The 48423-nt window shown below is 57.7% G+C and carries 43 protein-coding genes and 1 pseudogene; 13 read left to right on the top strand and 31 right to left on the bottom strand.

Annotated features, from left to right (window positions below; genetic code table 11):
• Window positions 1-499: 499 nt before the first annotated feature.
• Window positions 500-1777, bottom strand: a complete 1278-nt coding sequence (locus GWQ22_RS11585; RefSeq protein WP_275930396.1) for a site-specific integrase — start codon at window positions 1775-1777, stop codon at window positions 500-502.
• 292 nt (window positions 1778-2069) lie between these two features.
• Window positions 2070-2390: a YebG family protein gene (locus GWQ22_RS11580; protein ID WP_275930395.1), complete on the bottom strand. Its 321-nt coding sequence runs from the start codon at window positions 2388-2390 to the stop codon at window positions 2070-2072.
• Between the two features lie 172 nt (window positions 2391-2562).
• Here GWQ22_RS11580 and GWQ22_RS11575 point away from each other — a divergent pair, with 172 nt between their 5' ends.
• Window positions 2563-3459: an alpha/beta fold hydrolase gene (locus GWQ22_RS11575; RefSeq protein WP_275930394.1), complete on the top strand. Its 897-nt coding sequence runs from the start codon at window positions 2563-2565 to the stop codon at window positions 3457-3459.
• 36 nt (window positions 3460-3495) lie between these two features.
• Here the strand turns inward: GWQ22_RS11575 and GWQ22_RS11570 are convergent, their stop codons facing one another.
• Complete coding sequence (locus GWQ22_RS11570) at window positions 3496-5466, bottom strand: SDR family oxidoreductase (RefSeq protein WP_042037779.1); 1971 nt, start codon at window positions 5464-5466, stop codon at window positions 3496-3498.
• 247 nt (window positions 5467-5713) lie between these two features.
• On the opposite strand from GWQ22_RS11570, the gene GWQ22_RS11565 reads away from it, so the two are divergent.
• The 4 genes from GWQ22_RS11565 (at window position 5714) to GWQ22_RS11550 (ending at window position 9054) form a co-directional block, all read left to right on the top strand.
• Complete coding sequence (locus tag GWQ22_RS11565) at window positions 5714-6292, top strand: phasin family protein (protein WP_275930393.1); 579 nt, start codon at window positions 5714-5716, stop codon at window positions 6290-6292.
• 93 nt (window positions 6293-6385) lie between these two features.
• A complete protein-coding gene (locus tag GWQ22_RS11560; RefSeq protein WP_275930392.1) occupies window positions 6386-7570 on the top strand; it encodes a patatin-like phospholipase family protein in 1185 nt (394 codons plus the stop codon).
• Window position 7571: 1 nt separating this feature from the next.
• Window positions 7572-8240: a TetR/AcrR family transcriptional regulator gene (locus GWQ22_RS11555; RefSeq protein ID WP_212513178.1), complete on the top strand. Its 669-nt coding sequence runs from the start codon at window positions 7572-7574 to the stop codon at window positions 8238-8240.
• Window positions 8241-8253: 13 nt separating this feature from the next.
• Entirely contained in the window at window positions 8254-9054 is an 801-nt protein-coding gene (locus GWQ22_RS11550; RefSeq protein WP_275930391.1) for a hypothetical protein, read from the top strand.
• A gap of 79 nt (window positions 9055-9133) precedes the next feature.
• Here GWQ22_RS11550 and GWQ22_RS11545 read toward each other — a convergent pair whose 3' ends face one another.
• Window positions 9134-10564: a wax ester/triacylglycerol synthase family O-acyltransferase gene (locus GWQ22_RS11545; protein WP_275930390.1), complete on the bottom strand. Its 1431-nt coding sequence runs from the start codon at window positions 10562-10564 to the stop codon at window positions 9134-9136.
• 304 nt (window positions 10565-10868) lie between these two features.
• Entirely contained in the window at window positions 10869-11246 is a 378-nt protein-coding gene (locus GWQ22_RS11540; protein ID WP_108535639.1) for a polyhydroxyalkanoic acid system family protein, read from the bottom strand.
• Window positions 11247-11460: 214 nt separating this feature from the next.
• Here GWQ22_RS11540 and GWQ22_RS11535 point away from each other — a divergent pair, with 214 nt between their 5' ends.
• The gene (locus GWQ22_RS11535; RefSeq protein ID WP_275930389.1) at window positions 11461-12201 is read left to right on the top strand and encodes a hypothetical protein; all 741 of its coding nucleotides are present in this window, start codon (window positions 11461-11463) and stop codon (window positions 12199-12201) included.
• 74 nt (window positions 12202-12275) lie between these two features.
• Here GWQ22_RS11535 and GWQ22_RS11530 read toward each other — a convergent pair whose 3' ends face one another.
• From GWQ22_RS11530 to prpB, 3 genes are read right to left on the bottom strand one after another with little or no spacing between them, the layout of a single operon-like run.
• On the bottom strand, window positions 12276-13721 hold the full coding sequence (locus GWQ22_RS11530) for a bifunctional 2-methylcitrate dehydratase/aconitate hydratase (RefSeq protein WP_275930388.1): 1446 nt from the start codon (window positions 13719-13721) through the stop codon (window positions 12276-12278).
• Between the two features lie 10 nt (window positions 13722-13731).
• Window positions 13732-14859, bottom strand: coding sequence for a 2-methylcitrate synthase (gene prpC / locus GWQ22_RS11525; protein WP_042037766.1), 1128 nt, complete (start codon window positions 14857-14859; stop codon window positions 13732-13734).
• Window positions 14860-14870: 11 nt separating this feature from the next.
• Entirely contained in the window at window positions 14871-15758 is an 888-nt protein-coding gene (prpB, locus tag GWQ22_RS11520) for a methylisocitrate lyase (RefSeq protein ID WP_042037765.1), read from the bottom strand.
• Between the two features lie 148 nt (window positions 15759-15906).
• On the opposite strand from prpB, the gene GWQ22_RS11515 reads away from it, so the two are divergent.
• The 4 genes from GWQ22_RS11515 (at window position 15907) to rsmF (ending at window position 21385) form a co-directional block, all read left to right on the top strand.
• Window positions 15907-16539 (top strand): paraquat-inducible protein A, encoded by a 633-nt coding sequence (locus GWQ22_RS11515; RefSeq protein WP_275930387.1) that lies wholly within the window; start codon window positions 15907-15909, stop codon window positions 16537-16539.
• The gene (locus tag GWQ22_RS11510) at window positions 16517-17125 is read left to right on the top strand and encodes a paraquat-inducible protein A (RefSeq protein WP_042037763.1); all 609 of its coding nucleotides are present in this window, start codon (window positions 16517-16519) and stop codon (window positions 17123-17125) included. The genes GWQ22_RS11515 and GWQ22_RS11510 overlap by 23 nt, the downstream gene beginning before the upstream one ends.
• 146 nt (window positions 17126-17271) lie before the next feature.
• Window positions 17272-19824, top strand: a complete 2553-nt coding sequence (locus GWQ22_RS11505; protein ID WP_275930386.1) for an MlaD family protein — start codon at window positions 17272-17274, stop codon at window positions 19822-19824.
• Window positions 19825-19954: 130 nt separating this feature from the next.
• Window positions 19955-21385: a 16S rRNA (cytosine(1407)-C(5))-methyltransferase RsmF gene (gene rsmF / locus GWQ22_RS11500; RefSeq protein WP_275930397.1), complete on the top strand. Its 1431-nt coding sequence runs from the start codon at window positions 19955-19957 to the stop codon at window positions 21383-21385.
• Window positions 21386-21596: 211 nt separating this feature from the next.
• Here the strand turns inward: rsmF and GWQ22_RS11495 are convergent, their stop codons facing one another.
• Entirely contained in the window at window positions 21597-21866 is a 270-nt protein-coding gene (locus tag GWQ22_RS11495; protein ID WP_275930385.1) for a RepB family protein, read from the bottom strand.
• A gap of 272 nt (window positions 21867-22138) precedes the next feature.
• Here GWQ22_RS11495 and GWQ22_RS11490 point away from each other — a divergent pair, with 272 nt between their 5' ends.
• The gene (locus GWQ22_RS11490) at window positions 22139-23698 is read left to right on the top strand and encodes an ISNCY family transposase (protein ID WP_275930384.1); all 1560 of its coding nucleotides are present in this window, start codon (window positions 22139-22141) and stop codon (window positions 23696-23698) included.
• Window positions 23699-23739: 41 nt separating this feature from the next.
• On the opposite strand, the gene GWQ22_RS11485 is transcribed toward GWQ22_RS11490, so the two are convergent.
• The 20 genes and pseudogenes from GWQ22_RS11485 to GWQ22_RS11390 form a co-directional block, all read right to left on the bottom strand.
• Window positions 23740-24993, bottom strand: coding sequence for a DUF4209 domain-containing protein (locus GWQ22_RS11485; protein ID WP_275930383.1), 1254 nt, complete (start codon window positions 24991-24993; stop codon window positions 23740-23742).
• A gap of 59 nt (window positions 24994-25052) precedes the next feature.
• Complete coding sequence (locus tag GWQ22_RS11480; protein WP_275930382.1) at window positions 25053-25559, bottom strand: hypothetical protein; 507 nt, start codon at window positions 25557-25559, stop codon at window positions 25053-25055.
• A gap of 87 nt (window positions 25560-25646) precedes the next feature.
• Window positions 25647-25823 (bottom strand): hypothetical protein, encoded by a 177-nt coding sequence (locus GWQ22_RS11475; protein ID WP_275930381.1) that lies wholly within the window; start codon window positions 25821-25823, stop codon window positions 25647-25649.
• A gap of 81 nt (window positions 25824-25904) precedes the next feature.
• Entirely contained in the window at window positions 25905-26846 is a 942-nt protein-coding gene (locus GWQ22_RS11470; protein ID WP_258224641.1) for a tyrosine-type recombinase/integrase, read from the bottom strand.
• 363 nt (window positions 26847-27209) lie between these two features.
• Window positions 27210-27989 carry a YchF/TatD family DNA exonuclease gene (locus GWQ22_RS11465; protein ID WP_275930380.1) on the bottom strand — a complete coding sequence of 260 codons (780 nt, stop codon included), beginning with the start codon at window positions 27987-27989 and terminating at the stop codon, window positions 27210-27212.
• Window positions 27990-28014: 25 nt separating this feature from the next.
• Window positions 28015-28962 carry a DNA polymerase III subunit delta' gene (gene holB / locus GWQ22_RS11460; RefSeq protein WP_275930379.1) on the bottom strand — a complete coding sequence of 316 codons (948 nt, stop codon included), beginning with the start codon at window positions 28960-28962 and terminating at the stop codon, window positions 28015-28017.
• Complete coding sequence (gene tmk / locus GWQ22_RS11455; RefSeq protein WP_275930378.1) at window positions 28947-29588, bottom strand: dTMP kinase; 642 nt, start codon at window positions 29586-29588, stop codon at window positions 28947-28949. Before tmk ends, holB begins: the two co-directional genes overlap by 16 nt.
• Window positions 29588-30589, bottom strand: a complete 1002-nt coding sequence (mltG, locus tag GWQ22_RS11450; RefSeq protein WP_042037748.1) for an endolytic transglycosylase MltG — start codon at window positions 30587-30589, stop codon at window positions 29588-29590. Before mltG ends, tmk begins: the two co-directional genes overlap by 1 nt.
• On the bottom strand, window positions 30579-31433 hold the full coding sequence (gene pabC / locus GWQ22_RS11445) for an aminodeoxychorismate lyase (protein WP_042037745.1): 855 nt from the start codon (window positions 31431-31433) through the stop codon (window positions 30579-30581). Before pabC ends, mltG begins: the two co-directional genes overlap by 11 nt.
• A gap of 20 nt (window positions 31434-31453) precedes the next feature.
• Window positions 31454-32695 carry a beta-ketoacyl-ACP synthase II gene (fabF, locus tag GWQ22_RS11440; RefSeq protein ID WP_042037744.1) on the bottom strand — a complete coding sequence of 414 codons (1242 nt, stop codon included), beginning with the start codon at window positions 32693-32695 and terminating at the stop codon, window positions 31454-31456.
• Window positions 32696-32776: 81 nt separating this feature from the next.
• Complete coding sequence (gene acpP / locus GWQ22_RS11435) at window positions 32777-33013, bottom strand: acyl carrier protein (protein WP_005300909.1); 237 nt, start codon at window positions 33011-33013, stop codon at window positions 32777-32779.
• A 157-nt stretch (window positions 33014-33170) separates the two neighbouring features.
• On the bottom strand, window positions 33171-33905 hold the full coding sequence (fabG, locus tag GWQ22_RS11430) for a 3-oxoacyl-ACP reductase FabG (RefSeq protein ID WP_275930377.1): 735 nt from the start codon (window positions 33903-33905) through the stop codon (window positions 33171-33173).
• A 13-nt stretch (window positions 33906-33918) separates the two neighbouring features.
• On the bottom strand, window positions 33919-34854 hold the full coding sequence (fabD, locus tag GWQ22_RS11425; protein WP_042037742.1) for an ACP S-malonyltransferase: 936 nt from the start codon (window positions 34852-34854) through the stop codon (window positions 33919-33921).
• A 72-nt stretch (window positions 34855-34926) separates the two neighbouring features.
• The gene (locus GWQ22_RS11420; protein ID WP_042037741.1) at window positions 34927-35886 is read right to left on the bottom strand and encodes a beta-ketoacyl-ACP synthase III; all 960 of its coding nucleotides are present in this window, start codon (window positions 35884-35886) and stop codon (window positions 34927-34929) included.
• 7 nt (window positions 35887-35893) lie between these two features.
• Window positions 35894-36913, bottom strand: a complete 1020-nt coding sequence (gene plsX, locus GWQ22_RS11415; protein WP_042037740.1) for a phosphate acyltransferase PlsX — start codon at window positions 36911-36913, stop codon at window positions 35894-35896.
• 9 nt (window positions 36914-36922) lie between these two features.
• Window positions 36923-37090 carry a 50S ribosomal protein L32 gene (rpmF, locus tag GWQ22_RS11410; RefSeq protein ID WP_005311492.1) on the bottom strand — a complete coding sequence of 56 codons (168 nt, stop codon included), beginning with the start codon at window positions 37088-37090 and terminating at the stop codon, window positions 36923-36925.
• Window positions 37091-37109: 19 nt separating this feature from the next.
• Window positions 37110-37631, bottom strand: coding sequence for a 23S rRNA accumulation protein YceD (gene yceD, locus GWQ22_RS11405; RefSeq protein ID WP_108536411.1), 522 nt, complete (start codon window positions 37629-37631; stop codon window positions 37110-37112).
• 1295 nt (window positions 37632-38926) lie between these two features.
• Complete coding sequence (locus GWQ22_RS11400; protein WP_275930376.1) at window positions 38927-39592, bottom strand: START domain-containing protein; 666 nt, start codon at window positions 39590-39592, stop codon at window positions 38927-38929.
• 99 nt (window positions 39593-39691) lie between these two features.
• Window positions 39692-40665: pseudogene (gene yidZ, locus GWQ22_RS11395) on the bottom strand (HTH-type transcriptional regulator YidZ).
• 2 nt (window positions 40666-40667) lie between these two features.
• Window positions 40668-41897, bottom strand: a complete 1230-nt coding sequence (locus GWQ22_RS11390) for an MdtL family multidrug efflux MFS transporter (protein ID WP_275930375.1) — start codon at window positions 41895-41897, stop codon at window positions 40668-40670.
• 269 nt (window positions 41898-42166) lie between these two features.
• Between GWQ22_RS11390 and GWQ22_RS11385 the strand changes: the two genes are divergently transcribed.
• Entirely contained in the window at window positions 42167-42748 is a 582-nt protein-coding gene (locus GWQ22_RS11385; RefSeq protein WP_212513158.1) for a nucleoside triphosphate pyrophosphatase, read from the top strand.
• 71 nt (window positions 42749-42819) lie between these two features.
• On the opposite strand, the gene GWQ22_RS11380 is transcribed toward GWQ22_RS11385, so the two are convergent.
• Together GWQ22_RS11380 and rluC are read right to left on the bottom strand one after the other, a co-directional pair.
• Entirely contained in the window at window positions 42820-43467 is a 648-nt protein-coding gene (locus GWQ22_RS11380; protein ID WP_275930374.1) for an HAD-IA family hydrolase, read from the bottom strand.
• Window positions 43467-44411, bottom strand: coding sequence for a 23S rRNA pseudouridine(955/2504/2580) synthase RluC (rluC, locus tag GWQ22_RS11375; RefSeq protein WP_275930373.1), 945 nt, complete (start codon window positions 44409-44411; stop codon window positions 43467-43469). Before rluC ends, GWQ22_RS11380 begins: the two co-directional genes overlap by 1 nt.
• A 413-nt stretch (window positions 44412-44824) precedes the next feature.
• On the opposite strand from rluC, the gene rne reads away from it, so the two are divergent.
• Entirely contained in the window at window positions 44825-47983 is a 3159-nt protein-coding gene (gene rne, locus GWQ22_RS11370) for a ribonuclease E (protein WP_275930372.1), read from the top strand.
• The last annotated feature ends 440 nt before the right edge of the window (window positions 47984-48423 follow it).

The raw sequence follows: 48423 nt of genomic DNA, 5'->3' as shown, positions 1-48423 counted from the left end.
CAGGACTCTGAGGGTAGAATTGGTCATGGCGTATCACCTCTGTTAATTGAGATTCTTCGCGGGAATCAATCAGCAGGATACGCCACCTTCTCTATCTCCCCCATACACCAGAAATCACCATAACTCTTTGAATTCGATTGGGATTCTACTGGCAATATTTTCGCGCGATCTAGCCCTGTCTCTATTTTTTCTTACAGAACGTGATGGAGATAGACAATTACGCCTAGTGGGGGGGGGTGAGAGCACACAGACCACCGCGCATAATGCGATTTATATGAAAAATCCCCCGCCAGGCAAACAGACACCTGGCGGAGGACCCCCTGCCCCTGCGGGATTATCGCGGGGGCCAGTTTTCAACATAAATACTGAACATTATGCGCAGTTGTAGTTTGTTGGACAGAACGAGGTGTCAGATCTTGGTTTATCAGGCTGCAGATTCTGGCTATTGGGTTGGCCACTTGGCATGCCATTTAACTTGTTATCTCTCACTTTTTCCTGTTCATTCGTGCAGTCGGTCTAGCGGCTTGTGGTTGGCGCTTTCGTGGCGTTCGCTGTTGCCGGTGTGCAGGTACTTGGAGGTGGTGTCTATGCTGTCATGGCCCGCATCGGCCTGCACATGGGATAGCGGCCGCCCGTTGAGATTGATGTCGTGGGTAATGCCGGTGTGGCGAATGGAATGCGGGGTCAGGTTGCGCATTTCGGCTGAGTCTTGGGCAAAACCGTCTTGCTCAGCCAGGTTCGCGGCAGTCTGGATGACCGTCATGACCAGTTCACGCAGTTGGCGGATCCCGAGATTGGCATTGAGTTCGCCTTGTTCCCGGCCATGTGCGGCGGCCTTGTGGCGCACAAAGAGTGGCGTCTGTTCATTGGGTGCCGGCAATGGCGACAACCCCAGGAAGATCCGATAGCGCTCGAGGGCCTCCAGTAAGGCATGGGATACCGCCACTGTGCGCCGCTTGCCGCCCTTGCTGCGTGGAATGTAATACCCCCAGACGCCGGTTTTGCCATCGCGGCGAAACTGGCCCATGACGGGTGTGAAGCCTGGTCTGGCGGCCACTTCCGAAATGCGCAGATAACAGGCGTACATCAGGCTTATCAGGAAGCGGCTGCGCTCGTGCTGATCCGGTGATCCGGTTGCCAGTCGGTCGGCCGCCTGCATGACGTAAGACCATTGCAGCTCGCTGAAGGCCTGGCTCTGATCATCGGGCTCCTGCTGGACCGGTCGCTTGACTCGCTGCAGCAGCAGTGCCGGATTTCTGTCCATGTACTCTTCCTGGATCAGAAACTGGAAGAAGGCTGACAGGATGGCGAGCTTGGTTTTCATTGCTTGCTCGCTGAGGCGGTATGGCAGTTCGCGGCCCAGCTCCCGTTTGCCAAGAAACGGTCGCCACAAGGGGTTGGGCAGCCGTTCTCCCCACTCCTTGTCGAGAATGAACTGCGCCACGTTGCGGTAGGCAATCAGCTGCTCTGGCGGTGCCTGGCAGTAGTCGAGGTAGCGCATCATGATGCGCCGGGTCAGATCTTTCGGGCTGATAGCCAGCGCGCTGAAACACCAGTGCAGAAATGTCGTCAACTCGCTGCGGTAGGTTTTGTAGTTGTTCTCGTTGTGGCGCTGTTCCAGCAGCCAGTCGACCGCCAGTTCGTAGATGAGCCCCGCATCGGGTACGTTGTTCAGGCTGAGGTTGGCCAGATACTGATTGACTTGGGGATTGCCCGCCTCCAGGTGAGCCAGGCCATCAAACAGCGGCATGGCGGGCGGAAGTAATATAGAGGTCATGGTGGTGCTTGCTTGGTTCATGGGATGGAGGCCGGTAGCCTCGCTCAAAAGTTGATGCCGATAAATGGGGTTATCGGCATCACTGTGTGACGAATGATCAGGGCTTGTATGAGGCCGAATCGTCCGTTGCAACCGGTTTGCACCCCACTCTGACGCTATTCAATGGATATGCACCTCTGTTGGAAAATTCTCGGGGTAAATAGCCGTAAAAATGATTTTTAATGCTACATATGTGAATGGTTTTCAAGGGCTCCCTTGGGATAAGGTTAACCCAGCATCCCTCCTGCGCCCCTCAGGCCACGCTTTTAAGCGATTTTCCCTTGGGCTTGTCGGCATCGGTCTTCTCTGCAGCCTGTTGTGGCTCCTCTTTGGGGCTCCCCTGCCCCTTGCCACCGCGCAGCACGTTTTGCAGTACATCACGCTGTTCGGCCAGGTAGAAGGCCAGGCTCTCCTGCTGTTCCGGTTCGAGAGTGACAGGAGCCCCCGCCAGCAGGGTCATTAACTCATCGGCGGTATCCAGCAGTTTGTCATAGGCATCTGCCTCTTTCTTGCTGGCAAAGGTCATCTTCTCCACTCCCCCACGCACGACAACATATTTGATCTCAACGGCCATAGTGGCGTCCTCCTCATGATAGTGAACACAAGTATATGTATGGATATACAGTATTGCAAATAACCCTGCCCAAGGGGCTTTTATCATGGTGGTCTGACCCATTACGCGGCCGTTATCACATTGATGAAAGGGTCATTTGACATCCACTTGACGCAAGTCGGATGATGGGCTCATGACGATAACAAGACAACTGCTCATACTGCTGCTGGTCGAAGTGACGCTCCTCGGGGGCATCGCTCATCTGGCCATTGGTCTCTCTCCCCTGCTCTCCTTGCTGTTTGTGGTGCTGGCGCTATTAGGGCTGCGCTGCCTGGTGGTATTGCTGACCTGGGGTTTCTCCCGTTTCTACCCTGTTCCCGCCATCGGTCTGCGTGCCTGGCTGCACATGGTGATCAGGGAGATGTTCGCCTATCTGCTCACCTTCACTGGGTTGCTGCCGTTTGAGCGGCTGCTGATGGCGCCTGACAGGCTCCGTCCTTCTCCCCTGCCCCTGTTGCTGGTACATGGTTACGGCTGCAGTCGCGGGATCTGGCGGCTGCAGCGTGCCCGCCTGGAAGCTGCTGGCCACGTGGTCGCTACCGTGACCCTGACCCCTCCCTTCGGTCATCTCGATGACATGGTCCCCCTGCTGGCCAAGCGGATCGATGAGGTGCTGGCCGCCACCGGCGCCGCTCAGCTGGTGCTGATTGGCCACAGCATGGGCGGGCTGGTGTGCCGTGACTACCTGGCCCTGGCCGGTGGGGCCAAGGTGGCGCAACTCATCACCTTGGCGACCCCGCATCAGGGCAGCCAGCTGGCTGCCATGGGTCTTGGAGACAACGCACGGGAGATGGAACCCGGCTCCGGATGGCTGCAGCGTTTCGCCGCAGTGCCGCTATGTGTGCCCGGGATTTCGGTGCGCACCAGTCATGACAACTTTGTGCTGCCCCAGTCCCGTCAGCGCATGGAAGGCATGGAGGACATCGAGATCTCGGCCCTTGGCCATCTCTCCCTCATCTACTCGCGCCGCACCACGGCCCTGCTGCTGACCCTGCTCGCTCGCCCCCGGCTACAAACAAAAAGGGCCTGATTGCTCAGGCCCCGGTTTATTTCACGCTTTCTGATATCAGAAGTGAATGCCCTTGATCAGGGTCGATACTGCCATCTGATCTGCTGAGGCCTTGGACTCGCCGCCCGCTTTCGGATCCGAGAAGGTGCGGAAGCTGGTGTTCATGATCACCTGAGCCACCCGTGGTGCCAGCGCATGGATCACCTGACCAAATACCCCGAGACGGGTGGCCAGCCGCACATGCTTGTTGATGATAGTGTCGCACACCAGATCGGCGGCCTCTTCCGGCGTCATCATGGGCACCTGCTCATACACCTTGGTCGGCGCCACCATGGGGGTTTTCACCAGCGGCATGTTGATGATGGAGAAGTTGACTCCCTTGTCGGCAAACTCGGACGCCGCGGTACGCACCCAGGCATCGAGCGCCGACTTGGACGCCACGTAGGCGGAGAAGCGTGGCGCATTGGTCAGCACCCCGATGGAGGAGATGTTGATGATGTGGCCCTTTTTCTTCTCGATCATGGTGGGCAGCACCCCCATGATCACCTTGAGGGTGCCGAAGTAGTTGAGCTGCATGGTGCGCTCCAGATCGTGGAAGCGCTCGAAAGAGTCCTCGATGGCGCGGCGGATGGAGCGGCCAGCATTGTTGATGAGGATGTCGACCCCGCCATGCTCGGCCACTATCTGCCGGGTGATCGCCTCCCCCTGCGCGAGATCAGCCAGATCCCCCTGATAGACCTGCAGGGTCAAGCCCAGCTCGGCAAACTCGGCCTGGGTCTGCGCAATCTTGTGCTCGTCCCGGGCAATGGTCAGCACGGTTGCTCCCGCCTCGGCCAGCTTTCTTGCAGTGGCCTTGCCGATGCCGGAGGTGGCGCCGGTGATGAGCACTACCTTGCCCTCGACCCGGCCACGCAGGGTACGATCGATGAACAGCTCGGGGTCGAGGTGACGTTCCCAGTAATCCCACAGCCGCCAGGCATAGCTGTGCAGTGGCGGCACTTCGATGCCGGTCCCTTTCAACACCCGCTGGGCTTCGCGGTTGTCAAAGCGGGTGGGATAGTTGATGAGCCGGAAGATATCCTTGGGCAGACCGAGATCGGCGATCGCCGCATCGCGAATGCGCCGCACCGGCGTCAGCGCCATCAGCATGGTCATCAGATGGCGGGGAATGAAGCTGAACAGGGCCGCATTGATGCGAATGGCGGGCTCGGGTGCATGGGCTGCGCGGGCGAAGGTGCTCAGCATGTCGCCAACTCGCATCGGATGGGAGTCCGTCAGGTGGAACGCCTTGTTGTCCTCTCCCTCCTGGTGGGCGATGTGATCGATGGCATCCACCACGAAGTTGACCGGCACCAGGTTGATGCGTCCTCCTTCGACCCCGATGGCGGGCATCCAGGGCGGCAGCATGCGGCGTAGCTTCTGGATGGTCTTGAAGAAGTAATAGGGGCCATCCACCTTGTCCATCTCGCCAGTGTTGGCATCCCCCACCACTATACCGGGCCGGTAGATGCGCCAGGGGATGGTGCTCTCCTTGCGCACTATGCCCTCGGCCTCGTGCTTGGTCTGGAAATAGGGCATGTCGAGGTGCTCGGCCTCATCGAACATGTCTTCCCTAAACAGGCCGTCGAACAGGCCTGCCACCGCGATGGAGCTGCAATGATGGAAGCAGCGGGCGCCGAGTCGTTCGGCCAGTTGCAAGGCTTGACGGGTGCCCTCGGCATTGACCTGCTGCTGAATGCCCGCCTTGGCGTTGAGATCATAGATGGCGGCGAGATGGAGGAAGTGATCGATCTGGCCGATGAGCGGCTCCTGCTCGGCCACGCTCACGCCGAGTTGCGGATGGGTCATGTCCCCGACGACCGGAATGGCGCGTTGCGCGTCGACGCCCCAGTAGTCCAGCAGAGCGGGTATCCGCTCAAGATGGGCTGCGCGCATCAAAAAGTGCACACGGCTATTTGGGCGCTGCAGCAATTTTTTAATCAGCCGGCGGCCGATAAAACCGCTGCCCCCCGTGATGAAATAGTCCATGGTATTTATTTCCCTTACTGATTGGGCTGTTAGTTGTCGTTAGATATATCACGCTTCAAATGGAAATGTTCATTTGAACATCATCTTCGTGACCCAGACCAAAATTACCACGACTGGCTGTTCCGTTATTAGGTAGAACCCTCTATTTTTTCGCCATAAACTGAGGATGAAAGCTCAGTAATGCCACAACGAATGTACCAAGGTTGTCGTCATTACCTATATCTCACTCACCAGTAAGGAAACAATCATGGCCAAGAAATTGAAAGCGCTGGCAAGCTCGGTGACCGACAACCAGCTCACCTCAACCATCAAGGAATCCACCCAGCAGATCTGGCTGGCGGGCTTGGGCGCCTACGCCAAGGCGCAAGAGGAAGGGGGCAAGATCTTCGAAGCCCTGGTACAGGAAGGCGAGGCATTGCAGACCCGTACTCGTCAGAGCGCAGACGAGAAGATCGCTGCCATGACGGACAAGACCACAGGCACTTGGGGCCGTTTGGAGCAGGTGTTCGAAGATCGTGTGGCCCGTGCCGTCGCCAGCCTTGGCATTCCGACCCGCAAGGATATCGACAAGCTCTCCAAGCGCATGGCCGAGCTGACCGAGGTGGTGCAACAACTCATCGATTCGCAGGATGAAGAGGACGTGCCAGCCGCGGAGCCCAAACCGGCTGCTGCTGCGGCCAAGAAACCCGTCGTCAAGAAAGCTCCGGTGCAGAAAGCTGCCGCAGCGCCCATCGCCAAGGTGAAAGAAGAGGTCAAGGCATTGGCGACTGAGGTCAAGAACGTAGTGGAAGAGGTCAAGGAGAAAGGCGAGACAGCCCTCTTCTAATCTGCCTGGCAACGCCTGATTGGCCTTGCATCATAACCCACCGGCCCATGCCCTCTTGCTGGGCCGGTTTTGCTTGAGAAGGGAGGCCATGTCATGAGCACGATTGCGATTGCCCTCGCCGGAGGGGGCCCTCTGGGAGGGATTTACGAGATCGGAGCCTGCGCCGCCCTGGCCGACAGCATCAAGGGGCTGCGTTTCGAACAGGCTGACATCTATGTGGGGGTCAGCTCGGGGGCCGTGATCGCCTCGGCGTTGGCCAATGGCATCTCCCCCGACAAGCTGGTGCGGATCCTGCTCAGCGACGACAGCGGCGAATTTTTTGATCCCTCTACTCTGCTGCGTCCCGCCTTCGGGGAATACGCGAAGCGGATCTCCTCCTTGCCGCCACTGGCCTGGGAATGTCTGGCCGATTACCTCTCAGCCCCCTGGCACAAGAGCCTGCTTGGCTCCTTGCAAGGCTTGTCCAAGGCGATCCCGACCGGTTTGTTCGACAGTCGCGGGGTGGACCGGATCCTGACCCAGTTCTTCTCTCGCCGGGGTCGCAGCAACGATTTTCGTGAACTCAAGAGCCGTCTGTTTGTCATCGCCACCGAGCTCGATACCGGCCATGCGGTCGCCTTTGGCAGCCCGGGGCTGGATCAGGTGCCCATTTCGGCGGCAGTGCAGGCTTCTGCCGCCCTGCCCGGTCTGTTTCCGCCGTCGCTGATCAATGGCCGCTACTACGTGGACGGGGCCCTCATCAAGACGCTGCACGCCTCGGTGGCGCTGCAGGAAGGGGCCGATCTGGTGTTCTGCATCAACCCACTGGTACCGTTTGATGCTGGCATGGCGAGTGAATACCCTGCCAGTCTGGTGGAGAGTGGCTTGCCGGTAGTGCTGGCCCAGACCTTTCGCGCCATCATCCACTCGCGCATGCACGTGGGGATGGATCGTTACAAGCACCAGTATCCACAGGCCGATGCCTTGCTGTTTGAGCCCTCCCCGGCCGATGGCGAGATGTTCTTTACCAATGTGTTCAGTTACCGGGATCGGCGCCATCTGTGCGAACACGCCTTCCAGCATACCCGTCAGGATCTGTGGCAGCGGCGGGCCGAGCTCGGCCCCATTCTCGCCAAACATGGCCTCGAGCTGGATCTCGGGGCGCTTGCCGATGAGCAGCGCTCCCTGCTGACTCCGGGCACCGGCTCTGTGGCGGCGCTGGATATCTCACTGACCCGGTTGCAACACTGGCTGACCCGCCGCTATGGCGGCAAGGGTCGTCGCCATTCGAAGGAGTAGCATGGACAGCAAACCAAAGCGGCGGACGCGGGAGCGGATCCTGGCCACCGCCCTCGCCCAGTTCAACATGTTGGGCGAGCCGACCGTCACCACCTCCGCCATCGCGGCCGAGCTGGAGATGAGTCCGGGCAATCTCTATTACCACTTTCATCACAAGGAAGAGATAGTCAACGCCCTGTTCGGCGAGTTCGAACAGGAAATGGCCCATCTGCTCGACACTGTCACCCCCCCGCTGGACGAGACGGAAGACATCTGGTTCTTTTTGCACCTGATGTTCGAGCTCATCTGGAAGTACCGCTTCTTCTACTACGACATCAGCACCCTGATGAGCGGCAACCACAAGGTGGAGCTGCGCTTCTCGGCCCTGCTGCGGCGCAAGGAACAGACCGCCGCCGCCATCTGCCACAGCCTGGCCGGCAGTGGCTTGCTGCTGGGCAGCGACGCCCAGATCGGTGCCTTGGCGGCCAATATCGCGCTGGTGGGCACGTTCTGGATCTCCTATCAGCGGGCGTTGCACCCGCGTGCCGATGCTGACATTGCCCTCGGGGTGTTTCAGGTGATGCAGCTGGTGGCCCCTCGCCTACATCCCAATGCCCGTGCCCATCTGGATGCTATCGCCATTCATTACCGCCCGTCTCTTGCGACGAGCGAACAGGATTCCGATTTTTAACAGGGAGAACAACATGACCACTTCACAACCCAAATTGTCCGATTTCACCCCGTTCCCCTGGCCGGAAGCGGCCTATGACTATGCGGGGGCCGGTCTCAAGCAACATTGGGCCCGCCTGCATCAGGGGGATGCCGAGCCCTGGCCTGCCGACAAACAGGTGCAGGCGGCTTGGCGTGCCTACCATGCCGGCGACTTTGGTCAGGCGGTGACGCTGGGACTGGAGGCCGGTGACGCTGGCCTCAACGTGGTGAACAAGGCGCTGGTGATCCATGCCAGCTACCTGCTGGAGGACAAGTATGCCAAGCGGGAGGCGTTCGAACTGGCGGCCAGCAACGCCGAAAGACTGCAAAAGCGTCAGCCCGATAATGCCAACGCCTGGTATTTTCACGCCCTCGCGCTGGGTCGTTACAGCCAGGTGATCTCGGTCTCCAAGGCACTCTCGCTCGGCATAGGTGACAAGATCAAGACCAGTCTGGACAAGGCGCTGGCGCTGGCGCCCGACCATGCGGAAGCGCACATCGCCTTCGGCGCCTGGCATGCGGAGATCATCGACAAACTGGGTGCCATGATAGGCAGCATCACCTATGGCGCCAAGAAGGAGGAGGCCGATCGTCACTTCAAGGCGGCGCTGGCCATCATCCCCCACTCCGCCATCGCTCGCATGGAGTACGCCAACGCCATGGTGATGATGCATGGCAAGAGCAAGATGGCGGCCGCCGAGGCGCTCTACGGCGAGGCGGCCGAGTGCGAGCCGGTGGATGCCATGGAGCGGCTCGATGTGGAAGCCGCCCGTGAGGAGCTGGAGGACGAATAGCCCGGCGGTGCTGCGCAATGAAAGAGGCCAACCCCAGGGTTGGCCTCTTTGTTTCATGTCGGTGGCGTGCCAGAGCGGCTCAGCCGTGCAGCAGCTGATCCAGCATCTCGGGATCGTAGAGCAGATCCGGCTCCATCAGCACCAGCAACAGCAGCTGTTCGAACTCCACGGCGAAGCGCAGGGCAATGAGCTCAGGGTCCGGCACCCGCTTCTTGTCGGTGATGAGGCCGAGCTGCACCTTGTTGTCATAGGAGAGGATAGAGACGCCAACGCCAATGTCACCGGCCTGAGGCACCCAGAACAGGGGCTGGCGCAGGCGGGCACCGGCCAGATAGAGGGTCTGCTGGGGGCCGGGCACATTGGTGATGACGGCGCTGGCCTTGGCCGACAGAATGTCGATGGCTTGTTGCTGCACCGCTCTGGGGGCCATGCCCATCACCTCCAGCAGATTCAGCACCACCGCCGGTTGCAGGGAGGATTTCAGCGCCTGCATCCGATCCCGCACCGCATGGAGCCGCTGCAGCGGGTGCGCTATGTCGATGGGCAAGTTCAGGGCCACCAGCCCGAAGCGGTTGCCTAGGGCCCCCTTGTCGTCGGGCGCGCGCATATTGACGGGCACCAGCGTGCGGATCTCGATGCCATCGACCTCGTCCCCCTGTGCCAGCAGATAGTGGCGAAATGCCCCGGCGGTGGCGGCGATCAGCAGATCATTGACCGAACAACCGAGCACCCGCCCTACTGCTTTTACGTCCGGTAGCGGGATCTGTTCAGACCAGGCCACCCGTTTGGCGCTGCCTGTCTCCCCCTTCAGCCGGGTCTTGGCATCGTCGGAGAGGGTGGCGATGGTGTAGAGTTCGGCGGTCACATCCCGGCCTGTCTTGAGGTAATCCATTGCCTTGGTGGGATGGGTCAGTACCTCGACATATTTGGACCAGAGGGTACCGGTCAGCTTGAGCCCGGCCCGCAGCAGACGGCTGCCTTGATGGGCGTCCTGCTCGTCGTCGTCATGATCGCCGGTAATTGGCTCGGGTTGCGGACGTGGCGCCGGGGTCGGGCTGTCATCCATCATGGTAAGCAGGGCGCGCACCAGGGAGAAGCCATCTCCCATGGCGTGATGAAAACGCACCACCAGCGCCTGCCCGCCGAGGGAGGTATCCACCAGGTGCATCTCCCACAGGGGGCGCTGGTGGTTGAGCGGGGTGGAGGCAAAATCGGCCACCAGCCGCTCCAGCTCCTCCTTGCCAGCTTTGCCCGGCAGGATCACCCGCTTGAGATGCTGGTCAAGATCAAAATCGGGATCGTCGCGCCAGTAGTACTCTCCCCCCTCCAGGCTGGCTTTTTGGTGAAAACGGGGTTGCACGCTCAGAGTGTACAGAAGGCTGGCACGCAGCTGGGCTTCGTCCAACTGACCATCAAACATCAGCACGCCGACGATCTGCATCAAATTGTTGGGCCTGTCCATCCGCAGCCAGGCGGTATCGACACAGGAGATAAGTTCACAGGGTGACATGGTATTTTCCCTACCGTTTCGCTTATTTGTCCGCGGCCTTCTTATGAAAACCACATTATCGATGGCGAACAAACAGGAGTCCTATATGTTGGTGCCAATACGCTTCGATTAATTCTTTCTGTCTGGACAGAACGACACGTAGCGCCGTGAATATTTTATCGCAGAACACATAAACAGCCCGTGCATACCCTCCCGATTTATTGTTATCCGGAGGGTATGTGTCGTTCAATTAATATACAAAGGTGCTAATTCGCAGCTATTGTCGGCGACGGTATTAAGTGAATATTTGAATGCTTGCCCCGGGTTATCCCTGACAGGGACAAGGCAGGCGATGATCGACATATTCGAGGATTTCCTGTTCCAGCACGCTGCGTACCGGCAGCAGCATCAGGCCGAGGCGCACTTCCAGCTGCAGGCTGTTGTCGGTCAGGCAGAGAAAGCCATTGACCCCGGCGCCGCGAAACATCAGCCGGGTCTCCTCTTCATCTTCCCACTCACAGTCGAGTTCGTACTCTTCGCTCATGTCCTGTGCGATGGCTTCGGCGGCGAGCCGTACCCCCGCTAATCCCAAGGGATGCTGGCGGTTGACCTTGATGGTCGACAGGCTGCTGCCGACAAGGGGATCGTATAGAAACATGCTAACTCTCTGAGCGGTGACAACATTTACTGATATTAAACACATGAATCAAACAAGTGAAAGCCATTTGCAACATAATTGGGACTCACTTAACAAAGACGGTTGAGTAAATGCTCCATGCTTTTCTCCTCATTCCCGCTCGCGTTACACTAACAGGCAAAGGCGTACCTGAGTGGCAGCCCCGCTTCCCCCTCAGGGTTCATGCCCTCGTTTTATCTAGCCGCCAGGCCATTCGGTGCAGGTCACCAGAGAGCAGCATATGACCCAAGAGACACACATAGCCGATGACCCGCAAGCGGACGAGAGTACCCTGGGGCGGCTCTATCGCCAGCTCAACCGGGTTGCTTCCCTGCGTGAACAGATGCGCACCCACCCGGAAGATCAGCAAGACCGGGACAGCTTGCGCCAGTGGCAGGCGGATCGGTTGGGCCGCACCCACGGCGATCTGCTTAAGAGCAAACGCTATGGCCCGGCTGCCGCGTTTTTCCTGACGGATCTCTATGGTCCTGGCGATTGTGCCCGCCGCGATGCGGACGTGATGCGGGTGATGCCCACCGCCGAGCGATTCCTGCCGGAGTCCGGGCTCAAGGTGCTGGCGCAGGCGATCGAACTCGATGCCCTCTCCGAGGAGCTCGACTACCTGATGGTGGTGGCGCTACGTCGCAGTGGCGCCATCCATCGGCTGACGGCAGAGGCGTATGCCCTCGCCTATCGGGAGGTGGGTGAACCCGAGCGGCGCGCCCATCAGATAACCCTGGTCACCGAACTGGGGCTCACCCTGGACAGGCTGGCCCGCAAGCCTTTCCTTGGCACCACCCTTAAACTGATGTCGGGACCGGCCCATCTGGCAGGCCTTGGCGAGCTCTTCTCGTTTGTCGACCGAGGCTATCGGGTCTGCCATCAGATGGGGAAAGCCAACGAGTTTCTGGACACCATCGCCAGCCGGGAAAGCGCCATCATGGCGGCGTTGTTTGATGGGGATGCCAGCGTGCTGGATTGACAGGTGGTGCTGGATACTGCAATAAAAAAGCGGGTCCGTGTGGCCCGCTTCTGTTACTGGGGGAAACCTGCGAATCAGATCACCAGCAGATCCATAAAGGCGTGGACCGGCGTGTCGGCCAGCCGCGGGCCATCCTGGCAGAGGGCGAGGATATCCTGTACCCGCTTGGCCGGGAAACGGGTGGCCAGGTTATGCTGGAATTTTTCTACCAACAGCGGGATCCCCTCCTCCCGGCGGCGACGATGGCCGACCGGGTACTCCACCTCTACCTTAGGAGTGTGAGTCCCGTCCTTGAAGAAGATCTGGATGGCATTGGCAATGGATCGCTTGTCCGCCTCCAGATATTCGCGGCTGTAGCGTTTGTCCTCCTGCACCACCATCTTGCCGCGCAGCGCATCGATGCGGGGATCGGCAGCGATGCCATCTTCGTAATCCTCGGCGATAAGGCGACCAAAAATCAGCGGCACTGCCACCATGTACTGCAGGCAATGATCCCGATCGGCCGGGTTGTTGAGTGCCCCCACCTTGCTGATGATGCGAATGGCCGATTCATGGGTGGTGAGTTCGATGCGGTCGATCTCGTCCAGCCGTCCCTTCACCTGACCGTGCAGCTTCATGGCGCACTCCACCGCGGTCTGGGCGTGGAACTCGGCGGGATAGGCGATCTTGAACAGTACATTCTCCATCACATAGCTGCCGTAGCCCTGATGCAAGGCGAACTGGTTGCCCTTGAACAGCACGTCGTAGAAGCCCCACTTGGGGGCGCTCAATACGCCGGGATAGCCCATCTCGCCGCTCATGGTGATCAACGCCAGACGCACCGCGCGGGAAGTGGCATCCCCCGCCGCCCAGCTCTTGCGAGAACCCGCGTTGGGGGCGTGGCGGTAGGTACGCAGGCTCTGGCCATCGACCCAGGCTTGGGAGACCGCATCGATCACCTGATCCCGACTCCCTCCCTGCATGTGGGTCACCACGGCGGTGCTGGCGACTTTGACCAGCACCACGTGATCGAGGCCAACCCGATTAAAGGAGTTTTCGAGCGCCAGCACCCCTTGAATTTCGTGAGCCTTGACCATGGCCGTCAGCACATCGGCCATGGTCAGCGGCGCCTTGCCCTCGGCCACGCGGGTGCGCGACAGCCAGTCGGCGGTCGCCAGAATACCCCCCAGGTTGTCGGAAGGATGGCCCCATTCGGCGGCAAGCCATGTGTCGTTGTAATCGAGCCAGCGGATGATGGTGCCGATGTCCCAGGCCGCCTTGACCGGATCGAGGCAGAGCTGGGTTCCGGGCACCCGTGCACCATGGGGCACGACGGTACCGGGGACTATGGGGCCCAGGTGCTTGGTGCATTCGGGAAAGCGCAGCGCCAGCAGACCGCAGCCCAGGGTGTCCATCAGGCAGTAGCGGGCGGTATCGAGGGCTGCCTGGCTGGTGATGGGGTGGTTGCAGACATAATCGGCAATATCGACCAGCACCTGATCGGGCTCGGGTCTGTGGTTGACGTCGACGTTGGCGGACATCGTGATTTCCTTATCGTTGTTGTAGGGAGACGAAATGACGGGGGGCCGGGCCGACGTAATCGGCGCTCGGGCGAATGATCCTGTTGTGCTCGCGCTGCTCCATCACGTGGGCGCACCAGCCGGTGACCCGAGAGCAGACGAAAATGGGGGTGAACAGCTTGGTCGGGATCCCCATGTAGTGATAGGCGCTGGCATGGAAGAAGTCGGCGTTGGGGAAGAGTGCTTTTTCCTCCCACATCACCGTCTCCGCCTCGCAGGAGACGCGGTAGAGGCGTGTGTCCCCCGCCGCCTCGGCCAGCTTGGCCGACCACGCCTTGATGATGACGTTGCGCGGATCCGAGGTGCGATAAACGGCGTGGCCAAAGCCCATGATCTTCTCCTTGGCCGCGAGTTTTGCCAGCAGCTCGCCCCTGGCCTGAGCCTCATCCTGCCAGGGGGCGATCATCGCCATGGCGGCTTCATTGGCCCCGCCGTGCAGCGGGCCGCGCAGGGTACCGATGGCGGCGGTCACGCAGGAGAAGAGATCGGACAGGGTCGAGGCACAGACCCGGGCCGCGAAGGTGGAGGCGTTGAACTCGTGCTCGGCATAGAGAATGAGGGAGACATGCATCACCCGGCGTTCAAGCTCACTCGGCGCCTTCTGGTGCAAGAGCGCCAGAAAGTGGCCACCGATGCACTCCTCGTCGGTATCGAGCGCGATACGCACCCCTTCATGACTGAACTTGTACCAATAAATAAGGATGCCAGGGAAGGCGGCCAGCAGCCGATCGGCCACTTCATGTTCGTGCTCGAAGCCCTCTTCCGGCTCCAGATCGCCGAGCATGGAGCAGCCGGTGCGCAGCACATCCATGGGATGGGCATTGGCGGGAATGAGCTCAAGCACCTCCAGCAGGGCACGGGGCAAGATGCGCAGGCGACGCAGCTCGCGCTTGTAGTCCAGCAGTTGCTGTTCACTGGGCAACTCGCCCTTGAGCAGCAGATAGGCAACCTCCTCGAACTGGGCGCCATCCGCCAGCTCCTTGATGTCATACCCGCGATAGGTGAGTCCTGTGCCGCTCTTGCCCACGGTACAGATACTGGTTTCCCCCGCGCTCTGACCCCGCAGGCCGGCGCCGCCCAATGGCTTCTCTTGTCCCATAACCTTGCCTCCTAATCCCTGGATGTGAACAGACGATCCAGTGTCTGCTCGTAATGGTGATAACCGAGAAAGTCATATAACGATTCCCGGGTCTGCATGGTGTCCACGACGGCTCTCTGGTGGCCATCCTGGCGAATGTGCTGGTAGACGTTGAGCGCGGCCTGATTGGCCGCCCGGCTGGCGCTTAACGGGTAGAGCACCATGTCGACGCCGTGCTCGGCGAGCTCGGCCTTGTCAAACAGTGCTGTCTGGCCGAATTCAGTCATGTTGGCGAGAATGGGCACCCCGGCGGCCTGCTTGAAGCGGTCATACTGACCGAGATCGGTCACCGCTTCGGCGAAGATCATGTCTGCCCCGGCGGCCACGTAGGCGGCGGCGCGCTCCAGCGCCGGGCCAATCCCCTCCACCGCCAGTGCATCAGTGCGCGCCATGATGACGAACTCCCCGTTTTGACGGGCATCCACCGCCGCCTTGATGCGATCGCACATCTCCTCCTGCGAGACCACCGCCTTGTTGGGCCTGTGGCCACAGCGTTTCTGGGCCACCTGATCTTCCATGTGCACGGCGGCGACACCGGCGCGTTCAAAGGCGCGAATGGTGCGGGCGATATTGAAGGCGCCGCCCCAACCGGTGTCGATGTCGACCAGCAGGGGCACCTTGGTCGCAGCGGTGATCCTTTCTGCGTCGATCAGCACGTCATTGAGGGAGGTCATGCCGAGATCCGGCAGGCCATAGGAGGCATTGGCCACCCCGGCGCCGGAGAGATAGAGGGCCGCAAAGCCGCTACGCTCGGCCATCAGGGCCATGTAGGCATTGATGGTGCCGACGATCTGCAGGGGCCGTTCGTTGGCGAGGGCGGTGCGAAAACGCAGGCCTGCCGAGGGGGTAAGGCTGGACATCATGACTCCTTTCATTTGTCTGGTCTGACTATCTAATATCACGTTTACGTTAACGTCAATCATACTTTCGTGGCAGAACGGCGTCAGGCAAGACAGGGCGCGGGTTTTAGGGTAAATTTCACCAATTCCTTCAACAGATTGAATCGTAATGTCGGATCCCAATCCCGTGATCGTCTGCCCGGCTTGCGACTTGCTGATCGAACGCAAGTTATTGCCCCTGCGCCGCCACGCTCACTGTCCCCGCTGTCATCAGCATCTGTATGGACGCTATGCCTTCCGCTCCTCCCAGTTGATGGCCCTGACCATCACGGGGTTCTTGCTGCTGCCCTCTGCCTTCTTCGAACCGCTCATCTACCTGCGTCTGGCCGGGGTGAACTCGGACGCAAACTTGTTAAAGGGCATGTTGGTGCTGATGGTCGAGCACGAATTCTGGGTGGCGGGGCTGGTATTCTGGTGCGCCGTACTGGCGCCGGTGGGCTTGCTGCTGGGGATCTTTGCACTGGCCTCCGGCCTTGCCAAGCGCTGGCACATACTGGCGCCGACCTTAAGAGCCGTGGAGGTATTTCGTCACTGGGCCATGCTGGAGGTCTACATGGTCAGCCTGCTGGTCGCCCTGTTCAAGCTGATCGACATCGCCGATGTGCGCCTCGGCGGCGGCCTGCTGAGCTTGGGGATCCTGATGCTGCTCAACATGACGCTGCTGATCCTGTTCGATCCTGCCCTCTACTGGGAGCGCGTACCACTGGAGGAGCCGGATCATGTCCCAGACCAGCGCTCGTGAGCTGGGGCTTTGCCGCTGCCACACCTGTGGCCTGCTGGTGCGCTATCAGGCGGGCAGCGTCTGCCCCCGTTGTCACAGCAGGTTGCAGGTTCGTATCCCCCACTCCCTGGCCTGGTCCTGGGGCTTGCTGGCGCTGGCCACCTTCATGTTGCTGCCCGCCAACCTGTTGCCCATCACCCATTTCTACAACAAGGGGTTATTGCAGTCCGATACCATCTTCAGCGGTATTATGATGCTATACCGCAGCAAGATGTCGGGTATCGCCACCATAGTGCTGACTGCCAGCATCATAGTGCCGGTGGGCAAGATTTTGGGGCTGGGCTGGATCTGCTGGCAGTTGCAGCGAACCACGCCGGTGCGGCGCAAGCGTCAGCTCATCATGTATCGCATCATCGACTTCATCGGCCGCTGGTCCATGCTGGACTTGTTCGTCATCTCGCTGATGGTGGCGCTGGTGGATCGCGGCGTGCTGCTCAATGTACGGGCGGGACCCGGCGCCACGGCGTTTGCCGGTGTGGTGGTGCTGACCATGATGTCGGCCCGCATGCTGGATACCCGCTTGCTCTGGGACAAGGCGGCCCGTTGATGGTCTGGTGAACACACATCCCGCTTGTCCAGGGATGGGGATGCCCCGCATAGTGAATAACCGCCAGCACTGTCGCAAGGCAACGCGCAGGCGGTGATGTGCTTGTATCTGAACTGCTGTTTATGTCAGCCAATTAAGGAGTCGGTATGATCGGGGCTGAACCCGTCATTGAGAAGCGTCGCTGGTTGTCGCCAGTCTGGTTGTTGCCCGCCATTGCCCTCTTGCTGGCAGGTGGCTTCGTCTACCAGCAGTTTGCGAGCAGTGGTCAACTTATTCGCATCAACTTTGCCCAGGGCAATGGCATCTTGCCTGGCAAGACCCAGGTGCGCTATCAGGGCGTGGCCATCGGTGTAGTGCAGGAGCTGGCGCTGGCCGAGGACGGTCGCAAGATAGCCGTGCTGGCCAAGATTGACAGTCGTGCCCGGCCGCTTATCCGCAAAGGGTCCGACTTCTGGCTGGTGAGCCCCAAGGCATCACTCACCGAGATCTCGGGCCTGGATACCCTGGTCTCTGGCAACTACATCAATCTGCAACCCGGTCGGGAGAACAACCCGTTGGAAGAGGAGTTTGATGCGCTGGATGGCCCTCCCCCCGGCTATCAGGCACAGGGGCGCATGCTGCACTTGACTGCCGATTCGCTGGGATCTATCGGGATCGGCGCCAAACTCTATTTCCGCGGTATTGAGGTAGGCAGTGTCATCAACACCCGTCTCGGCCCGGACAACCAGAACGTGATCCTGGATCTGGTGATCGAGCCGCGTTTCGAACACCTCATCAAGGCCGATACCCGCTTTTGGAACATCAGTGGCATCAAAGGCTCCTTCAGCCTGGCCGGGGTCAATGTGGAGGCTGGCAGCCTTACCTCCATACTGAGCGGCGGCATAGCGTTTGACTCCCCCAAAGCCTCCCCCGAGCCGGAGAAAGGCCAGACCTTCATCCTCTACAAGGGGCTGGCCGAAGCGGCCCGTGGCGAGCGGATCGACATAGTGGCCGGTGATCTGCCCATCAAGGAGGGAATGCCCATCCTTTTCGAAGGGATCGAGATTGGCCGGGTTGACCCCGTTCGCCTGACCGACAAGGGTCGGGTGGTGACGGCGTTGATCAACCCTGAACAGGCATTTCGGATCACCGGCAACAGTCGCCTCGTCTGGGAGACTGTCTCCTTCGGTGCCGCCGGCCTCAAACATGCGGATCGTCTGCTGGCCGGTCCGGCCATTCGCCTTGACTACGTGGAAGGTGACAGGGTCAGGGCCATGACCTTGAGCAGCAAGGATCAAGTCAGTGGCACCCGGGTTACTCTGCAGGCCGACGATCTGGCGGGGCTCAATGAAGGGGCACCGCTCTGGTACAAGGGGCTGCCGGTAGGCCAGATCAGTCAGCTGACTCTGGATGCCAGGGGCAATGCCAGCGTCGCTCTGGTGGTCAACAGCCAGTATCAACATCTGCTGGCACGGGCCCGTTTCTATCGGGCGGCGCCGCTGCAGATCGAGGCTGATCTCAGCGGTATCAAGGTGGAGACCAGTCCGGCCAGCGCCTGGATCGGCGGGGGCATCAAGTTGGTACAGGCGGCGAGCGGTGAGCGGATAAACCGCCTCTACCCGAGTCAGGAACTGGCCCTGTTAGGCACCCGGGATGCCAAGCCCCAGCGCTGGTTATTGAAAGCGGAACAGGCAGATGGTATCGGCATCGGCTCCCCTGTGCTCTATCTGGGGCTTGAGGCGGGCAAGGTCAAGCAGCTGCGTGCCGCCAAAGAGGGGGTCGAGATCGAGCTCGAAATTGATGGTGTTTATGCCCCTCTGCTCTCACAGCTTCCGCAATTTTGGAAAAAACCGGCACTGGATGCCCGGGTGCGGGTCGATGGTGTGCAGGTGAAGGTGGGCAATCTCGCCACCTTGCTGCGCGGCGCCATCGAGTTCGATCGGCTGGGCTCCGGCCGCAGCAGTCACCAGCTGTTTGACAGCAAGGAGCAGGCCAAGGCGAACGTGCGCAGCCTCTCCCTGACCGCCGAGAGCAACCCGGGTCTGGGCATTGGCAGCCCGATCCGCTATCGCGGGGTCGACATCGGCAAGATTGAGCAGATCGAGCTGGAACCATCGTTGGGGCAAGTGATCTTCAAGGCCGAGCTGGATGGTCACTATGCCGATCGTTTCTTGCAATCTGGCGCCCGCTTTACTCTGGTGCAGGCCAAGCTGGGGCTGGGCGGCGTCGCTCACCTCGACACCCTGATCAAAGGGGCCTTTGTGGAGGCTCTGCCAGGTCAAGGGGCCGGCAAGGATCGCTTCCCCTTGAGTCAGAGTGGTCAGGTGGGCCTGGCCTTGACCCTCAAGAGCCCCTCGGTCAATGGCCTGAGCGTCGGCAGCCCCTTGCTGTTTCGTAAACTCATGGTGGGCAGTGTCACCGGGATTACGCTGGCGCGCGATGGCAGTGAGGTGCTGATCGATGTGAGTGTCGACAAGGAATATGCCCATCTGGTGCGGGCCAACACCCGCTTCTGGAATGTCTCCGGGGTCAAGGCCGACATAGGCTTGACCGGGGGGACCATAGAGGTGGAAACCGTGCAGAGCCTGCTGGCGGGCGGCATCGCATTCAATACCCCAGAGCATGATATGGGGGCGACCGTCAAGGCTGGCCACAGCTACCCGCTGTATGGCAAGGCGGAGAAAGAGTGGCTGAAGTGGAGTCCCCGCATCCAGCCCTGAACTTTTCTCTTGTTCCAAGCCCGGCCCAGTGCCGGGCTTGTTCATTTTCCCCTTGCTCATTGCCCGTTAAGAATATTCCTAGCCGTGTGATAAGATGTCGCCCCTATTTTTGGGTCAGCGAGACGGCACAGTGCACGACAATACCTATCTTCCCGATCACTTCTTGCACCATATTGCGGCCATCATGCCAGCGCATCTCACCATGGACTCTTTCGTGGCCAGTTGCCGGCGCCCACTGCGACGCAGTATTCGGGTAAATACGCTGAAGATCTCGGTACCCGCATTCTGCGAACTGATGCAACCGCTGGGCTGGCAGCTCGAGGCCGTGCCCTGGTGCGAGACCGGCTTCTGGCTGAGTCGCCGCGACGAGAGCGTGCCCCTTGGCAATACCGCAGAACACCTGAGCGGCCTCTTCTATATCCAGGAAGCGAGCTCCATGTTGCCGGTTACCGCGCTATTTGCCAGCGATCAGGTCAAGCGAGATGGCATGCTGCTGGATGCGGCCGCCGCCCCCGGCTCCAAGACCACCCAGATCGCGGCCTTGATGAACAACCAGGGCATGCTGGTTGCCAACGAATATTCCAGCAGCCGGCTCAAGGTGCTCAGTGCTAACATTCAGCGCTGTGGCGTGACCAATGTGGGCATGACCCACTTCGATGCCAAGGTGTTTGGCCAGTGGTTGCCGGAGACCTTCGACGCCATACTGCTCGATGCCCCCTGCTCCGGCGAAGGGACGGTGCGCAAGGATGAAGATGCCCTGCGCAACTGGAGCATAGCGAGCATCGACGAGATTGCGGCGGTGCAGCAAGGTCTGCTGGAGAGCGCCTTTCATGCCCTGAAACCCGGTGGCGTGCTGGTTTACTCCACTTGCACGTTGAGCGAGCAGGAGAACCAGGCGGTCTGTCAGTCCCTGTTGGACAAGTTTGGTGATGCCCTGAGCGTTGACTCGCTGGCCGACCTGTTCCCCAATGCACAGTTGGCCTGTACGCCCGAAGGATATCTGCACGTCTGGCCCCAGATCTTCGATAGTGAGGGATTTTTCGTCGCCAGATTGCGCAAGCATCACTCAGTGCCAAATACCATGTTCAAGCCGGGCAAACTCGGCAAGTTCCCCTTCTCGCCACTGCCCGCCAAAGAGGCCGAGCCCATGTTGCGCGAGATTGAAGCCCATTTTGGCGTGGTACCACAGGGCCAGCTGTTTGGTCGCAATGACGAGATCTGGCTCTTTCCACTGTTGTTTCAGCAGGTGCAGGGCAAGTTGCGTTTTGATCGCATCGGCATCAAGCTGGCTGAAACCTTCAAGAAAGGTTATCGCCTCACTCATGAGTGGGCGTTGGCCTATGGCGACAAGGCCACTCTGGGATGTATCGAACTCGACGGCGCCAATGCGCGGGAGTTCATGATGGGGCGGGATGTCTGGCCTGAGCAGGAGGCTGGCTCGGGCGAGGTGATCGTTCGTTATCAGGGTCATACCCTGGGCATGGGGAAGTGGGTCGGCAGCCGGGTCAAGAATGCCCTGCCCCGCGAGTTGGTGCGCGACAACAATCTGTTCGGCGCCTGAGTGTGTGATGACTCGCGTCTGATCGAGTCTTAAAAACCCACACATCGGTTGAACTTTTGTGCGGATCTTGAAAAGCCTTGAGCCTTGTCTAAGCTTAAGGCTGTCCGAACACCAGTTAGCGCACGGCTCTGCAAGGAGCCAATTCCCCTATGCCAGGTACAAGGAATTCGTACCTGGCTTTTTTATGTCCGCACTGTCTGTTTCCTGCCCCTCACTCGAGCGCCTCAGCCATCTCTTGCTCAACTTGGGGCTGGGATGAAAGTTCATGTTGATAGAGCAGATCGATCGCCTGCTCGATGAGCGAGGCCTGGCTGTCTTCGAGATGCAACCCCAACTCCTGCAACCGCTCGGCGTGACGATTGCTTATCCAGCACTGCAACCGGCTGTGGGTTTCCTGTTTACGCTTCACATGTTGGCGTTGCCGCTCGGCATTGTTGTGTGGGACAGCCTGGGCCTCATCCACGTTTATTTCCTGGCTCATATGACCTTGCAATGGTTTTCTTTAACGTTTGTTATCTCTAACGTGTTGATGACGGTTGTCTGAACAAGAGGGTTCTCCCCTCTCATCGGACACCTTGGCAACGCGCAATAAATATATCATCAGATCAACAAGATATAATTTAACATAAAAAATAAAAATGCGCGGTCATTATGTTAGCCCCAGATTGTAATGTCCGCTCTGAGCCAGATTCAAATGTCCGGCTAAGGTCCCCTGTGATACGTTGGTGAAATTTTCACCACGGAGGGGTTCTCATGGCACAAAGCGAGCTGATATTCACCATGAAAGAGGTAGACCGTCTCAAGACCATCCAGGCCGTGGTGGAAGGCCACATACCCTGTACGATAGCGGCACAACGTCTGTCATTGACACCACGGCATCTGCGCCGATTGGTGGCCCGTTACGCGGAGGATGGCCCATTAGGGTTGCGCTCCCGCAAGTTCGGGATGAAAGGCAATCGGCAACTGCCGAGTGGGCTCAAGGAGCAAGCATACCAGCTGATCACCCAGCATTACCCTGATTTCGGACCGACCCTAGCCGCCGAGAAGCTTGCTGAACTGCATGGTATCAACTTGGCCGTGGAGACCGTGCGCCAGATGATGATTGCCACTGGTCTATGGGTGCCACGCCGACAACGGCCACCCAGGATCCAGCAACCTCGTTATCGTCGAGCCTGCTTTGGTGAGTTGATCCAGGTTGACGGCTGTGACCACCGCTGGTTTGAGGAGCGAGCACCTGCCTGTACCGCTATCGTGTTCGTGGATGATGCGACCAGCCAGATCACGGCCATGCGCTTTGTGCATTCCGAGTCAACCTTCGCCTACTTCGGTACCATGCGCGATCACTTGGTTGCACATGGCAAGCCGCTGTCGCTTTACAGCGACAAGGCCAGTGTGTTCAGGGTCAATCACAAATCTTCGCGTGGCGAGGGCCAGACGCAGTTTGCCCGCGCCCTAGACGAACTCAACATAGAGGGGTTCTGCGCTCATAGCAGTGCAGCCAAGGGCCGTGTAGAACGCGCACACCTGACCTTGCAGGACAGGTTGGTTAAGGAGTTGAGATTGGCGGGGATCAGCTCGATTGACGATGCCAATGCGTGGCTGCCTGGCTTCATCACCGATTACAACCAACGCTTCGGTAAAGCCCCTTTGCATGAGGTGGACGTACACCGTCCCTTGGGCCCTCATGATGACTTGGATCTTACCCTGATTTGGAAGGAACCAAGGCAGGTATCAAAGCGGCTCACGACCCAGTATGACAAGGTGCAATATCTCTTGCTCGATACACCATCCCAGCGTCGGCTGATCGGTCGAGAGATCATGGTGTACCACTATTGCGATGATCGGGTGGAGTTACGAGGGCTTGATGGACAGCTCTTGGATTACTGCATAAAAGATCAGCTTGCGCCGGTGAATCAAGGGGCAATTGTAGATAACAAGCGGCTTGGGCATGTGTTGATGATGGCCCAAGAAGTTCAGACTATGCGGGATGATGTGCGCTCGCGGGCGGCTCCCAGTAGCCCGACTACAAACCGCCGCCGTGGGCCCCACCCTGATAAGGTGAAACCTAACCGGCTTGGAGAGGAACAATATTACAAGGCCCTGTTGGACGTTAGCGGCGAACGGCTGGAAGCGAAACCTGACAGGCCAGAGCTGGCGGACATTGCAAAGGAAGCCGTGCCGATGATAGGAAAACGCAAACGAGGTAGGCCACAAATTACAGGCCCTAGGGATGAACCTCCTTCACCTGTAATCTCCGCTGCTGTAGCTGAGTGGAGAAAACGTCAAATGGGTGACAAGATGCAACCAAAGTGAATGCAATGGTGAGTCAGTAGACCTGTCTCACCTTTTCTATATCATAGCGTTTTGGCCAGATTACAAACCAACCGAAATCCTAGCCACCAACTATAGATAACCTCAATAGACTGGCAATCATCGTCATCTAGAAGACCATGAGCCACTATGTTGCGAAGGTTTGGCCCAACAGAGGAGCAATACAGCGCCTTAATTTCAAAAAACAAATCTTCCCCAAAAATTGATTTTACTTCAGGAAACTCAATTATGGAACCGAGTCCATATTCATTCTGAATGCCAGTGTCTTGATCAAGATAGGTTGTATCCACCCCAGCTTGATTTAGATAATAACGAACAAGATGTTCTATTTGTGGCGCCAAAAGATATATTGCAGTAACAAAGTCATTGTTGAAGCCAGAAAATAGAGCCTTGCCAAATGAAATTTCTCTACCTTGAGGAACTATGGGGGAGTTATTGGCAATCTCAATTATATCTTTTTCTTGCAAAGAATGATCCGCAATCAGCGAATTTAATGCAGGCCAAATAAATGCAGTGACATAAAAGTATAACCATGAGCGGTATGTTTTTGTCATTTCAAAGAATAGGCGATTCTCAGTCTTCTCATCTGTCACTTCTGCATCAGAATCAATGCTTGGAACTTTGGATATTACACGTCCATTTTCAGCGCGTATGACTACTGAATGTATATCAATAATAGATGGTTGCTTAAGACGCTCTATCACCTGTTGCCGTAAATTCTGATATTTAAACGGTGGGAGAGTAATACAAGAAAAAGTTTGCAGAGCCTCACCAAGCGCTTTTCCTTGTACTGCCTGACTAGCCCACTCCATTTGCTCACGAAAATCAATTTCGGGCCATGGAACTTGACCAAGCTCACCCAATGATTTTTTAGACGCATCGTCCATCAGATGGCGAAGATCGATGATCCGCTCCTCTGCGCCAAGCGCCTGACGATGACTTCCCGGAATGGTGCGATAGCACTTAATGGCTTGTTCATAGAAGCTGGCCGCGGCTCCATAGCTGGGATGAGGGGGTTGGATGCGTGAATTTCCTTCCCTAAAATAGCATTCTGCGACTTGTGCCGTCATGGCTGCGGCCAAGGCTGTATCATTGGCGATATCAAACCATCTCTTTGCACTCCGAAACAACATCCCCGCTATCATGATTTGAACTTGGTCTGTATCGTTATCGTAGCCTTTGGCCAAAGACTCAAGTTTTTTAGCAACCAAAATGGCTTGATTTTTTGCTTGCTTGGAATCAGTCGTCAGTAACAGCTCAGATAATTTCAATGCCAATGAACTTTCCGATTTTGTTATCTTCAATAAGTTATTTTGAAGATCCTGTTTGATACCAACTAACTCCTTTGCGGCTGGCTTGCCAAGTATTTGAGATAAATTAATTGCGCGCCTCCAACAACTTTCCAATCTATATTAAAAATATCTCTGCTTATTGGTATCTGTCGGTAGCTATGGATGGCAGTCATTGCCATTCTATGTCCATCTTTATATCTCCGAATCCACAGCAGATCAGCTAGGCGCGCCTTCAGCCAATGATTATTTATTTCATTGATTGCTAGTGAAAAGAACTCAAGATCTTGATCTTGGAAGTCTACCGGTTCGTAACTCTTCCAGCCATAATAAGTAGTGGAAGATGATAATGGATTGTGTTTGTCATGTGGATTTAAATCCATCGCACATGCATGAGCCAGTAGCCAAAACTCTTTACATTGAGATATATTATTTGCTTCAAATGCAGCTTTTGAAAAAGCAAGCCAAAGTTGTTCATAACTAGGTTCATCAATGTTAGTAATGATTTTTTTCGAATCATCATGTTCTTTAACAAATGTTGGGGAATCTTTCATGCGGTGTTCACTTATTTGGCCTTTAACGCATTTTATAAATAAAACTCCTAAGAGTCCATGTGGGGGCATTAAGATATGAATCTCAATTCATTTTTTTTCACTTGGAGATGTCTTTTTCATGTTTTTTGCTTTTAAAATGTCATCAAGAACCGCAGAGATCAAATCGGACTCCCCTATCCTGATAGCTTCATCCAGATAGGCATTGATCTCGGCTTCGTTGGTCAAGTATTCAGTAGGATCGTACTTACTAAACTCTTCTTCCATATCTTGTCTCCCATCCTCATAACACTGAAATTTCAATTAATCAGAAACTGTGAAATATCAATTAGTTTTTGACAGTATCTGTCACAACAAGCCATCCAGTGCATGATCGGAGAATTTGTGGGCATCATCGAAATACTCCTGCAGGGTACGCATGTCCTTGTGGCGAGTCACCTCGATGATCTTGTTCATGGGCTTGCCAGCGGTGACCGCCGAGGTAATGAATCCTCGTCGCAGGCTGTGGCCACTGACGTAGAGATCGTCGATGGTTTGACCGGTTCGGCGCTTGATCATCAGGTTGATACCCTGGGGACCGAGCGGTTCTGTCATGAGTTGACCCCAGCGGTTCATCCGCCGAAACAGCGGTCCGTCGCTGATCCGGCTTTTGCGCAGCCAGTTTTGCAGTGCCGATACGGGGCAATAGTGCTTGCCAGGGATCAGGGCTATCTCGGTTTCATGGAGCTGATGCTTGCTCGGTTTGAGGCGAAGACGGATCCCCTGCCCCACAAAATCGAGATCGCTCACTTCAATTCGGGCCGCTTCCGAGCGGCGCAAGGCGCCACTGAACATCAAGAGCAGCAGGGTATGATCGCGCAGGCCCGCCAGAGCAGTAGTGTCGATGCCATCCAGCACCTGAGTCAATGGTTGCAGCGTCAGGGCGCCAGTTTTGCGTTTGCGGTTATCCCCCAACCTGACAATACCGCGCATCATCTCCTTGATTTCGGCATGTTCGGTCGGCATGGGATGGATGCCCTTCTGCTTGAAGGCATAGCGGATCCCCGCCAGACGTCTCACCAAGGTTGCCGGTTTTCGAGGCTCGCCGTTGCGCAGTTCCCCTTTGCCCTCTTCCTTGTCCAGCCATACCCAGTCAGCCAATACCCCGTCGGCCTGATCAGCCAGAAAGTTCATGATGTCGTGATGGGTAGTTTGCAGCGGATCCAGCCCGTGCAATTGGCACCAGAAGACAAAAATACGGGTATCAGCCTGATAGGCATTGAGGGTGGAATCCGCTTTTGCACTGCGCAAAAAGCGGCGTGCCCGAGTATTTAGCTGGGCATCGAAGACGGTTTGCAGTGATTGGTATGCCGAGCTGGATAGGGTTGGATATGCCACAGAACGATTTGATTCATATGAAGTTTAAATGGATCTTACAGGATCCATCCTAGACATCAAGTATCGATAATGAATATTATCGATACTTAGAAGATCCTTAATTAAACCTCATTGAACCTCCATGTTCTCCTGTCTAGCATCGTCTTGAATAAGCCTGCTTATAATAGGCTGATATTCATGTCAGTGAGAGATAACATATGGCGTTGGTAATACTGTCGAGGGAAAGGATGCTGATTATTTGAAATAAAGAGGCCCCATTATCCGGGGCCTCTTCGTTTACTTTTTTGCCAGCTTGAACAGCTCGAAGAAGTTTCGGCTCGTCGCATCCGCCAGCTCGGCCAGCGAGATCTGGCGAAGGTCGGCAACGAACTGAGCAACATCGCGGACAAAGGCGGGCTCGTTCTCCCTCCCCCGATGAGGAACAGGAGCAAGATAGGGAGAGTCTGTTTCGACCAGCAAGCGCGCCAACGGCAATGCCTTGACCACTTCTTGCAGTGCAGATGCATTCTTGAAGGTCGCTATGCCGGAAATGGAAATATAAAAGCCCATCTCCATCGCGGCTTGGGCCATCTCGAGGGACTCAGTGAAACAGTGCAACACACCACCCACCTGATCGGCACCCTCCTCACGCATGATCTGCAGGGTATCTTGCTGGGCATCACGGGTATGAATGATCAGCGGCTTGTTCAAAGCGCGAGCGACGCGGATGTGTTCGCGGAAGGAGGCTTGCTGCACCTCCTTGTTCTCTGGCGAGTAGAAGTAGTCGAGCCCGGTTTCCCCTATGGCCACCACTCTGTCATCTGCGCCCTGCGTCAGTAATAACGCCGCATCAACACCGGGTTCCTGATTGAGCGGATGCACACCACAGGAAGCAAACACCTGGGGATAAGGAGCGATCGCCTCGAGCATGATCGGGAACTGTGCCTGAGTCACACTGACACAGAGAAAATATCCCACGTCCAGTTTCGCGGCCTTGGCCAGCACATCAGCCATGCTGGTCTGCTTGCTGCCATAGCTGAGGCGATCGAGGTGGCAATGGGAATCAACGAGTAACATAAAGAACCTTTGCGTCTTGTCAGATTTATAACCAGCGGCTGAGCCAGTTCATCAAATGAATGGTGGGATTGGAAAGCTGCCCAGGTTGGCAGGCAGCCTTAAGCGCCACGAGCTGCTGCTCCGCCTCCAGCAATTTTTCGCTGGAGTTGCCCTCGGCCAACTGCTGGCTGAGGGCCGCCAGATCCGGCATCGCCAGCTGATGATGACCGCAGCCAGCCTGAGTCTTGATTGCATCACACAAAAACAGCTGCAACCAGTGCAGCCTGACTTGAGTTTCATCCGCCAGCTGGCTGCAGACATGGGTGGCCCGGGTCGGGGTCAGTGACAGGGAGACGAAACTCCCCAGCAACTCGCGACGTTTGCCATCTTGCTGCTCTTCTATGTAGCGCAACACCCGCAGCGGTGCTCCCTGACAGATCCGTACCTGGGCCAATGTGGCCTGGTGACCCTGTTCGGCCAGCCAGCGCACCGTATCTCCTTCCGTTGGCAACTGGCAAACGTGCTTGTGGCAGCGGCTCAGTATGGTAGGCAGCAGACGGGAAACCTGAGAGGCAATAAGCAGCAAGAGGCTGTCCCCGGCTGGCTCCTCCAAGGTTTTCAGCAAGGCGTTGGCGGCGGATTCCGTCATGCGCTCCGCATCAGGGATGATCACCACCTTACCCCGACCGAGCTGGGCCGAGTTCTGCAGACGAGCACAGATCTCGCGTATAGCCTCGACCCCTATGGTCTTGCTATCAGTAGGCAGGGTACCAAGATCCGGGTGATGTCCCTTGTCAAACAGCTGGCAGGAGTGACACTGGCCGCAGGGTTCCCCCCGATCCTGTTGTTGGCAAAGATGCAAACTCGCCAATCGTTCAGCAAGCTGCTCCTTGCCAAGCCCGGGATCGCCGAGCAACAACCAGGCGTGGCCCAGCCGACCGGCCTGGGCCGTCTGACTCAGGGCATGCCAATCCGGGATCAACCAGGGATACATAGAGGCTTGTTCGATAAGTAATTGTCCAGTGCAACCTCAATGGCAGCTTTGACCTGATCCGGAGTTTGTCCGGCATCGATCACCCGAATGGAATCATCTTTGGCGGCCAGTTCGAGATAACGGCTGCGCGTGCGCTCAAAGAAACTGATCTGCTCCAGCTCGATCCTGTCCAGCTCGCCACGATGACGGGCACGCTGCAAACCAAGAGCGGGATCGATATCGAGATAGAGGGTGAGATCCGGCTTGAAATCACCGAGCACTGCCTGCTTGATGGCGCCGATGAGGTTAGCATCGATGCCACGCCCGCCGCCCTGATAGGCCTGGGAGGAGAGATCATGGCGATCTCCCACCACCCAGCGTCCTTCAGCCAGTGCCGGTTTGATCCGGGTCTCGACCAGCTGCACCCGGGAGGCATACATGAGCAGCAACTCGGCTTCGATGGTGAGACGCTCGTCGTGAACTTCCTTGACGATGGCGCGCATCCGCTCGGCCAGCGGGGTTCCCCCGGGCTCACGGGTGCATTCGATCTGGTCTATGCCGTGGCGTTGCAGATAATCGGTAACATAGCGCACCGCGGAGCTCTTCCCTGCCCCTTCCAGTCCTTCAATCACAATAAATTTAGACATTAGGGCTTCTTCAATATGTATTCGCGAACCGCCCGATTGTGTTCATCGAGGGTCTTGGAGAAATAGTGGGCACCGCCCCCCTTGGCGACAAAATAGAGATAGTCGGTCGACTTGGGATTGAGCGCCGCTTCGATAGAGGCCTTGCCCGGCATGGCGATGGGCGTGGGTGGCAGGCCGTTGATCACATAGGTGTTGTATGGATTCACATCTGTCAGGTCACTACGGCGGATATTGCCATCGTAACGATCCTTGACCCCATAGATGACGGTGGGATCTGTCTGCAGCTTCATGCCAAGACGCAGGCGGTTGACGAACACTGAAGCGATCTGCGCACGCTCGTCTGGCTGACCCGTCTCTTTTTCGATGATAGAGGCCATGATCAGCGCTTCATAAGGGGTCTTGTAGGGCAAATTGGCCTGGCGCTTGTCCCAACTCTGCTGCAGGAAGGCTTTCATGTCCTGATTAGCGCGACGCAGAATAGAGATGTCACTGGCATGGGTGGTATAAGCGTAGGTTTCCGGCAGGAACCAGCCCTCCAGCTTCCCATTTTCGATGCCCAGCTCTTGGGCCAGGTCAGCTTCAGATTGCTCTACGGTCAGCCGCTCCAGATAAGGTGCGCCGGAGAGCTGTTTCAACCAATCCTCAAAACGGGAACCCTCGACGAAGGTGAGGCTGAAGTGAAACTCCTTGCCGGAGGCGAACAAAGCGAGGGTCTCTTTGAGAGGGGCCCCTTCCTTGATCTCGTAGGTGCCAGATTTGATGGCAACCAGCTCGGGATGACCTCGCAGCCAAAGGCGTACCGCCCAGGGGCTGGTTTCCCCCTCCCCCAGCTCGGCGATCAGGCGCGCCGCGTGGGCGCCCTTCTCGACGGTAAAGAGGCGCGTCGGCCCCTTGTTGGGGAGCGTCTCCACCTGCTGCCATTTGTAATGTACATAGCCCCCGGCCACGGCGACTGTCAGTGCCGCGCCCGCGAGCAAGGTGTAAAGCCGATTAAACTTCAATGACCAAACGCTCCTGTAAACGGCGGATCAATACCGGGCTGGGATACTGGGTATCCCCAATGCCGTTCACCGGCACTATGCCCATCAGGGTATTGGTCAGCCATACCTCTTCGGCCTGCCACAGTGACTCCAGTGGAGCCTCCACGACACGCAGTTCAATACTCATCTGTTTTAGCATTCCCATCACATGCCGCCGCATGATGCCATCAATACCGCAGTGAGCAAGATCCGGTGTAAACACCGTCTTGCCTCGGCGCCAAAACAGATTGGCACTGACACCTTCTACCAGAAATCCACGACTGTTCAAGACTATACCTTCGACTCCCGAACGCGCTGCAAGCTCGTTTTTCAGCAACACCTGCTCCAGCCGGTTCAGGGTCTTGAGTCCTGCCAGCATGGGGGCATCACCGAGCCGTTGCTGGCAAACCAGCAGTGGAATGCCGTTTTGCTGCCAACCCTGATAGTGGCTCGGGTAATCGGCAAGGGAGACGATCCGGGTCGGCGTCTGGCAGCCGCTGCCGTCATAACCTCGACCACCGATGCCACGGGTCAGCATCACCTTGGCGACAGCTTGCGTCTGACCGGCGGCAAGCTGCGCCACCTCGCGGGTCAGGATTGACCAGTCCATCTCGGCAAACCCGAGTCTGGCACTGGCCTGCTGCAGGCGAGCCAGATGAGCCGACCACCAGACAACCTGACCATGCTTGATCAGCATGGTGGTGAAATGACCATCCCCGTATGCCAGCCCACGATCCCTGGCGGACAATAGGTCTGTCGATACTCCATTGATAAACAAAAGGATCCCTCCGATAAAAAAGGCCCGATACTGACGTATCGGGCCCATACTGTCCGCCCCGGGGCGAATTATACGCGTTTGAAGATCAGTGAGCCATTGGTGCCGCCAAAACCAAACGAGTTGGAGAGGGCGTACTCGAAGCTGCCTGGCTTGGCCACATGGGGCACCAGATCCAGATCGCACTCTTCATCCGGGTTATCCAGGTTAATGGTGGGCGGAGCCACCTGATCACGCAGCGCCAGCACTGTGATGATCGCCTCGATGGCGCCGGCAGCGCCCAGCAAGTGACCCGTCATGGATTTGGTGGAGCTGATCATCAGGGATGTAGCGTGCTCGCCAAACACTGATTTCATGCCGCGCAGCTCAGCCACATCACCCAGCGGGGTGGAAGTGCCGTGGGCATTGATGTAACCAATCTGCTCGGGCGCAATGCCGGCATCCTTGATGGCATTTTTCATGGCGCGGGCGCCACCGTTACCATCAGCAGGGGGCGCTGTCATGTGGTAGGCGTCGCCACTCATGCCAAAACCGACCAGCTCGGCGTAGATCTTGGCGCCACGGGCCCTGGCGTGTTCGTACTCTTCCAGCACCAGCACACCGGCGCCATCACCCAGCACGAAACCATCGCGATCCTTGTCCCACGGACGGCTTGCCTTTTGCGGCTCGTCGTTGCGGGTAGAAAGCGCCTTGGCCGCTGCAAAACCGCCCATCCCCATCGGGGTGGAGGCTTTCTCGGTACCACCGGCTACCATCACGTCCGCATCACCATAGGCGATCATGCGGCCAGCCATGCCGATGGCATGAGTACCCGTGGTACAGGCAGTGGTCACGGCTATGTTAGGGCCTTGCAGGCCTTTCATGATGGAGAGATGACCGGACACCATATTGATGATGGTGGACGGTACGAAGAAGGGGCTCAGCTTGCGCGGGCCACCGTTAATCAGGCTGCTGTGGTTCTGTTCGATCAGACCCAGACCACCGATGCCGGAACCTATGGCCACACCAACCCGTTCTGCGTTCGCTTCGTTGATCACCAGACCCGAGTCTTCCAGTGCCTGGATCCCCGCCGCCACACCGTACTGGATGAAGGGATCCATCTTGCGGGCTTCTTTGCGGTTGATGCCGTACTGTTCGGGATCAAACTCTTTAACCTGGCCTGCGAAACGGGTCGCAAACTCGCTGGCATCAAAGTGTTCGATGGGAGAAATGCCGCTCTGCCCGTTGAGCAGGGCTTGCCAGCTGGATTCGGCAGTGTTGCCCACCGGGGAAAGCATCCCCAAGCCGGTCACCACGACTCTGCGTTTTGACACTGAGCTAGTCTCCGAGAGCTATTTTGAAAGGGGTCAATATAAAAGAAGCGGCCCTTGGGCCGCTTCTTTCAGAACAGGAACTTATTCCTGATTAGCGGTGATGTAATCGATAGCCGCTTGAACAGTGGTGATCTTCTCGGCTTCTTCATCAGGAATTTCGGTATCGAATTCTTCTTCCAGCGCCATTACCAGTTCAACGGTATCCAAAGAGTCAGCGCCCAGGTCGTCGACGAAGGAGGCAGCGTTTTTAACGTCTTCTTCTTTAACACCCAGTTGTTCGATGATGATTTTCTTTACGCGTTCTTCGATGTTGCTCATGACCTGAATTTTCCTTTAAAAATACGCTATTGCGTCTGGTTGGGGTAGTTTATTCAATTGACGTGAGTTTGCAAGTAGCTTGCCGCTGGTCAAACCACGAAATTCGCCAAACTTCGGCGTACTATCGCAAATTTGAACAGATCTCACGACAAATTGATTACACCATGTACATCCCGCCATTAACATGCAGGGTTTCGCCAGTGATATAGGCAGCGTCATCAGACGCCAAGAATACCACAGCTGCGGCAATTTCTTTTGGATCGCCCAAACGGGCAGCAGGCACCTGATTCATGATGCCGGCACGTTGATCGTCATTCAGGGCACGGGTCATGTCGGTCTCGATGAAACCGGGCGCAACCGCGTTCACTGTGATACCACGGGATGCCACTTCCCGTGCCAACGATTTGGTAAAGCCAACCAGACCCGCCTTGGCGGCGGCATAGTTGACCTGGCCCGCATTGCCCATGGTACCGACCACTGAGCCGATGCTGATGATCCGGCCATGACGCTTCTTCATCATGGCGCGTAATACCGGCTTGCTCAAACGATAGAGGGAAGTCAGGTTGGTGTCGATGATTTCATTCCACTCATCATCTTTCATGCGCATCAACAGGTTGTCGCGGGTGATGCCGGCATTGTTGATCAGGATGTCGATCTCGCCAAAGCGTACTCTGATAGCCGCGAAGACAGTTTCGATGGATTCCTGACTGGTCACGTTCAGTGCCATGCCACAGCCCTGCTCACCCAGATAGGCGCTGATAGCCTCTGCGCCGCTCTCGCTGGTTGCAGTGCCAACGACTTTTGCGCCACGGGCCACAAATGTTTCGGCAATGGCCCGGCCGATACCACGACTGGCACCGGTCACCAACACAACCTTATCGGTAAAACTCATGATCTGCTCCTGTTTACTTGGACTGGGCCAATGCCAGCTCGAAAGAGGCGACATCGTTGGCGTGGATGCCTTCCACTCGCTTGTCGATGCGCTTGGCGAGCCCGGTCAATACCTTGCCCGGCCCCATCTCGATTTCCAGCACGACCCCCTCATTGGCCATCCGCTCCACCGTCTCGGACCAACGGACCGGGCTGAACAGTTGACGCACCAGGGCCTGCTTGATGGCGGCCGGATCCTGTTCACAGGATACGTCGACATTATTGATGACTGCGATGGTTGGAACCTTGATCTCGATCCCGTCCAGCGCAGCTGCCAGTTTTTCTGCAGCAGGTTTCATCAGAGCGCAGTGAGAGGGTACGGAGACCGGCAGTGGCAGTGCGCGCTTGGCACCAGACTCTTTCATCAAGATATTGGCGCGCTCAACCGCTTCCTTGTGACCGGCGATCACCACCTGGCCCGGGGAGTTGAAGTTGACCGGGGAGACCACCTGACCTTGCGCTGCTTTTTCGCAGTTGGCGGCGATGGCCTCGTTATCCAGACCTATGATGGCGGCCATGGCGCCTGTGCCTTCCGGTACGGCTTCCTGCATGGCCAGACCACGCAGCTCAACCAGTTTGACCGCATCGCTAAAGGCCAAGGCACCGCTGCACACCAGGGCTGAATATTCCCCCAGACTGTGGCCGGCCATGATGGCGGGGGTCGCCCCACCCTGCTGCTGCCACAGACGCCAGAGCGCGACGGAGGCGGTCAGTAGCGCTGGCTGGGTGCGCCACGTTTTATTCAGATCTTCAACCGGACCATCCATGATCAGGGCAAACAGGTCATAACCCAGCACCTGGCTCGCCTCGGCGAAGGTTTCCTTGATCACGCCGTGCTGCTCGGCCAGCTCGGCCAGCATGCCGACAGTTTGGGAGCCTTGTCCCGGGAAGGCAATGGCAAATTGGGTCATCATTGATTCCTTTAAGGTAAGACGAAAACGAAATCGGTCGCGGGATGGCGCAAGGCCCCATCCCGCTGAAGATCAGAGGCGAACCAGCGCCGAGCCCCAGGTAAAACCACCGCCGAAGGCCTCCAGCAGCACCAGCTGACCCGGTTTGATCCGGCCGTCACGCACCCCTTCATCGAAGGCGATGGGCACGGAGGCGGCAGAGGTGTTGCCGTGCTTGTCGAGGGTCAGCACCACCTTGTCGAGGCTCATGCCGAGCTTCTTGGCCGTCGCGCTGATGATGCGGAAGTTGGCCTGGTGTGGCACCAACCAGTCGAGCTCGCTCGGCTCGACACCGGCTGCGGCCAGGGTTTCAGTCACCAGCTCGCTCAGACGGGTGACCGCCACCTTGAACACATCGTTGCCCTTCATATACATGTAGGCTTCGAGTTCGGCTCCCGGCATGCCACGACGAGGGTGTGGCAGCTTGAGCAGATCGCCATAACGGCCATCGGCATGGAGATGGGTCGACAGTATCCCAGGCGTCTCGCTGGCACCAATCACCACAGCGCCGGCACCATCCCCGAAAATGATGATGGTGCCACGATCTTGCGGATCGCACATGCGGGACAGCACATCAGCACCGACGACCAGCACATGGCGGGCTGCGCCAGATTTGACGAACTGATCGGCGATGGAGAGTGCGTAGGTGAAACCTGCGCAGGCGGCCGCCACATCAAATGCGGGGATGCCAGGCACGCCGAGCAGCCCCTGCAGCTCGCAAGCGGCGGCCGGAAAGGCGTTCTCTGCGCTGGTGGTGGCCAGCACTATCATGTCGAGATCGGCTGCGGTCAGACCTGCAGCATCCAGGGCGCGCAGGGCGGCCTGGTGAGACAAGGTGGCGACGGTTTCGTCGGCACCGGCAATACGGCGTTCATGGATCCCGGTACGTTCCACGATCCACTCATCACTGGTTTCAACCATTTGCTCGAGATCAGCGTTGGTACGCACTGAACTCGGCAGATAACTGCCAGTACCCAGAATTTTGCTATGCATAGAGTTCTTATAGATCCCTGTCGGAAAAGACAGATTCAAGGCGATCTGCTATTTGCAATGGAAGTTGATGCTTGGCCTCTTGTGCGGCCAGCAGGATCGCATTACACAGAGCGCGCCGTTCGGCTCGCCCATGGCTTTTTACCACAATGCCGCGCAATCCTAACAGACTTGCGCCGTTATACTGGTCGGGGTTCAGGTAAGAAAAACGCCGTTTGAACATAAATCCGGCGATACGGCCAAGAAAACTGTGTTTCTTGCGGGGATATCCGGCCAACTGGGCCATCATCCGTACCACACCTTCCGCCGTTTTGAGGGCAACATTACCGACAAAACCGTCACAGACAATCACGTCGCACTCGCCACTAAAGATGCGATCCCCCTCGACGAAGCCGACGAAATTGAGCGCACTGCACTGACGCAGCAGCTCGGCGCTGTGACGCACCAGATCGTTGCCCTTGATCTCCTCCTCCCCGACGTTGAGCAAGGCGACCCGGGGAAAGGCAATGCCTTCCACCTTCTCGGCCACCACTGAGCCCATCACCGCAAATTGCAGCAGGGTGTCAGCATCGCAGCTGACATTGGCCCCCAGATCCAGCATCACGGTACGCTTGCCGCTCAAGGTCGGCAGCGCCTTGATGAGCGCAGGTCTGTCGACGCCGGGCAGGGACTTGAGCACGCACTTGGCCATGGCCATCAGGGCGCCGGTATTGCCAGCACTGACGCAGGCATCGGCCTCACCCGCTTTCACCAGATTGAGCACAACCCGCATGGAGGAATCTTTCAGGGTACGCAGCGCCACGATCGGCTTGTCGCCCATGCCAACCACTTGGGATGCATGTACGAAACGAACGCGAGGATGAGTCAGCAAGCCATGTTGCTGCAACAAGGAGGTAGTCTGGTGCTGATCACCGACCAGGATCAGTTTTAACTGGGGCAAAAGAGACAGTGCCTGCACGGCGGCAGGCACTGTTTCCGAGGGGCCAATATCTCCCCCCATTATGTCTAGCGCGACAGTTTGCGTAGACAAAGGCAATCCTTAAGCGATTACCTTTTTACCGCGGTAGAAACCATCGGCAGTCACGTGGTGACGACGATGAATTTCACCACTGGTCTGATCAACAGTCAGAGCTGCACTGGTCAGCGCATCGTGTGAACGACGCATGCCACGCTTGGCACGGGTTTTACGGTTCTGTTGTACGGCCATTGTAGGCTAACTCCTAGATTCACTTACGTTTAAGCTCTTCAAGAACTGCAAAGGGATTCGGCCGCTCATCAGCAGGTTCGATATCACCCCAAGTCATCTCCATGTTACCGCGCGGACAAGCATCCACCGGATGCATTGCCACCTGAGGCAACGAGAGGATGAGTTCATCCTCCAGGATTTGATGAAGATCTATCTCGCCGTTTTCGTCCAACTCAATGGGCTCATAAGCTTCCGGCAGTTCTTCCTCGTTTGTTTTTTCAAACAGCGGAGTGTAGATAAAATCAGCTTCACAAAGGTGTTCGAATGTATCTCCACAACGCTGGCAAACCAGGTCAACCTTGGCATGGGCAGTGCCTTTCATAACGGTCAACTTCTGGACATCTTTGCCAAAGTGCAGTGATACATCGACATCACTCTGCAAGCCTGCGGTTGATGCCTCCAGCCTGGGCATCTGCGACTTTTCCACTATCCCGACATAGTCGAGCAGCTTCAAGGCATTACGGACTGGATCAACCTTAACGGGCAACTTCACCTTTTGCATAGGGCGCGAATATTATAGGTCCAACAACTGATAGTCAAAGGAAAAAGTCCTTACCGCCGATGATTTTAACCATACAAGTCCCTGAGATGCCGGGATTTGTTCTCATCGGTGGCTGATTATGCCATAAACCTGAGGATCCTACACAGGATCCTGCCTGCATTCGGCACATATCGCGTGTGCGGGGGTTTCGCTGACCTTGTATCTGCGGTCCCTTCAGGTGTGCGGATCCGAAGTCTTGTCGTCAAATGACCGCCACATGGTCCAACCCCCTTCATCCGCCGCGGGCAATGCCTGCTGACAACTGATCATGTTTATCTGGCGGTAGCGCTCGTCATGAGGGCCGATTCTTCCATCTCAATCCACCCCCCCTTGATGTAACAGTGAGAGGATGCCGGCTCACAGATACAAGGGCGGTCGCTCTTTCATACGACAGCTCATGACCGTCTTTCATTCAGGCCGCTCCTGTCGTTACCATCAGGATCTTATCTCCAGCCACTGATGAAGCAAATTGAACCTTGCTGAGCACGGGTGCCTTTATCACGCTCATCAAGGCACAATGAATAACTGGCGAAGGTGAAACAGCATTAACATGCACATATAAATGTGATGGGAAATAGTTTATATACAGCATTCTGATGGCATGACATATCTGGCATCAGATAATGGTTGAAAACCTCCACCGCCAATTCAATGCACCAGCATTGCTGGCGTGTGACCACCACCATCACTGGGTATCAATACCCTCCCCTATGATTTCAATGTGGGCGCCTGCACGGGAACCCCGGTTCATCAGCCTCAGGCTCACAAGGTCTCTCGGTGCCTCATCAGCTACGACGGCGCCCATCACGTCCTGTGACCAGCATAACAGCCGCAAGAATATGTGATGGCTTCATGATATCTCCTGATAGGGTCAGATAGTAACTATCACCGCAATTCAGATCTGATGGATGAAGAGGCCGGTGCCAGATGCAACGACAAAGCAAAAGAGGCGTTAAAACCTGATCTGAAAATGAACGAAATCTTTAATGTGGCCACCCTCGGTCAACACAGCGGACAAGCGCTTATATGCCACTGTGACGATAAAGGCAGGGAATAAACGAAGCATGAAAAATATCATGAGTTTGCCGCTATATACTGTCCCTCATGAAAAATGGATAGGTGCTACCGACTATTTACCCGGATGACAGGTCAGTGAAAAGATAAAGGCGAGTTCTTGATAAACAACACCTGAATGGCGCCTCCGGCTTAAGCCTGGAGAATACACATCAAGACGCAAGCCTGAACAAAGACTGTCGTCAAGGAATGACCTGGCATGACTGCCACTTGCCCGCCGGATGTTGCAGCGCACACGCACAGGGCTGGGGTGGCATGGCTTCCATCAGCCGGCGAATGGCTTGAAAGCTGTCCAGCGCCGCTTCGGTAGCAATTGGATTGATGATCCAGCTCGGCAGGCTGTCGCCCGGGTTGGTGTAGGTTTCAAGACGCACCAGGGTGGTGCCATTGAGTTGTGGCAATGCCTCCCAGCGCCCTTCACTGGCTTGGATCCGCACTCGCCCCGGATGGGGCGGCAGTGCATCGGGCACCGCCCAGACCGTCAGTTGCAGGCTGCAATCGGCGTTGCGCTGCAGTCGAGAGTGTGTGATCAGCTCTCGCTCCTGCACAGGCCAGGGTGCTGACAAGCGGGTATACACCAAATCTTCATCGGGCGCTGGCTTTGCCAGCACACGCACCTCCAGGCTATGTGGCAGCCACTCCTGATGACGGCTAGTATCGCGCAGCACGGCCAGCAAGGCGGATGGGGGGGCCGCTACGTTCATTTCCAGGCGCAGGGCCACAAATGCCCCCGGTGGGTGAGCGCGGGTCCATAGCAAGATGCCGGCCTCCCCCGTCTGCAGTTGCCACCCTTGTCCCCATGCCGGTAAACAGAGCAGCCACAGCAACCATATTCCATGTTTTGTCATCTGATGCCCTCGCCTGATCCTGCTTATGCTTATAGCCGCTTTTCGACTGACAGGGAGGCCTGTCTGCTGGCGGGCCGAGATGTCCCGGGAAGATGGTGGCTAGCCGGGCTTCCCCACGTGCTCGTGGTAGAGCCGCTTTATCTCGTCTCGCAGCCAGAGCACCTTGGTATTGTGGTTGTTGCGCTTGTGCCAGAGCAGGATAAAAGCGATGTCGAGCTGGGAATACAGCGTTTCCTCCAGCGGCAGTGGCAAGAAGATCAGGTTGTCGTGATGCAAGCTGGCATAGCTGGCGCAATAGGACGGCACGACCGCGATCAGCTCGTGAGCCGATTGGGCGGCAATGTGCAGCGCCTGTTCGAAGCTGGAGACCCGGATCGGTACCCGTCGGCTGAGTCCCTCATCATCAAGCAGGCTGTCGAGCGCCCAGGCATCGCTGGCCTCCCACACCACGCTCACATGGGGGTAGGCGAGAACATTGTCCAGGCTCCACGTGCGGGCCAGCAGAGGGTGATCTTTGCGCAAGAACACCACGGGTCTGTCTTCGAACAACACCTCGTGATCGATGTAATAAGGCAGGCGGTTGACGCGGGCCAAGGAGCCAGGGTGCGTCTCGCGGGCACAGAAACCGAGATCGGCATCGCCATTGATGATGTCGCTGAGGGAGTGGTGATCCCAGTTCATCACCTTGATGGTCGACTTGCAGTACTTCTCGTAGATAACCATGGGCAAGCTGTTGAGAAAACTGGTGTAAAAGGGAGATTCCAACACCAGCCTGAAGGCAGCGCCTTCCGGAATCGCGTTGCCGCAGAGGGAGGCTATGTTGCCCGACAGCTGAAACCACTCCTTGAGCTCCTCTTCCAGTCCAGGCTCAGCGACAGGTTGGTGGGTTCGAGCCCCCGCTGCGTGCGGATAAAGAGCGGATCATCAAACCAGTCGCGCAGGCGAGCCAGCGCCTTGCTGACCGTCGGCGCCGTCACATTGAGCCGTTTGGCCACCTTGGTCGCGCTGCGCTCTTGCAGCAACAGCCTGAATACCACCAACAAATTGAGGTCGAGTTCGACCAGGGGGCGCATGATCAGATGTTCTCCACGGGCTGGGGATCGCAGGGCGCCTGGTCGACAACAGGCCCCATGATGCGAAAGGCGAGATAGAGTAGCACGGCAAGCAGGAGCGAATAAGCCAGTAACAAGAGGGGGGCCAGACCAAGCCAGCCCATCAGCCAGATATAGAGCGCCGAACTGGCTATCTGAATAATGCACAGGGTTGCACTGGCCAGAGCAATATGGTATTGGCAACTGGCGAGTGCCTCACCCATCGCGATGCCGAAGCTGGCGGAAAAACCGATGCAAACGAAGGCAAAGCCAAAACAGATCAGCCAGAGCGCCCACAGCTGCGATAAACCATCATGGGCCAGCGCCATCAACAGCGCCTCCTGCCGGGAAGCCAGTAGCAACAGCAGTGCCAACCCCAAGGCGCCGTGGGCCCAGGCCAGCACCCTCTCCTTGCCCCACCGGCGGATCAACACCGGATTGAGAAAGGAGGTGATCATGCTGATCACGGCCATCGCCATCATGATCTCGGCGTAGCCGGCGGTATCCAGCCCCATCTCCGTCATCAATATCATGGGCGAGGTACTGACATAGGTCAGGATGCAGGTCATGCCGGTACTGGTCAGGCCGCACATCCACAAATACTGCTTCGAACGCAGAAACCCGAGGCGATCGGCAGGATGGCCAGTGGCCTGCCTGCCCTCCTCTGGGCGGGTCTCCCGCAGCCAGAGCAGAGTCACCAATCCCACCACGGCGCCGAGCAGGGCCATGGCCTGAAAGATGGCTGGCCAGTCGAAGCGGGCCAGAATGAGATAACCGAGCAGAGGCGCCAGCACGGGGATCACACAAATGATGCCGTTGATCATTGATAGGACAGCCGCCAGCCGGGCCGGCGCCAGCACATCCCGCAGCACGGTAAAGGTCATGATATAGAGAGTGCCTGCCCCTATCCCCTGACCGATGCGGCCCAGTAGAAATACTGTGATCGAGTCAGCATTGCCGGCCGCCAGCGAGGCCAGCACAAAGATCAGGGCGCCCGCCAGGATCACCGGCTTGCGACCATATCGGTCAGCCAGCAGTCCGCCGACCAACACGGTAGCAGCCATGCCAAACAGATAGGCTGAAAACGCGGTATGCAGCTGCGCCGCGCTGGCCGCTAGCGCGCCCCCGATTTGGGGGAGCGCGACCAGGTAGAGATCTATGCCCACCGGGTAGAGGGTGATCATCAAAAAACTGCAAACAAGGTAGGGACGCATGACAACTCCAGCAGTAGCGGACTGTCACCCAAGGCATGACAGTCGGATAAGCCTGTCACTATAGGGAAGAGGCCGATGAAAGAGTCGATAACGGCACTTTCCAATATGGAAACCGAGGGACGTCGCGCTCCCTGCTCACTGCAAGCACACGGACTCCATCCGGCGATACCGGCAGATCATGTCAAACACGAAAACCCCATCAGGTATTTGCCCGGCTCACGGCGCGGCGATACCATCGGCGCCTGACTGCATCGAACCAGGACATCACAATGCCAACACAGCTGATCCTCGCCTCCACCTCCCGCTACCGCAAAGCCCTGCTGGAAAAAATCGGTCTTCCTTTTGAATGTGCGGCCCCCGAGGTAGATGAGTCTCCCCTGCCCGGCGAATCTGCCGAAGCGCTGGTGGCGCGGCTGGCCCATGCCAAAGCAAACGCCATTGCCGACCGATTTGATCAAGGGCTGATCATAGGGTCCGATCAGGTGTGTGTCTGCGACGGCCAGACTCTGGGCAAACCGGGCACGGTGGAGAAGGCGGTGGCACAACTGATGGCTGCACAGGGCCGCAGCGTCACCTTTTATACCGGCCTGTGCGTGCTGGATGCCGCCAGCGGCCGGACTGAACAGCTGGTAGAACCTTTCACTGTGCACTTTCGCACGCTGGATGAAGCCGCCCTTCGCCGCTATGTAGAGGCTGAGCTGCCCCTTGATTGCGCGGGCAGTTTCAAATGTGAAGGTATGGGGATAGTACTGTTCAAGGGGCTGGAGGGGCGCGATCCCAATGCTCTGATCGGCCTGCCACTGATCGGCCTGATCGAGCTGCTGGAACGCCACGGCCTCACCCTCCCCTGATGGGAACGATATGCCCAGCAATGAAAAACGGGAGCCAAGGCTCCCGTTTTCATCAGACATGTGGCAAGGCGCTAGCCCAGCAACCGCTTGAGCTCATCCATGGTATCGACGACGGCAAGCGGATCATGTGCCTGCAACCGGCGCTTGTCGTGCACGCCCCAGCTCACCCCGATCCGCGGCATGCCCAGCGCCTCTGCCATCGCCATGTCGTGAATGGAGTCGCCAATCATCACCGCCTGATGCGCCGCTAAGCCCAGCTCATCCAGAATTTGCGTCAGCATCAGGGGAGCGGGTTTGGAGTTGGCCTCGTCTGCGCCACGAGTGGCGGCAAACAGCGGCCGCAGTCCGGTATCATCCAGCACCCGATCCAGGCCACGGCGAGACTTGCCGGTGGCCACCGCCAGCGCAATCCCCTGCCCGTGCCAGTGATGCAGCAGCCCACTCGCCCCGGAAAACAACGGGCTGGGCGTGCCGTCATGCAGATAGTGATGACGATAGCGGGCGATCAGGGCGTTGGCCCGCTCGCCACCCGGCACCAGCGTAAACAGCTGTGGAATGCCGACCTCCAGGCTGAGCCCTATGATCTGATGTGTCTCTATCGCAGTGGGCACCGGCTCGCCGCAATCGCGAGCCGCCCCCGCGACGCAGGCCACAATCCGCCCCACCGAGTCCATCAGGGTACCGTCCCAGTCGAAAATGGCGAGTCGGACCTCTTTCATCAGCGAGCCAGCTTGTTCAGGAAGTTGTCGAGTTCTGGTGCGAGCGGGGCTTCCACCTGCATCTCGCGACCATCGACCGGGTGGGTAAAGCTCAGCTTCCAAGCATGCAAAAACAACCGTTTCAGCCCTTGGCTACGCATTTTCTCGTCAAAGGCCGCTTCCCCATACTTGTCATCACAGGCGATCGGATGACCGGCATGCTGGGTATGCACCCGGATCTGGTGGGTACGACCCGTGATTGGGCTGCACTCGACCAGGGTCGCCTCGGCAAATTGACGGGCGATGCGGAAACGGGTTTCAGATGGCTTGCCATCACTGCTGACCCGCACCACCCGTTCACCGGATTGCAGATCATTCTTGCGCAGCGGCGCATTGACCACCTTGACGTGGGGCTGCCATTGGCCGCGCACCAGCGCCAGATACTGTTTGCGCATGGTCTTGACTCGCAACTGCTCATGCAGGCTGCGCAGGGCACTGCGCTTCTTGGCAACCAGTAACACGCCGGAGGTATCTCGATCTAGCCTGTGCACCAGCTCCAGGAAACGGGCATCCGGGCGCAGAGCGCGCAGCCCCTCAATGACACCGAAGCTCAGGCCGCTGCCACCGTGCACAGCCATGCCGGACGGTTTATTGAGCACTATCATGGCGTCGTCTTCAAACAGGATCTGGCTCTCCAGACGCTGAATGCTACCGAGGTTGGCTGAGGGCAGTTCGTTTTTCTCGGCAACCCGCACGGGGGGGACCCGCACCTCGTCGCCTAGGCAGAGTTTGTATTCCGGTTTGATGCGCTTTTTGTTAACGCGCACTTCCCCCTTTCGAAGGATGCGATAGATCAGGCTCTTGGGGACGCCCTTTAGCTGAGTCTTAAGAAAATTGTCGATGCGCTGCCCTTCATGCTCAGCTTCGATGGTGAGCAGCCGCACTTGTTGTTGTATCTGTGTCATGGCGCGGATTTTAACACCGCCGGCGGCCCTTGGCTGCATGCTTTGATGAAAAATGGCACCTTGCTATAAAAGTGGTTTAAATGGGATAATAAACAAGGTTTTGTCATTGTGTTCAAGCCTTGTACTAAGTGGCCAAAATTTATGCCACCCAATCCCGAAACACCGTGTATACAAGAACATGACGGTTCCCGGGTGCGAGGTACAGCGCATGGAGAACACAAACAGAACCGATTATTTGTCTCCACACCGGCATCCTTAATTCATGCCTTCTCGAGAAGGCCGAACCAGAGCGCCCTTAGTTTGCGCCTCATGCATACCCCAACCGGGAGGTTGCCCAAGTATGCTGAAGACCCGAGGCCGGCGCCGGCAGGATCCTGTGGAGGAAATCAAAATGACAAAATAACGAGAACTCAATGAAAAGAATGCTAATCAACGCGACTCAGGAAGAAGAGTTGCGCGTAGCGCTTGTTGACGGACAACAGCTCTACGATTTGGATATTGAAAGTCCGGGACACGAGCAGAAAAAAGCGAACATCTACAAGGGTAAAATCACCCGTGTAGAACCCAGTCTCGAAGCTGCTTTTGTCGACTATGGCGCCGAGCGTCACGGTTTCCTGCCATTGAAGGAGATCGCCCGCAATTACTTCCCCTCCGGTTACTCCTATCAGGGTCGTCCCAACATCAAAGAAGTGGTCCGCGAAGGCCAGGAAGTGATCGTCCAGATCGATAAGGAAGAGCGTGGCACCAAGGGTGCAGCCCTCACTACCTTTATCAGCCTGGCCGGTAGCTACCTGGTGCTGATGCCGAACAACCCCCGTGCCGGTGGTATCTCCCGCCGCATCGAGGGTGATGAACGGACTGAACTGAAAGAAGCCCTGAACGGACTGACTGTGCCGGACGGCATGGGCCTCATCGTGCGTACCGCCGGTGTGGGCAAATCCCCGGAAGAGCTGGAATGGGATCTGAACGTTCTGCTTAACCACTGGGACTCCATCCACAAGGCGTCACAGGACCGTACCGCTCCCGTGCTTATCCACCAGGAAAGCAACGTGATCGTGCGCGCCATTCGTGACTACCTGCGTCGCGATGTCGGCGAGATCCTGATCGACGACCCTGTCATCTTTGAACGTGCCCGTGCTCACATCGAGCTGGTTCGTCCCGATTTCCTCAATCGCGTGAAGCTGTACAAGGGTGAAGTTGCCCTGTTCAACCACTTCCAGATTGAGAGCCAAATCGAGTCGGCCTTCCAGCGCGAAGTGCGCCTGCCCTCCGGCGGCAGCATCGTCATCGACCCGACCGAAGCGCTGACCTCCATCGATATCAACTCCTCCCGCGCCACCAAGGGCGGCGATATCGAAGAGACGGCGCTGCAAACCAACCTGGAAGCGGCCGACGAAATTGCCCGTCAATTGCGTCTGCGTGACTTGGGTGGTCTGATCGTGATCGACTTCATCGACATGACGCCGGTTCGCCATCAGCGCGAAGTGGAAAACCGTCTGCGTGAAGCCGTACATCAGGACCGCGCCCGCATCCAGCTGGGCCGGATCTCCCGTTTCGGTCTGCTGGAGATGTCCCGCCAGCGTCTGCGTCCCTCCCTCAACGAGTCAAGCAGCCACATCTGCCCCCGTTGCCAGGGTCAGGGCGTCATCCGTGACAACGAATCACTGGCCTTGTCCATCCTACGTCTCATCGAAGAAGAGGCCATGAAGGACAACACAGAGCAGGTTCATGCTCAGGTGCCGGTCGATGTTGCCGCCTATCTGCTCAACGAGAAGCGCGCCTCCATCGCCAGTCTGGAACAGCGTAATGAAGTACGTCTGTACATCATTCCGAACCAGCATCTGGAAACCCCGCACTATGAAGTGACCCGTATTCGTCAGAACGAGATCCCGGAAGCGGCCAGCTACGAGCTCAAAACCGAGATTGCCAAGCCGGTCTACCAGCCGAAGCAGGCTCAGGTGATCGAGCGCGAGCAACCGCTGCTGCAAGGCTTCGTCCAGGCTCCTCAACCGGCCGCCCCTGCTGCGCCTGCGCCCGTCGCAGCACAGCCACAGGTTGCCGCTGAAGCGGGTCTGTTTGGCAAGCTGTTCAAGGCCATTTCGGGTCTGTTTGCTGGCGATGCCGCCCCGAGCGACGTCAAAGCGCCTGCCGAGAAACCGGCTGCGCCGCGGGAAGCGCGCAAGGATGAAGGTCACCGTCATCAGCGTGATGAAAACCGTGGCCGTGGTCAGCGTCCCCGTCGTGACGACAACCGCAGCAACCGCAACACAGCAGAAGCTGGCGAGAAGCGCGAAGGCGCGGCCAATCGCGAGGGTGGTGAAAACCGCAATCGTCGTCCGCGTAAAGAACGCGAACCGCGTCAAGAGCGTGAGCCCCGTCAGGAACGTGAAGCCCGCGGTGAAGTGCGCACAGAACAGCGCCTGGAACGTGAGCCCCGCGAACCTCGCCAGGAACGCGAACCGCGTGCCCCGCGTCCTGCTCGTGAGCCCCGCGCCCCGCGTGAGCCCCGTGCAGAGCTGGTCGTTGAAGCGGTCGACGCCGTTGAAACTGCCGTGGTCAGTGCCGAGCCTCAGCAGGAGAAAGAGCAGAAAGTCGCCGAACGCCGCGAACGTCGTCAACTGCGCAAGCAGATCCGTGCCGATGTACCGGTCAGCAACCTTGCTACCCAGCCGACTGATGAGCCGGTTGCTACCGTGGCCAATACCGCTGACACAGTGGAACAGAGTGACGAACAGGCCGACAGCCAGCGTCGTTCCCGTCGTACGCCGCGCAGCCAGCGTATCGAAGGTCAGCGTCGCAAGCGCATCAACGAAGATGCCCGCAGTCAGCGCGATGATGACGAGCAGCAAGCAGACTCCACCATCCTGACCACAGCCGCGCAGGCTGATGCGGCTCAGGTGAAAGTGGAAGAGCCGGCAGTGCCCGTCATCACAATCCCGAGCGCCGAAGCCATTGCTGCCGCCGTACAAGCCTCTGCTGCGCTGACCGAGCATGTGGTGGTGGAAGCTGTTGCCGAAGAAGCCCGTGAGCAAGCCGAAGCCGTGGTAATCGCCGCCCCTGTTGTGAGCGACACCCAGCCTGAAGCGGCCCCTGTTGTTGCTGCCAAGCCGGTTGTCGCTGACGTGGTGGCCACGCCTGTGGTTGCCGAAGCGAGCGTCGTTGTCACGCCTGCTGACGACGTCGTTACCACAGTCGCACCTGTCATCGAGGTGGCTGCCGAGGTTGTTGCACCCGTTGTCGCGGAAGCTGCACCTGCAACTGAACCCGCGCCCCAGGTTGTTGAACCTGTTGTTGCCGAGCCAGTCGTAGCCGTGGTCGCCCAGGCAGAACCGGTAGCACCCGCTGCCGTTACTGCGCCCGTGGTCAACCAGGCTAAGAAAGGTGCCGGTCTGCTGGCGGGTGCCCGCAAGGCTTCTGCCCCGATGGCAACGCCGGCGGCGGCCCCTGCCGTGCCTGACCGTGCGCCTGTCGAGCAGGCACCGCTGGTGCGCAATGATGTGGCAAGCTCTGGCCGTCATGGTGGTAGCACGGCTGCTGTCAACGTGGCAACCAGCCCGGCTGGTCGTCCTTGATTGCCAACCAGCTAGCCTGATGGAAAAGAGCCACACACTGTGTGGCTCTTTTTTATCTTCAGTGTGGACTCTGGTGTCACTGAGTCACTGGCCCCTGCCTTTCCACATAGATTTTCTCTTTGCGCATCAAGCACTCTGTCACGCCAAAGCCACGCCTTCTCCTCGCAAGTCTGCCAATACGCGAAAATAGTCGACTCTGTACGGCTCAATAAGCTGCAACGCCTAGTGACGTACCCTGCCATGCCTAGCCAGCCAGTCTGCCCTGTTGCTTATGAGTCACCCTGTGTGTTTGTCAGGCGGATATCCATCAATTGAGTTATGGTCATTTCTGGTGTACGGAGGGATAGAAGAGGTGGCGTATCCTGCTGATTGATTCCCGCGAAGAATCTCAATCAACAGAGGTGATACGCCATGACTAATTCTACCCTCAGAGCCCTGCC

Origin of the sequence: Aeromonas sp. 1HA1 (assembly GCF_029237385.1) — a bacterium.
Lineage (GTDB): Bacteria > Pseudomonadota > Gammaproteobacteria > Enterobacterales > Aeromonadaceae > Aeromonas > Aeromonas popoffii.
This window is presented reverse-complemented; position numbering and strand designations above follow the sequence as displayed.

Bases quoted from the DNA above. Each gene is read 5' to 3' on its own strand.
- GWQ22_RS11495 (WP_275930385.1), bottom strand. From the start codon at position 21,866: ATGAGCCAGGAAATAAACGTGGATGAGGCCCAGGCTGTCCCACACAAC.
- tmk (WP_275930378.1), bottom strand. From the start codon at position 29,588: ATGTCTAAATTTATTGTGATTGAAGGACTGGAAGGGGCAGGGAAGAGC.
- GWQ22_RS11575 (WP_275930394.1), top strand. From the start codon at position 2,563: ATGACGATAACAAGACAACTGCTCATACTGCTGCTGGTCGAAGTGACG.
- GWQ22_RS11490 (WP_275930384.1), top strand. From the start codon at position 22,139: ATGGCACAAAGCGAGCTGATATTCACCATGAAAGAGGTAGACCGTCTC.
- GWQ22_RS11530 (WP_275930388.1), bottom strand. From the start codon at position 13,721: ATGTCCGCCAACGTCGACGTCAACCACAGACCCGAGCCCGATCAGGTG.
- pabC (WP_042037745.1), bottom strand. From the start codon at position 31,433: ATGGGCCCGATACGTCAGTATCGGGCCTTTTTTATCGGAGGGATCCTT.
- GWQ22_RS11400 (WP_275930376.1), bottom strand. From the start codon at position 39,592: ATGACAAAACATGGAATATGGTTGCTGTGGCTGCTCTGTTTACCGGCA.
- GWQ22_RS11565 (WP_275930393.1), top strand. From the start codon at position 5,714: ATGGCCAAGAAATTGAAAGCGCTGGCAAGCTCGGTGACCGACAACCAG.
- yceD (WP_108536411.1), bottom strand. From the start codon at position 37,631: ATGCAAAAGGTGAAGTTGCCCGTTAAGGTTGATCCAGTCCGTAATGCC.
- rpmF (WP_005311492.1), bottom strand. From the start codon at position 37,090: ATGGCCGTACAACAGAACCGTAAAACCCGTGCCAAGCGTGGCATGCGT.
- GWQ22_RS11535 (WP_275930389.1), top strand. From the start codon at position 11,461: ATGACCCAAGAGACACACATAGCCGATGACCCGCAAGCGGACGAGAGT.
- GWQ22_RS11465 (WP_275930380.1), bottom strand. From the start codon at position 27,989: ATGTTACTCGTTGATTCCCATTGCCACCTCGATCGCCTCAGCTATGGC.
- GWQ22_RS11420 (WP_042037741.1), bottom strand. From the start codon at position 35,886: ATGCATAGCAAAATTCTGGGTACTGGCAGTTATCTGCCGAGTTCAGTG.
- fabG (WP_275930377.1), bottom strand. From the start codon at position 33,905: ATGAGTTTTACCGATAAGGTTGTGTTGGTGACCGGTGCCAGTCGTGGT.
- holB (WP_275930379.1), bottom strand. From the start codon at position 28,962: ATGTATCCCTGGTTGATCCCGGATTGGCATGCCCTGAGTCAGACGGCC.
- GWQ22_RS11555 (WP_212513178.1), top strand. From the start codon at position 7,572: ATGGACAGCAAACCAAAGCGGCGGACGCGGGAGCGGATCCTGGCCACC.
- GWQ22_RS11390 (WP_275930375.1), bottom strand. From the start codon at position 41,897: ATGCGTCCCTACCTTGTTTGCAGTTTTTTGATGATCACCCTCTACCCG.
- GWQ22_RS11570 (WP_042037779.1), bottom strand. From the start codon at position 5,466: ATGGACTATTTCATCACGGGGGGCAGCGGTTTTATCGGCCGCCGGCTG.
- GWQ22_RS11560 (WP_275930392.1), top strand. From the start codon at position 6,386: ATGAGCACGATTGCGATTGCCCTCGCCGGAGGGGGCCCTCTGGGAGGG.
- GWQ22_RS11580 (WP_275930395.1), bottom strand. From the start codon at position 2,390: ATGGCCGTTGAGATCAAATATGTTGTCGTGCGTGGGGGAGTGGAGAAG.
- GWQ22_RS11505 (WP_275930386.1), top strand. From the start codon at position 17,272: ATGATCGGGGCTGAACCCGTCATTGAGAAGCGTCGCTGGTTGTCGCCA.
- prpC (WP_042037766.1), bottom strand. From the start codon at position 14,859: ATGGGACAAGAGAAGCCATTGGGCGGCGCCGGCCTGCGGGGTCAGAGC.
- rne (WP_275930372.1), top strand. From the start codon at position 44,825: ATGAAAAGAATGCTAATCAACGCGACTCAGGAAGAAGAGTTGCGCGTA.
- GWQ22_RS11515 (WP_275930387.1), top strand. From the start codon at position 15,907: ATGTCGGATCCCAATCCCGTGATCGTCTGCCCGGCTTGCGACTTGCTG.
- acpP (WP_005300909.1), bottom strand. From the start codon at position 33,013: ATGAGCAACATCGAAGAACGCGTAAAGAAAATCATCATCGAACAACTG.
- GWQ22_RS11480 (WP_275930382.1), bottom strand. From the start codon at position 25,559: ATGAAAGATTCCCCAACATTTGTTAAAGAACATGATGATTCGAAAAAA.
- GWQ22_RS11545 (WP_275930390.1), bottom strand. From the start codon at position 10,564: ATGTCACCCTGTGAACTTATCTCCTGTGTCGATACCGCCTGGCTGCGG.
- GWQ22_RS11380 (WP_275930374.1), bottom strand. From the start codon at position 43,467: ATGAAAGAGGTCCGACTCGCCATTTTCGACTGGGACGGTACCCTGATG.
- GWQ22_RS11510 (WP_042037763.1), top strand. From the start codon at position 16,517: ATGTCCCAGACCAGCGCTCGTGAGCTGGGGCTTTGCCGCTGCCACACC.
- rluC (WP_275930373.1), bottom strand. From the start codon at position 44,411: ATGACACAGATACAACAACAAGTGCGGCTGCTCACCATCGAAGCTGAG.
- GWQ22_RS11385 (WP_212513158.1), top strand. From the start codon at position 42,167: ATGCCAACACAGCTGATCCTCGCCTCCACCTCCCGCTACCGCAAAGCC.
- GWQ22_RS11550 (WP_275930391.1), top strand. From the start codon at position 8,254: ATGACCACTTCACAACCCAAATTGTCCGATTTCACCCCGTTCCCCTGG.
- GWQ22_RS11585 (WP_275930396.1), bottom strand. From the start codon at position 1,777: ATGACCTCTATATTACTTCCGCCCGCCATGCCGCTGTTTGATGGCCTG.
- fabD (WP_042037742.1), bottom strand. From the start codon at position 34,854: ATGACCCAATTTGCCATTGCCTTCCCGGGACAAGGCTCCCAAACTGTC.
- prpB (WP_042037765.1), bottom strand. From the start codon at position 15,758: ATGTCCAGCCTTACCCCCTCGGCAGGCCTGCGTTTTCGCACCGCCCTC.
- GWQ22_RS11540 (WP_108535639.1), bottom strand. From the start codon at position 11,246: ATGTGTTTAATATCAGTAAATGTTGTCACCGCTCAGAGAGTTAGCATG.
- GWQ22_RS11475 (WP_275930381.1), bottom strand. From the start codon at position 25,823: ATGGAAGAAGAGTTTAGTAAGTACGATCCTACTGAATACTTGACCAAC.